The organism is Brevibacterium sp. OS20, from assembly GCF_056837565.1.
Genome location: NZ_CM166367.1, coordinates 4,018,459 through 4,076,129 on the forward strand (window position 1 = coordinate 4,018,459; position 57,671 = coordinate 4,076,129).

The 57,671-nt window shown below is 60.7% G+C and carries 44 protein-coding genes (2 of these 44 only partly in view); 14 read left to right on the top strand and 30 right to left on the bottom strand.

The features are described 5' to 3' along the window. From ACVZTU_RS17920 to ACVZTU_RS17940, 5 genes are all read right to left on the bottom strand, one after another. On the bottom strand, positions 1–236 hold the 5' portion of the coding sequence (locus ACVZTU_RS17920; protein ID WP_139467582.1) for a LysR family transcriptional regulator. Its footprint begins 670 nt before the window's first position; only the first 236 of its 906 coding nucleotides appear in the window; the start codon lies at positions 234–236; the stop codon falls past the left edge of the window. Positions 237–260: 24 nt separating this feature from the next. Then, positions 261–986, bottom strand: a complete 726-nt coding sequence (locus tag ACVZTU_RS17925) for a cation diffusion facilitator family transporter (RefSeq protein ID WP_482401018.1) — start codon at positions 984–986, stop codon at positions 261–263. Next, positions 983–1,342 (bottom strand): Cd(II)/Pb(II)-sensing metalloregulatory transcriptional regulator CmtR, encoded by a 360-nt coding sequence (cmtR, locus tag ACVZTU_RS17930; protein WP_139467584.1) that lies wholly within the window; start codon positions 1,340–1,342, stop codon positions 983–985. Before cmtR ends, ACVZTU_RS17925 begins: the two co-directional genes overlap by 4 nt. 86 nt (positions 1,343–1,428) lie before the next feature. Then, positions 1,429–2,130, bottom strand: coding sequence for a hypothetical protein (locus ACVZTU_RS17935; RefSeq protein WP_139467585.1), 702 nt, complete (start codon positions 2,128–2,130; stop codon positions 1,429–1,431). A 71-nt stretch (positions 2,131–2,201) separates the two neighbouring features. After that, a complete protein-coding gene (locus ACVZTU_RS17940; RefSeq protein WP_482401019.1) occupies positions 2,202–3,206 on the bottom strand; it encodes a helix-turn-helix transcriptional regulator in 1,005 nt (334 codons plus the stop codon). Positions 3,207–3,330: 124 nt separating this feature from the next. Between ACVZTU_RS17940 and ACVZTU_RS17945 the strand changes: the two genes are divergently transcribed. After that, positions 3,331–3,726 (top strand): RidA family protein, encoded by a 396-nt coding sequence (locus ACVZTU_RS17945; protein WP_012832594.1) that lies wholly within the window; start codon positions 3,331–3,333, stop codon positions 3,724–3,726. An 80-nt stretch (positions 3,727–3,806) separates the two neighbouring features. After that, positions 3,807–4,793, top strand: a complete 987-nt coding sequence (locus tag ACVZTU_RS17950; protein WP_482401020.1) for an IS481 family transposase — start codon at positions 3,807–3,809, stop codon at positions 4,791–4,793. A gap of 231 nt (positions 4,794–5,024) precedes the next feature. Here the strand turns inward: ACVZTU_RS17950 and ACVZTU_RS17955 are convergent, their stop codons facing one another. The 5 genes from ACVZTU_RS17955 to ACVZTU_RS17975 form a co-directional block, all read right to left on the bottom strand. Further along, positions 5,025–6,041, bottom strand: coding sequence for a hypothetical protein (locus tag ACVZTU_RS17955; protein ID WP_482401021.1), 1,017 nt, complete (start codon positions 6,039–6,041; stop codon positions 5,025–5,027). 362 nt (positions 6,042–6,403) lie between these two features. After that, positions 6,404–7,615, bottom strand: a complete 1,212-nt coding sequence (locus tag ACVZTU_RS17960) for a hypothetical protein (protein WP_482401022.1) — start codon at positions 7,613–7,615, stop codon at positions 6,404–6,406. Positions 7,616–8,055: 440 nt separating this feature from the next. Further along, positions 8,056–8,937 (bottom strand): serine hydrolase, encoded by an 882-nt coding sequence (locus tag ACVZTU_RS17965; RefSeq protein WP_482401766.1) that lies wholly within the window; start codon positions 8,935–8,937, stop codon positions 8,056–8,058. Positions 8,938–9,501: 564 nt separating this feature from the next. Next, positions 9,502–11,733, bottom strand: coding sequence for a transglycosylase domain-containing protein (locus ACVZTU_RS17970; RefSeq protein ID WP_482401023.1), 2,232 nt, complete (start codon positions 11,731–11,733; stop codon positions 9,502–9,504). Further along, positions 11,730–13,541: a penicillin-binding transpeptidase domain-containing protein gene (locus tag ACVZTU_RS17975; protein ID WP_482401024.1), complete on the bottom strand. Its 1,812-nt coding sequence runs from the start codon at positions 13,539–13,541 to the stop codon at positions 11,730–11,732. The genes ACVZTU_RS17970 and ACVZTU_RS17975 overlap by 4 nt, the downstream gene beginning before the upstream one ends. A gap of 182 nt (positions 13,542–13,723) precedes the next feature. Here ACVZTU_RS17975 and ACVZTU_RS17980 point away from each other — a divergent pair, with 182 nt between their 5' ends. The 4 genes from ACVZTU_RS17980 (at position 13,724) to ACVZTU_RS17995 (ending at position 19,309) form a co-directional block, all read left to right on the top strand. Beyond that, positions 13,724–14,803 carry a LysR family transcriptional regulator gene (locus ACVZTU_RS17980; RefSeq protein WP_482401025.1) on the top strand — a complete coding sequence of 360 codons (1,080 nt, stop codon included), beginning with the start codon at positions 13,724–13,726 and terminating at the stop codon, positions 14,801–14,803. Continuing rightward, entirely contained in the window at positions 14,800–15,684 is an 885-nt protein-coding gene (locus ACVZTU_RS17985; protein WP_482401026.1) for a serine hydrolase, read from the top strand. Before ACVZTU_RS17980 ends, ACVZTU_RS17985 begins: the two co-directional genes overlap by 4 nt. 605 nt (positions 15,685–16,289) lie before the next feature. Further along, positions 16,290–17,618: an ISL3 family transposase gene (locus ACVZTU_RS17990; protein ID WP_482401027.1), complete on the top strand. Its 1,329-nt coding sequence runs from the start codon at positions 16,290–16,292 to the stop codon at positions 17,616–17,618. 806 nt (positions 17,619–18,424) lie between these two features. Continuing rightward, positions 18,425–19,309, top strand: coding sequence for an AbiTii domain-containing protein (locus ACVZTU_RS17995; protein WP_482401028.1), 885 nt, complete (start codon positions 18,425–18,427; stop codon positions 19,307–19,309). 108 nt (positions 19,310–19,417) lie between these two features. Here ACVZTU_RS17995 and ACVZTU_RS18000 read toward each other — a convergent pair whose 3' ends face one another. From ACVZTU_RS18000 to ACVZTU_RS18055, 12 genes are all read right to left on the bottom strand, one after another. Further along, positions 19,418–21,436: a hypothetical protein gene (locus ACVZTU_RS18000; RefSeq protein ID WP_482401029.1), complete on the bottom strand. Its 2,019-nt coding sequence runs from the start codon at positions 21,434–21,436 to the stop codon at positions 19,418–19,420. A 267-nt stretch (positions 21,437–21,703) separates the two neighbouring features. Continuing rightward, positions 21,704–23,323, bottom strand: coding sequence for a TniQ family protein (locus ACVZTU_RS18005; protein ID WP_482401030.1), 1,620 nt, complete (start codon positions 23,321–23,323; stop codon positions 21,704–21,706). After that, positions 23,320–24,720 carry a TniQ family protein gene (locus ACVZTU_RS18010; protein WP_482401031.1) on the bottom strand — a complete coding sequence of 467 codons (1,401 nt, stop codon included), beginning with the start codon at positions 24,718–24,720 and terminating at the stop codon, positions 23,320–23,322. The genes ACVZTU_RS18005 and ACVZTU_RS18010 overlap by 4 nt, the downstream gene beginning before the upstream one ends. Then, complete coding sequence (locus tag ACVZTU_RS18015; RefSeq protein WP_482401032.1) at positions 24,710–25,777, bottom strand: TniB family NTP-binding protein; 1,068 nt, start codon at positions 25,775–25,777, stop codon at positions 24,710–24,712. Before ACVZTU_RS18015 ends, ACVZTU_RS18010 begins: the two co-directional genes overlap by 11 nt. Beyond that, entirely contained in the window at positions 25,777–28,044 is a 2,268-nt protein-coding gene (locus tag ACVZTU_RS18020; RefSeq protein ID WP_482401033.1) for a hypothetical protein, read from the bottom strand. Before ACVZTU_RS18020 ends, ACVZTU_RS18015 begins: the two co-directional genes overlap by 1 nt. After that, positions 28,041–28,844, bottom strand: a complete 804-nt coding sequence (locus tag ACVZTU_RS18025; protein WP_482401034.1) for a TnsA-like heteromeric transposase endonuclease subunit — start codon at positions 28,842–28,844, stop codon at positions 28,041–28,043. Before ACVZTU_RS18025 ends, ACVZTU_RS18020 begins: the two co-directional genes overlap by 4 nt. 120 nt (positions 28,845–28,964) lie before the next feature. Beyond that, positions 28,965–30,302, bottom strand: a complete 1,338-nt coding sequence (gene dnaB / locus ACVZTU_RS18030) for a replicative DNA helicase (protein WP_039211746.1) — start codon at positions 30,300–30,302, stop codon at positions 28,965–28,967. Between the two features lie 152 nt (positions 30,303–30,454). Then, entirely contained in the window at positions 30,455–31,837 is a 1,383-nt protein-coding gene (locus tag ACVZTU_RS18035; RefSeq protein ID WP_139467586.1) for an FtsX-like permease family protein, read from the bottom strand. Between the two features lie 11 nt (positions 31,838–31,848). Then, the gene (locus ACVZTU_RS18040) at positions 31,849–33,267 is read right to left on the bottom strand and encodes an FtsX-like permease family protein (protein ID WP_482401035.1); all 1,419 of its coding nucleotides are present in this window, start codon (positions 33,265–33,267) and stop codon (positions 31,849–31,851) included. Continuing rightward, positions 33,267–34,022 carry an ABC transporter ATP-binding protein gene (locus tag ACVZTU_RS18045; protein WP_172173206.1) on the bottom strand — a complete coding sequence of 252 codons (756 nt, stop codon included), beginning with the start codon at positions 34,020–34,022 and terminating at the stop codon, positions 33,267–33,269. Before ACVZTU_RS18045 ends, ACVZTU_RS18040 begins: the two co-directional genes overlap by 1 nt. A gap of 149 nt (positions 34,023–34,171) precedes the next feature. After that, complete coding sequence (locus ACVZTU_RS18050) at positions 34,172–36,133, bottom strand: ABC1 kinase family protein (protein ID WP_482401036.1); 1,962 nt, start codon at positions 36,131–36,133, stop codon at positions 34,172–34,174. Positions 36,134–36,303: 170 nt separating this feature from the next. Then, the gene (locus tag ACVZTU_RS18055; RefSeq protein ID WP_410709306.1) at positions 36,304–37,620 is read right to left on the bottom strand and encodes a DUF445 domain-containing protein; all 1,317 of its coding nucleotides are present in this window, start codon (positions 37,618–37,620) and stop codon (positions 36,304–36,306) included. A 287-nt stretch (positions 37,621–37,907) separates the two neighbouring features. Between ACVZTU_RS18055 and ACVZTU_RS18060 the strand changes: the two genes are divergently transcribed. From ACVZTU_RS18060 to ACVZTU_RS18080, 5 genes are all read left to right on the top strand, one after another. After that, positions 37,908–38,786 carry a class I SAM-dependent methyltransferase gene (locus ACVZTU_RS18060; protein ID WP_482401037.1) on the top strand — a complete coding sequence of 293 codons (879 nt, stop codon included), beginning with the start codon at positions 37,908–37,910 and terminating at the stop codon, positions 38,784–38,786. Positions 38,787–39,048: 262 nt separating this feature from the next. Beyond that, entirely contained in the window at positions 39,049–40,224 is a 1,176-nt protein-coding gene (argE, locus tag ACVZTU_RS18065; RefSeq protein WP_482401038.1) for an acetylornithine deacetylase, read from the top strand. A 417-nt stretch (positions 40,225–40,641) separates the two neighbouring features. After that, a complete protein-coding gene (gene efeU, locus ACVZTU_RS18070; protein WP_458311343.1) occupies positions 40,642–41,565 on the top strand; it encodes an iron uptake transporter permease EfeU in 924 nt (307 codons plus the stop codon). 93 nt (positions 41,566–41,658) lie between these two features. Further along, on the top strand, positions 41,659–42,972 hold the full coding sequence (gene efeO, locus ACVZTU_RS18075) for an iron uptake system protein EfeO (RefSeq protein WP_458311342.1): 1,314 nt from the start codon (positions 41,659–41,661) through the stop codon (positions 42,970–42,972). A 19-nt stretch (positions 42,973–42,991) separates the two neighbouring features. Continuing rightward, on the top strand, positions 42,992–44,332 hold the full coding sequence (locus tag ACVZTU_RS18080) for a Dyp-type peroxidase (RefSeq protein WP_259358017.1): 1,341 nt from the start codon (positions 42,992–42,994) through the stop codon (positions 44,330–44,332). 504 nt (positions 44,333–44,836) lie between these two features. On the opposite strand, the gene rplI is transcribed toward ACVZTU_RS18080, so the two are convergent. The 8 genes from rplI to ACVZTU_RS18120 form a co-directional block, all read right to left on the bottom strand. Further along, positions 44,837–45,295: a 50S ribosomal protein L9 gene (gene rplI / locus ACVZTU_RS18085; protein WP_062860402.1), complete on the bottom strand. Its 459-nt coding sequence runs from the start codon at positions 45,293–45,295 to the stop codon at positions 44,837–44,839. A 16-nt stretch (positions 45,296–45,311) separates the two neighbouring features. After that, positions 45,312–45,551, bottom strand: a complete 240-nt coding sequence (gene rpsR, locus ACVZTU_RS18090; protein WP_025779604.1) for a 30S ribosomal protein S18 — start codon at positions 45,549–45,551, stop codon at positions 45,312–45,314. Between the two features lie 47 nt (positions 45,552–45,598). Then, on the bottom strand, positions 45,599–46,207 hold the full coding sequence (locus ACVZTU_RS18095) for a single-stranded DNA-binding protein (RefSeq protein WP_482401039.1): 609 nt from the start codon (positions 46,205–46,207) through the stop codon (positions 45,599–45,601). A gap of 34 nt (positions 46,208–46,241) precedes the next feature. Beyond that, positions 46,242–46,532: a 30S ribosomal protein S6 gene (gene rpsF, locus ACVZTU_RS18100; protein ID WP_025779601.1), complete on the bottom strand. Its 291-nt coding sequence runs from the start codon at positions 46,530–46,532 to the stop codon at positions 46,242–46,244. A 109-nt stretch (positions 46,533–46,641) separates the two neighbouring features. Continuing rightward, entirely contained in the window at positions 46,642–48,015 is a 1,374-nt protein-coding gene (locus ACVZTU_RS18105) for a hypothetical protein (RefSeq protein WP_482401040.1), read from the bottom strand. A 35-nt stretch (positions 48,016–48,050) separates the two neighbouring features. Continuing rightward, the gene (locus ACVZTU_RS18110) at positions 48,051–50,414 is read right to left on the bottom strand and encodes a transglycosylase domain-containing protein (RefSeq protein ID WP_482401041.1); all 2,364 of its coding nucleotides are present in this window, start codon (positions 50,412–50,414) and stop codon (positions 48,051–48,053) included. Positions 50,415–50,860: 446 nt separating this feature from the next. Further along, entirely contained in the window at positions 50,861–52,567 is a 1,707-nt protein-coding gene (locus tag ACVZTU_RS18115) for an AMP-binding protein (RefSeq protein ID WP_420096558.1), read from the bottom strand. Positions 52,568–52,675: 108 nt separating this feature from the next. Further along, positions 52,676–54,151: a CCA tRNA nucleotidyltransferase gene (locus tag ACVZTU_RS18120; protein WP_259358021.1), complete on the bottom strand. Its 1,476-nt coding sequence runs from the start codon at positions 54,149–54,151 to the stop codon at positions 52,676–52,678. Between the two features lie 140 nt (positions 54,152–54,291). On the opposite strand from ACVZTU_RS18120, the gene ACVZTU_RS18125 reads away from it, so the two are divergent. The 3 genes in view from ACVZTU_RS18125 to murJ are tightly spaced (at most 3 nt apart) and all read left to right on the top strand, a layout consistent with a single transcriptional unit that may run on beyond the window. Next, complete coding sequence (locus ACVZTU_RS18125) at positions 54,292–54,780, top strand: NUDIX domain-containing protein (RefSeq protein WP_025779589.1); 489 nt, start codon at positions 54,292–54,294, stop codon at positions 54,778–54,780. Next, on the top strand, positions 54,777–57,089 hold the full coding sequence (locus tag ACVZTU_RS18130) for a DUF6049 family protein (protein ID WP_367647543.1): 2,313 nt from the start codon (positions 54,777–54,779) through the stop codon (positions 57,087–57,089). Before ACVZTU_RS18125 ends, ACVZTU_RS18130 begins: the two co-directional genes overlap by 4 nt. 3 nt (positions 57,090–57,092) lie before the next feature. Beyond that, positions 57,093–57,671, top strand: partial view of a murein biosynthesis integral membrane protein MurJ gene (gene murJ, locus ACVZTU_RS18135; RefSeq protein ID WP_482401042.1) — the 5' portion only. Its footprint extends 1,041 nt past the window's final position; only the first 579 of its 1,620 coding nucleotides appear in the window; it begins with the start codon at positions 57,093–57,095; its stop codon lies beyond the right edge, outside the window.

The following is a 57,671-nucleotide window of genomic DNA, read 5'->3' on the forward strand; positions in this document are numbered from 1 at the left end:
TCGGCGACCGCGGTCTCCATCTGTTCGGCCACCGCAACGGCTCGTTCCCCGAGGTCGGTCAGCTCCCATCCGTCATCCGAGCGAGCCAGAACGCGTCCGCCCAAGGACTTCTCCAACGCGGCGATGCGGCGGGAGACCGTCGAGTGGGTGAGACCGAGGTTGTGTGCCGCCGTCGTGAATTTGGCGGTGCGGGAGACGGCCAGCAGCACGAGCAGATCGTTGGGAGTGGTGTCCATGCCTGCCATAGTAGGCGGGCTTACTCAACGCTGTGTGTCGGCAGCACAGCACGCGTTTCGGCACCCGTCGTCGTCCGGATCATCTTCAGCACAGCACCCTTCTGTACGCTCACCGGTGAGAACCGCAGCCGGAACCGCGCAACAGGCGTCCCCTCGCCAGGCTTCGACCCCTTCCCGAACGGCGAAGACCGCGATGGTGAGAGCTGCGACGGAATCGGCCCAGGCCCACCCGAGCAGGCTGTTGAGCAGGACTCCGATCAGCACTGCGGCGCTGAGATAGGTGCAGATGAGGGTCTGCTTGGAATCAGCGACAGCCGTAGCAGATCCCAGTTCTCGTCCCGTCCTCCGCTCGAACCAGCTGAGGAACGGCATCACCAGCAGGCTGAGTGCGGCGATGATGATGCCGACGGTCGAATGTTCGGGTTGGCGCAGGCCCACCATGGACAGAACAGCGTCCACGCTGACGTAGACCGCGAGCGCGAAGAAAGATACTGCGATGACCCGCAGAGCGACCCGTTCCCGGCGCTGGGGTTCCGGTGCCGAGAACTGCCAGGCTACCGCTGCGGCTGAGAGGACCTCGACGATCGAATCGAGTCCGAACCCGATGAGAGCCGCCGAGGAGGCTGCTCCGCCTGCGGCAATGGCAACGAACGCTTCAATCACGTTCCATGTGATGGTGATGGCAACGATGATCCGGATCCGCTTCCGCAGAACTGCCGCTCTGTCCCTTCCCGGCGCAGTCTCGGTCATCGGCTCGGTCCAGCGTCACAGCAGCCGACCACCGTGCAATCGGAATCGACACACGGCACGTTCTCATCGACTGCCAGAGTCGTCTCGACAAGAGCAGTGAGGGCTGTTGCCAGATGAGGGTCGGCGATCTCGTAGCGCGTCCGCCGGCCTTCAGGTTCGGCCACCACGATTCCGCATCCTCGCAGGCAGGCGAGGTGGTTCGACACATTGGTGCGCGTCAGTCCCAGATCACTTGCCAAGCGCGCAGGATAGCCAGGCTCGGAGAGCAGCGACAGCAGAATCCGTGAGCGTGTGGGATCGGCCATCGCGCGGCCTAGACGCTGCATGGCATCGACACGGGAGGCAATAGTCAGCATATGCTGACTATACAGCCTGTGCTGACCTGTTGCCGCGGGCCGCTCACGACGGAATGAGGGCTTCTCCGGCGCCTGCCGCCCGGTCGTCAGCGCACGTGCTGCTGCAACGGCGAGCGCGTCCAGCGCAGCAGCACGACGATCAGACAGATGAGGAACACGATCCCCGAGGTGACCAGTCCGGTGACGAGGATGCCGATATCGGCGGGCAGATCCACGTCTTCGGCCGGTTTGGTCGGTGCCTTCCCCTCCGGATCGATGAGGACGGAGATCGTGTCGCCCTCATCGAAGTCGTCGTATCCGTCCTTACCGCGGTAGATCAGCGGTTCGGCGACGGGGGTGCCGTCGGTGCTTTCGAGGCTGTAGGTATGAACATAGACCTGCCGCGACCTGGGCGGATTGGAACTGTGCACGGTCTTCTGCTCGACTTTGTGATCGGCGACGACCACCTCGGTGAGTTCGCCCGCCTGAGACAAAGCAAGATCCTCGCCGAGCATCACAGTGCCGATGAGTGCAATGGCCACGAACGGTCCGGTGTACCAATACGCCGGCGTGTGTCCCATGAACCTGCGCATCGCCAGAGTGACGCCGAGGAACACGAAGCATCCGAGGATGATCGTGAACAGCAGTTGGTCCGGATACAGGTATCCGATCGTGAAGACCGCACCCGTGCCGACGAAGAAGACAGCACCGGTGATGATGATGGTCAGCGGATTCCGGCTGCCCTGGTTCCAGCGGCGCTCACTCTTCCCGCCGTCACCCCACTTGCCGCGCATCCAGTAGGCGTCCATTCAAGCCCCGTGTAGAGATGCCGTTTACTTTGCCCACGACACGCCAGTCGTACTTTGCACAAACATGTCGTCTAGTTGTACTGACCGGACACGTTAGTCGGTACGGATCGTCGGGATCGATAACGTGCCGTCAATGTTTCGGCACGCACGTACATCGCATCGCGGACGGATTCTGGCGCTAGTACTTCGGCGTCCGTATCAAGCCGCCACACTGCCCACACCGCGTGGCGCAGGTCTTCGAAGGTCACGTCGAGGCGGATCCAATTATCCGGCTCCGGTTCCTCGGCCCGGACAGCGCTGGCATTCTCCAGCAGTTCCTCACGACGTGAGGTCTTGATGCGGACGACGACGGGGATGTGTTTCTCGGAGAGGAACTGTGCGGTGCGCTCGGCCCAGATGCGGTCGAGATCGACCTGCGCGGGGCGTTGCGATGGTTCGGGGAGCGCTTCGGCGCTGAGCATCCGAGACAGACGGTAAGTCCGATCGTCTCCAGACCTCGTCGCCAGCAGGTAGGTGCGCCCGCGGACGGTGACCAGTCCAATCGGATCGACGGTTCGACGACTCGGTGCTTTACCAGGTGCCGCGTAGTTGAATCGCAGCCGGCGGCCGGTGAGCACCGCGGCTCGGACCTCGCTCATGACGCCGTCGGCCAGGTCTTCGGTGGGGGCACGGCGAGAGAGCAGGTCGGTCTCCGGCTCCACGAGGAACCGTTTGGCCGCATCGCCGAGACTCACCTGGTGCCCCTCGGGCAGCGCGTCGACGACCTTGCGCATCGCCGAGGCTAGCGGTGCGCTGAGGCCGAAGACCTTCTCGCCGCGGTCTGATCCGGCGGTGAGCAGCGCGAGTGCCTCGTCATGGTTCAGCCCGGTCAGTTCGGTGCGGAAGCCGGGAAGGAGTGAATAGCCGCCGTGTCGACCACGGTCGGCGTAAACGGGGACGCCCGCAGTCGAGAGGGCGTCGATGTCGCGCAGCACGGTGCGCGTGGACACTTCGAGCTCACTGGCCAGCTGGTCGGCGGTTATTCGGCCTCGCTGGCGCAGCAAGAGCACCAGCGAGACCAGTCGGTCTGCTCGCATGCATCAATCTTTACCAGAAAACACGACACAAGGTGTCGTGATTCGTTGGGAGGCTAGTAGCGCAGCGTCGAGGACGGCGGCCATAGGGCGGCCGGGCGCTGCGGAACGAATGAACGGAGCAGCAATGGAACGCACGGCAGTAAATCCGGTGACGTGGTCGCAGGAGATGGGCTTCAACCAGGGCGAAGTCATCTCAGGGGAGACACGGACGCTGTACATCTCGGGACAGACAGCGATGAGCAAGGATGGTCGGCCCGAGCATGACGGGGACGTCGAGGCCCAGCTCGCGCTGGCCGTGGCGAACCTCGAGGCCGTGCTCGCCGAGGCCGGTATGTCGATGGAGAACCTGGTCCGCCTCAACGTCTACACCACCGACGTGGACGCGATGTTCCCGCACTACGGCGTGCTCGCCGGGAAGCTCGGGGCGGCAGGAGTCGCCCCGACTACCACGATGCTCGGCGTCACCCGCCTGGCGATCCCCGGCCAGATGGTCGAGCTCGAAGGAACCGCTGTCGCATAACGTTTCCCCCTTTTTTGAACCTCATCTCGGACGGTCAGCAGGGTAACCCTGCTGACCGTCCGACAGTCCTAAGGAGTCCCATGTCCCACGCAAATGCCGCTCTGACTCCCCGCCACCGCCTCAAAGTCGCTTGCCTGGTCGTAGATGACGGCTGGCCGATCAGCGAGGTCGCCGCTCGCTTCCAGGTGTCCTGGCCGACAGTGAAGCGGTGGGTAGACCGCTACGCAAATGGCGAATCGATGCACGACCGGTCCTCGCGACCGAAGACCTCGCCGCACAAGACGCGCAAGGCGACGACGAAGCGGTGCGTGAGCCTGCGCCTGCGACTTCGCGAAGGGCCGGTCCAACTCGCGAGCAGGCTCGGAATCGCGCCGTCCACCGTGCATCGAATCCTCACGACCGCCCGGCTGAACCGGCTCGCATACGTAGACCGCGCCACAGGCGAACCTGTCCGCCGTTACGAGCATGACTACCCCGGGTCGCTCGTGCACGTGGATGTGAAGAAGCTCGGGAACATCCCCGACGGAGGCGGCTGGCGCTATGTCGGCCGCCGCCAAGGCGAGAAGAACCGCTCCGCCACCCCAGGCAAGCCCCGCAGCAAGTGGCACAACCCCAAGCTGGGGTACGCGTTCGTGCACACCGTTATCGACGACCACTCCCGCGTCGCGTACACCGAAGTTCACGACGACGAGACCGCCATCACCGCCGTCGCCGTCCTGCACCGGGCGGTCAACTGGTTCGCCGACCGCGGCGTCACCATCGAACGCGTCCTGTCGGACAACGGCGGCGCGTACCGCTCCCTCCTGTGGCGCGACACCTGCGAGGAACTTTCGATCACACCGAAGCGCACGCGGCCTTACCGCCCGCAGACCAACGGGAAAGTCGAGAGGTTCCACCGCACCATGGCCGACGGGTGGGCCTACGCCCGCTGCTACCGCAGCGAGCAGGATCGCCGCGACGCCCTGCAATCCTGGCTGCACCAGTACAACCAACATCGTCCGCACACGGCCTGCGGCAACCAGCCGCCCTTCTCACGATTGATCAACGTGTCCGGTCAGTACATCTAGTGACCAAGCGTGCAAAGAAGTCGCAGGAATCTCGCCGGACTTATCAATTTCTCGCCTCCTTGGGCAGAGCGTGTCAAATTTTTCACGATCTCGCTTGTCGAGAAGCATGAGAATACGGTTGTCCGCAATGTAGCGTCCCAACATTGCACCGCCGGCGGAGACGAAGCTGTTGGAGTAACACTATCCTCGGCTTCGTGCTGGCGAGCGATTCGAGAGTAGCTCCACCTTTGCCTACTGGACACAGCCTGGTTGGTCACATGCAGGAAGACTGGCGGCTACTTTTGCAGACGTAGGACGATGCGCCGCCCAGACCCTCTCCATATCAACCAGGCGCACCGCATCTCGCATCGCTCGTAGAGCATTGTCCGAGTATCGCAACGTCTTCTGGCTACCTAAACGAAAAAGGTGTGAAAAATGGTCGTCATCATTGTCTAGTCCCAGGTGTCTACGCAGAGCCGTGGCTCGGGTGCGGTCGATGTTGGATTTGTCGGCCAAGTCATACTTTCCCATATGGAACTTCTTCTCCAAGTCAACTTCACGAATGCCGGCCACTTCGGCTTCGGGGTCACTGGTATAGGTCACAGGTAGCCCATCCCTTTTCACGAAGCGAACTTCGACTGTCAGCCCCTCTCCTGCCGTATGTGAAGAGAGACCTTCAAGCTTCGGGAACACCTGCGACCGCGTCTTGCCCTCCCGGATTCCGCGGATAACGCGGTTGATATCGGTTTCATTCGTTTCTACTGCGTCTGCGTCAGAGAGTGCTTCGGTGGCAAGTAGCGTACGGATTCGACCCTTTGCTTCAGCACTGGCCCTTCTTCCTGGTTTAAGCAGGGCAGCAATCCGTGAATACTCTCTATCAACGAGCAGTTCGAGTCCTTGAGGGGGTTCAGCGCTGAGGGGAAGAACTCGCAGAGGGAGATGATCGGCTAGCCGCTGTTGCCAGACTCGATTGAGAAGGTCGTCAAAGAGAGTGACTGCGGCGCGGGCGTGTAAGTAAACAATGCCTTCGTCTACAATCTGGTGCCAGTGCTGTTCCCCATCACGCAGATTGTCGATGACGCGTATCGTCCCAGCTTCGTCATCAGTCAGTTTGATGTCTTCTCGTTGCTGACAGCGTCTCACCGAGGTTTCAAGTCCGATGGCTACGCTTTTCCCTTTGTCAAATACGTTCTTGTCGCCCGTTGCCAGCAGCGCTGCTTTGAGAAGCATTTCAAAACAATGCTGCAGATGAATCAAGACTGTTGTCACTCTTCCATCGTCACCCAGTGCGTTGAACGCTGTGACGCCTGTACGCAGTGAGGAGATGGCTTTAGCTCTCAATATGCGAACATCGTACGACTCTCTTGGCATGAATACAGGCTAAACGAGATCGAATGCTCTTCCATCGTCTTTCATCTTCTGTTGGCCCTGGCGTGGCAGGCAGAGCTCAAACATCGACGTCGCAGTCGGGTGTGGATCTGGTCGATACATGCTCGCTTTCACAGTAGCCGCATCTGCTCATCGCCAAACAGAAGCACGTGGGAAACATCCCATCTGCAAAATATGGCCCCCAGCGCAGGTTGCAGCGTCGTTCTGAAGGTCTCCTTTGTACAAAGCGAGCCGATCCCAAGTCAACCCGTCGTGCGATTGATCTGAGTACTAATCTTTCGATCAAAAGCTCTCGTAACAGATCGACTACCAACGAATGCCGTCGCCACTATGACGGCAAGAACGACGACTGTCGCAACAAAGTCGGTGCCCACGCGACTACTCGCTCCAACGAGCAGCTCCGTAACCAACCACCGACCGGCGGAATCCGGATCTACCACTCTCATGAGAACATTCTCGACCATGCCCCACAGAACGACACCGAGACCGACAGCGGCACCGAACAGACTGCCGACCGTATCGGACACTGCGATAATCGTGACCGAAACTGTCAAACACACAAGACAGAAAAACCCGACGACCGCGATCATACGAAGGATTGGATGAGTCCCGAAGCCTTCGGCAATGTTGCTCCCGGGCCATAAAGCACTTACGCCTGATAGTGCAGTTATCACAACAGTCCCAGCGGCGGCTAATCCGTACTTCTGTTCTAAAAGAGTCCTCCGCGGGAACGGCCGCTGCGGTTGCAGCGACCGCCAGGGCCCTATCATTACAAGGTGAAGACCGGCTGCGCGATTTACCATAATCGAGCTGGTCATTGCTAACATTACGGCGGCGAAAATTAACGCGATGAAGATGGCCGACAACTTTGTAGTGATCGATGGGCCACTATGCTGTGGTGCGGGTGGAGTAAGTGCGGATTCGGTGATCGCAGACCCGCCCGGATTTTGCTTTTCTTTGCCGGGCTCGTCATTAAAATAGTCAACCGGTGTAGGCCCGTCCAATTTTTCCACCGTAAAGTTGAAAGGTGACTCAAAAGCACGTTCGATGTCGGTCTGAGAACGTGGACATTTGGAATGGCTCTCGGCGCATCCAAGCTTGCGGGCAACCGTTCTGATCTGCTCGGAAACATGCTCTCCCGCTTGCCGGATAACCTGGTTCCGATACTGACGAAGAATGAATCTATCGTCGTCGAGAGACTGTGGACTTGCGAGTAGCTTGATAGTGTACCGAGGAGCGCCGACGCCGCCTTTTGAATAAGCCTGGATATCGCGTAGGACGTCAACAGTCAAGTCTTTCGGCATTATCACGGCCAGTACCGCGGTACCGTCCTCAACCTGCTCACGCGCCGTAGCAGGTGAGACTTCGCGCTCATGGGTAGCGAAGTCCGGGGCTACGGCTCCCTGCTTGAGTTGGGCGAAGAACTCATCGGAGAAAGAGAGATAGTCTGTCATGGCACTTTGAATCGCCGGCATTTCTTGGGGACGGTCGTTCGTACCAACAGCAACGGAGAAATTCGGAGAAGCACGGGGAGCAACAGGCTCCGAGGAGGGCACAGAGACTGATCCCACGCCATCGTCGTCCGCCCTGGCTGATTCGACGGCGCCCAGTAGTGGTGTCAAAACAGAAAGCGCTATCAGATAGACACATACCGAAGCTACGATTGACCAGAGGTACATGAACGCCGGACGTCCCCGCGAAAGAATTGAAGCAATCAGGAGGAACCGGCGCATATCTCATGCTCCTATCATTAGTATGGCTGAAGCCATCGCATATCGAGATGGCAGTCGTTGGCCAAACATTTGTGAATCTCAGAAAAGCTGTGTTCTCGGGTCCATACATGGCCTTCGTGATCGGCAAAATCTTTGGAACTTGAAGAATCTCGCTGAAGGCGTCAAGCGAACAGAGACTTAAAGGCTCGACGTGCAATTTCGACGACAACAGCCTCCTCGGGGGACTCCGAATCAGTGAAAATTGCCAGACACCCCACTACTCGCTGGTCGACCGAGAGTATTGCGACATCGTTCAAGGCACCATCGCCGCTGGTTCCGGTCTTGTGATGAAGTTCGCAGTCGGCTGGCGTCACAGCCGCGATACGCCGTTTGTCTCGGGTGGGAAGCCACGAAAATAGAGTCTGACGGTCGGATTCGCCGAGCTTCTGGGCAATTGTCAGCGCTAGCTTTCCAAAGGCCTCGGCGGTTGTCGTATCGAGTTCCCCATCCTGGACGTTCATCGCTGTTTCCCGTCTGTCGAATCGAGTGACTTTGTCGCCAAGGGATCGTGCGTATTCTTCGAGTGCACGCAGCCCTCCTAAAGCGTCGATGAGCCTGTTTGTCGCGGTGTTATCACTTGAACGAGCTGCCGCTTCACAGAGCTGGTTCAGTGTCGCGCTCTGATTAGCCTTTGCTGAAGTAAACGGAGAATACCCCACGATGTCTGACTGCTTCCATGAAACCACGGAATCTAGGTCGATTCTTCCACGGCGTGCTGTCTGGAGTGTCAATGCGACAAGCGGGAGCTTCATCGTTGAACACATCCGAAGACGCGTATTGGGTTCATGAACCACGATTCGATTTCGAAAAGAACCCCACACGCCATATTGGCCACGGGATAAATCACGAAGATCCAATGACGTCCGGGATGCATGGGTCGGCAAAGAATTGCTCGGTGAGCTTGAATCGGAAGGTGGGTGATCATCACCCGGGTCCGCACAACCGGTGAGAATAGACGCAGTTCCAGAGACAATGATGGCACGACGTGAAATAGATCTAATCATTACGAACTCTCGTCTGTTGATGTGAGTGAGCTGAAGGAGCTCTAGGCTGGAGATGCCCACAGTTCAAACTTCGTATACCACCTGCACACAGCTCGTTGCGAGCATCGAGTTGTTGTTTTTGAGAGAGGCAGGTGACGCATTCACGAGGTAGTAGCAACGTTCTCATCGGAGTGCTCCGACCGTGAATGTGAGGCCAACGATGACAGGCGGTATCGTCGCAACCGTAGTGAACAGTAGTGGAAATCGTAATAGTCCTGCCCAGATCCAGAGAGCTACATCTGCTATCAGCAAACCCGACAGGGCAAAGAGTATGACCGAATCGGTCACCCGAGGGCCAGCCGTGTCCTCGTTTGGCAAGACTCCTAATAGTGACGCCAGTCCAAGGAAAGCCGATAACGCGATCGGAATGCCGAGCACCATCAATGCAAGGCCTCCTGCAGCTACTGCGGCAGGTACATCATGGCGTCGCGATCCTGAGCGGCGTTCGTCTTCTATCCCAAAGTTCTCAGCGTTATAGTTGCCGCTGTCTTCGGTTCTGGAAACTACACTTCGCCAGAGGTCCATCTAGTTGCCGCCCAACGCCGGAGATTCACTATTTTCGTCGGGAGGTCGGCTCGTTCCCGGGGTCCGTTCGCCCTTGTCAGAACTCTGGCCTGACTCGTCCGCCGAGCCGGATGGTCTCGGGGGCTTTGATTCGGTGGGCGTGCCGCTCGGATTGGGGAAACCACCAGTTTTATAGTCCTTTGCCGCAAACTGCATGAATTCTTGCCAGCTTGGACCTGAAATGGTGTCTCCATAAACGATTCTTGGCATTCTCCCTTTAGCGTTTTCACGCCAGTCACGAGTACCTGCGGGGTCACCAGTCCACACTGCAGTTGAGATGCCACGGGTAAAACCTGCGAGCCAGCTGGCTCCGACTTCGAAGTTGGTCGTACCAGTCTTCGCCGCCGCAGGTTCAGATATCTTCAAGCTGCTCGTCGTGCCGCCATTAAACGTCTGAGACAATGCATACGCAACGGTGTCGGCAACCTGTTCGTCCAGCACTCTCTGGCAGTTCGCGTCGCCAATATCAAGCGACTTACCGCCCGAGTCCTTGACTGATGCGATACCATGCGTTTGGCAGCGTTTGCCGTGGTTTGCAAACGCGGTGTACGCACCAGCCATTGTGAGCGGCGAAACTGAAACAGTGCCGAGAATCGATGAGGGATAGAGCACTTGCTCAGTCCCGTCTTTGAGCTTTTGTGACTCGAGATCCGCTCCTGAGCCCAGATGGACACCCATCTTCGTCGCAGTGTCGCGGATGTCGCACATATTCAGCTGCGACGCCATATCCGCATATGCCTTGTTCACCGAGTGCTTCGTGGCCTCGAGCACCGACATGCCGCCGTCAGCTCCCTCGGAGTCGCCCGCGTTTCGGGGGTTGTAGCCGCTCGCGGCGTAGTTACGCCCGTCGCAACCAGATGTTGAAAAGCCGGTGTAGTTTGATCCCGAGCCGTTCACTTGATCGTTAAGGCCGCGGTGATCCTGCAACCAAGAGGCGAGAACGAAAGGCTTCCACGTCGATCCGGGTTGAAAACCTCCGCCTCCTCCCTGGGGTGTGTCCACTGAATAGTTGACTGCTGTGGTGCCCGGCGCGCTTCCTTTTTTGAATCCGTACGTTGTGTTTTGAGCCATCGCCAGGACCCCGCCGGATCCGACATCAACTGAGGCCAGAGCTTGTCTAGCGCCCGAGGGATCCCCGACCGGCAACCGCTTCCGGACCGCCTCATTTGCCTTCTTCTGCAGCCTGGAGTCCAGAGTAGTCACAATCTTGAGTCCACCACGTTTGAGCAGATTCTCTCGGTCTTCCTCGGTTTCGCCGAAAGCGGGATCCGATTTGATCTCGTGTTGGACAAACTCGCAAAAATAGGCAAACTCCTTGGCAGTCTGGCAACCGTTCGGCTTGGTGTTGGCCTTGATCTTGAGTTTGGACTTAACGGCCTTCTTGTAGTCCGCCTGATCGATATATCCGTACTCGCGCATCTTCGCCAAGACGACATTTCTACGATCGAGTACTTCGTCAGGATTTGTCTGTGGGTTATAACGGGACGGTGAGCGGACAATGCCCGCTAGCGTGGCAGCCTGCGCCACGTTGAGCTCTTTGGCGTCAACGCCCCAATATTGCTGCGCGGCCGCTTGGACACCATAGACGTTGGGCGAGCCGGAATAGCTGTTGATGTTGAGATATCTTTCGAGTATGTCGTCCTTCGAGTATTTCTCCTCCACGGTCACGGCCAGTTTCATTTCGCGAAGTTTGCGGGCGTACCCTTTCGCTCCAGAGCTCTCACGTGCAGATTGGACGGACGAGTCATCACCTTCAGCTTGGCTGTTAGCGACCAGAACGTTCTTAACGTACTGCTGAGTCAATGTTGAACCACCCTGCACAGAACCGGAAACTATGTTCTTCACTGCAGCACGTGATATACCTTCTAAATCGACAGGACCATGCTGGTAGAAGCGATGATCTTCAATAGCCAGCGTCGCGTTCTTCATCGAGTCCGAGACCTTCGCAAGTCCCACTTCCTTCCGATTCTGCCAGTAGACATCGGCGATCTTCTTGCCGTCTTGCGTGAACAAAGTCGATGGTTGTGCAAGTGGTCTTTCTTCAAGTTCTCTAGGAAGGCTGTCGAATATGCTTACACCTGTTGCCGCAGCCGTCGTTCCCATCCCCGCGATTGGGACAAGAAGGCCCGACGCTACGAGGCCCGCGATGACTGACACCGCCACGAACGCCACCAGATGTTTTAGCGTGTTCATGAGTTCATCTCCTGGAAGAATCGTTTCGCGGCGGGCACCGCGGCCTGGGCACCAAACCCACCATCTTCAACAAGCACTGCCACAGCCACATCACCCTGAAAACCGGCGAACCAGGAATGTGTTCTCGGTGGGACTTCAGCCCCGTATTCTGCCGTTCCGGTTTTGCCGAAGACAGGTTTGCCGAGGACACTTTTCAGCTCGTCAGCGGTACCCTCAGTGACAGTGGCCCGCATCATGGCGCGCACCTGTTTGAGATGGTTCGTATCTAAATCTGGGCTCGATGTGGCGGTGTGTTCTTGAGCGCCGGGGATGAGCACAGGTGAGACCGAACGACCTGCTTTTACTGAAGCTGCCATGGTGGCTACACCAAGAGGGCTGGCCAGGACCTTGCCCTGACCTATCATTGACGCCGCATGCTCAACTTCGTCATGTACCTCGGGCACGTCAGCCATATAAGCATTTATGCCTAAATCGCTGGACGTCATTCCCAAGCTCGAAGCGGTCTTGGAGATGTCTGCGCTCGTCGTTTCAGCCGCACCGTTGATGAACGCTGTATTGCATGACTCGGCGAAGCTCTTTTTCAAGGTGACTGAACCCAAAACATGGTCCTCTGCATTCTTGAACGTCTTACCCTGGACGCTGGTCGTCTTCGGGCAATCGAGGACCGATGACTGCTTCACCCCCCGATCGAGCATGGCTAGGCCGCTGGCGATCTTGAACACGGATCCTGGCGGATACTGGCCTTGCAATGCGCGATCCCACCCAGCCCCTTCCCCGTCGTGGTTCGCGACAGCGAGGACGTGGCCGTCGCTTGGGCGAATGACTACAATGGCCGTAGGTTTGGACTGAGTCTTTGCAGCGTCTTCTGCAGCTATTTGAGTGGCTACGTCGAGCGTGGTCTCGACGTCCTTACCAGCCCGAGGTTTGAACTCTCGCAGGGTTTTCACCTTGTTGCCGCTCTTGCCCTCAGCTTCATCTACCACGACAGTGGTGCCAAGCCCCGGGCGCAAAGTCTCATCAAACACTTTCTGAACCCCGGACCGACCGATCTCAGTGCCCTCAGCGATGTGGGCAGGATCATCTCCGATTTCACTCGAGTCAGCTGGGCTGACGGTGCCCAGAGTTGCCGCCGCGAATCCCTTCGTGCGGCTTAAGGACTGCTCTCGTTCTCGGAAGAGAGTACCGGGAAGCTTATGAATATCGATTTTGACGAGCTGGTAGTCCTCATCGCGCAAAGTGATAACCGGTACGAAAGCATCTCGCTTCGCACTCACGACCTTCTTCTTCAAAGCTTTTTTGTCGATGTCAAGGACCTTTGCCAAAGTGTCAAAGGTACGGGTTGGGTCCTCGCTCATCTTTGCGGGATGGAGACCCACATCGATAACCTTGCCCTCTTCGACGAGAACTTCTTTTTCAGACCCCAAAACACGACCGCGTTGGCCCGCTGTCGGTTGTGCTCTCAACACTTCACCTTGGTTGAGATCCGGGTGAACAAGAGACGGTTCAAAATTGACTTTCCACAAAGGGCCGACACGGTCAAGCTGAGCCTGAGTCTGATAAACCCACGTTTTGGAGTCGGCAGAATCAGGACCTCCAACCGACAGAGGCGATTCCCATTTCCACTCAAATGTGACGTCGGCGTTGTCCACCGAAACGACATCCACACTCTTCAGGATGAATCCAGCATCCCGAAGTCCAGCCACAATCTGCCGGTAGCTACGCGGAGCGCCTGATCCTTCCCACACACGCGAGACGAACGACCCCGCCTTGAGATCAGCTGCAGCTTGCTCGGCTGCGAAGTGAGCCATGAACGGCAGTGAACGCAACGACACTACTGCCCCACCAAGTAGCAGAGTGCAGCACACGAGAGTTCCGATGAGACGCTTGTGGTTTTTCATACTTCAAGCATGTGAACTCCGAAACATGATGTCCAATACCGCAACTGACGCGACTCATATCCATTTTGATATACGACTGCTACGATCGACGAATGAACCTTCTGAGTTCGCTCGAGTACTTTTTAGCTGTCGCCGAGCACGCAAGCTTCACACGGGCTGCGGATCACCTGGGGATCGCGCAGCCGCCAGTATCCCGGCGCGTAGCTGATCTGGAGAAACATCTTGGTGTCAAACTTTTTGATCGCAGTCGACGTCGTATCGAGCTAACAACTGCGGGCAGAAGCCTCCTTGCCGAGGCTACCGAGATACTTTGGCGAGTAGAGAATCTGCCGAAAGTCGCGCGGCCCCGAACTGAAGACTATTTCGTAGGGGTAGTCGGTAATCTCGACCCGGAAGAATTAGCTAATGTCGAAAGTCACCTCCGAGTTGCCGACACACAGGTCCGACTTGTTCCCGAGAGTCTGGCCACCCTCGACGGCCGAATTGCGGCTGGTGAACTCGAGGCCGGATTGATAGTAGGGGAGCTCGGTGGAAATATGTCGAAATTCTCATCGAAGGTCGCGACAGACATGTTTGTTGAAATTGGTGTCGCATCGCGGCAGTTTTCTCAAATGGAAAGGCTACCGTCAGTTCACAACCAGAGTACTGAATCAGCAAACACGAACTCCACAATCGAAACGCAGCACAAGGCGCCAAAAATCGATGTCAGAGACCTACGGGGGATGCCCGCGGGCATGGATCTCTCTCGGATCGCCTCGCTAACAGAACGAGAGAAGATTCTCGTCCTGCCTGAGGATTCGGGACTACTTGATGACTATAGACTTCTCACCCCACTTGTTAAACAAGGCATTCATCTTCGGCAGCTGGAACTCGCTGAGAGCGAATTCGCAGCGGTCGCCCATGCTTTTTCCCACGAATCTGTGCTCCTGTGCTCGGAATTCTTGGCAAAAAAGAACTCACTTCCTTACAGGCGATTGAATCCGCCAATATTCGCGAAGCGCGTGTACGCCATCGGCACTCGTCGTTTTGATCTGCTTAGCGAGTTAGCGGCAAATTCGGCTTTCGAACGTGCACTCGCGTCAGTGCTCGGAGCCACTACGAACCTCCAGCATCAACCGCACCAGTCTATTCGTGAAAGTTATCCCGATGAGAGGCTACACCGAGCTAAATGAGCGACGAAATCACTGACACTATCAATGGCATCTGGACCGGGCTAGGTGCCGAAGGCTATTTGTATGTTGAAGACCTCGAAAATGAGAACTGGGTAGGAATCAGAGAATCCTCACGTATACCGCTGGCTTCTGTTGCGAAAGTCCCCCTGATTGCAGCACTGATTCAGGCGGGAGAGAAAGGTGAGATCGACCTTCGACGCCAAGTCACTGTTGACCCGACCACGTCAACTCCCGGCGGCACAGGGATCACTGCACTTCAGGACGAAGTGACGATGAGTCTTCGCGATCTTGCGGTTATGTCGCTATCGGTAAGTGACAACGCCGCAACCGACAAGCTCTTTGAAGTCGTCGGCGCCGACCGCATCGCTAACCTTCTGATCAGTAACAACCTCCGATCCATGGATGTGGACTCTCCGATGTCCCATCTCTACACGGCAATCGACGAGATTGCTGCTGGCAGCGAGGTCGAAGCACTCCTCCTCGCAACCGACCATTTCGACACGTCAGGAGCACCGTATTTTCCCGATTCTGCGTTCAACACTGGAACAGCTCGCAACATAGCACGCCTCTTCGAACTCATCCACACCGGTGAACTTATCGGAGAGGAAGGCACAGCACAGCTACGTAAGGTGCTGAAAACGCAAGTCTTTCGACATCGCATTGCTTCGGGATTTCCTATGGACTCGGTCGAGTACTACGGAAAGACAGGAACGTTTCTCAATTTCCGTCATGAGGCTGGAATCGTTATCGATGCAGATTCCAAGGCGTTCAGTGTTGCAATATTCACTCGTTCGCGGATCGCGGCATTCTCTCAACCAGAGCTTGACGCATCGATTGGCTACTGCGCACGCCTCGCTGTTGAGCACTTGAGAACTCTATGAGGCCATAATCCAGTCGAAAACCAAGTACATTGCGCGGCGGTGCGGATTTTACCACCAGTACAAGAGGGATCTTGGGCCACGAGTGCTGACCAGGACCGACGTGCACGGGTAGGTGGGGGTGAGGTGTGCAGTGCCGCTGCGTATACTCGTTCTGGTCACCGAGCCACGGCAAACTACGCTTTCTTAACTCTGGCGCAGGCGCAGACGACCTTCGTCTGTCCGCCATGAGTGCTTCTCGCGGACACAGAATTTCCTGGCCTTAACACCCTGGTCGGTGGCGCCAGCGACGGCGGTGATGATCTCATCGGTCACACCATCACGACCATTGACCAAACTGTGTTCCGCGTGTTTGGAATGGGCTTTCAGTAGCACGCTTGTAGAGAAGCGGTGTAGAGAAGCGGTAGCAGCTGTGCGGGTATACGAAAGCGTGTAGTCGGCCCTCTGCCCCTGCGTCCAATAGTCAAACTCATTTGACGTATGCGGGCTCTTCCGGTTTCAGAGTGCGTGCCGTGGCCCCCGCGTCCCCTGGTGTCGGTGGTGAATGAGTGGCGGGCCTTGGGTGAAGATGGAAATTCCTCAAGATCCCTCACACCCGAGGCCCTGCCGTGCAATCTACCGTCTCGTCCCAGTCGTGTCCCGTCGCTGACGTCATCTGCCGCACCCTCGAACTCGGCATCCACATCACCGGCGCCCGGATCACCGATGAGGACGTCACCGTCATCGAAGCCGCACCACGAGAACCCCTCGGCTTCTGCCCCGATTGCGGTGCTGAAGGCCGGTTGCGGGATCACGTCATCCGCAAGCTCACGGACGTTCCCATCACCGGCCACCCGACCCGTCTGCACGTGCGTCTACCGCGCTACCAGTGCGTACATGCCGGCTGCCGGCGCACGATCTTCCAGCACCACTTCGACGCCGCTGAGCCAGGGGCGAAGACCACGAAACGCGCCACGACCTGGATCCTGAAACGCCTCATCCGCGATCAGATGAGCATCTCAGCGATCAGTCGGGCACTCGGGTTGGGGTGGGATCTCGTCAACCAGCTGGCGACCACTGCTGCGAAGTCTCTGGTGTACGCGGATCCCATGCATCTGGCAGGAGTCCGTGTCCTGGGCATCGATGAGCACTGCTGGAAGCACGTGCGCGGACAAGGAGACGATTCCTTCGCGACGATCTTCGTGGACCTGACTCCACTCATCGACGGGACTGGTCGAGCACGTCTGCTGGACGTGAAGGCGGGACGCTCAGCCAGAGTCGTGACGACGTGGCTGCAGGAGCGTTCCCCAGCATTCCGTGACGGGGTCAGGATCGTCACGATGGACGGGTTCGCCGGCTACCACGCCGCGACCACGCAGTCGCTGCCGGAATCCGTGCCGGTGATGGACCCCTTCCACGTCGTCCAGCTCGCCGGGCAGAAGCTCACCGCCTGCAGACAACGATTGCAGCAGCAGATCCACGGACATCGGGGCCGCAAGAAGGACCTCCTCTACCAGGGACGACGGACTCTGCTAACCAGGCGATCTCTGCTGAACAAGCGGGGCACAGACCGGTTGGAGCGGCTGTGGGCCGAACACGACGATCACGTCGCTTTGGAAGTGACGTACCTCGTCTACCAGGACGTCATCGATGCCTATCAGCATCCCGACCCGAAGGCGGGCAGGCGTCTCATGCAGACGCTGATCGATCAGTTGCGCAGGGGCCTGCCGCGCGGGCTGGAAGAGCTTGCGCAACTGGGGAGGACACTGTGGCGGAAACGGTCCCAGGTGCTGGCGTTCTTCGACCGTGGTGGCGTATCGAACGGGCCGGTCGAGGCGATCAACGGGCGTCTTGAGCATCTGCGCGGTATCGGTCTGGGCTTCAGGAACTTCGAGCACTACGTGCTGCGATGCCTGCTCCACTCCGGACAACTATCCAGCAGGGTCAACGCACTCTAGAACCGGAAGAGCCCGTATGCGCTCGAGTAATCTGCCGTCCAATATCAGCTGCGCACCATCTGTAGGCGCCCCAGCCTTTGGCACAGCGCATGCCCGGGCTCATCTGCATCTCGGAAGCTCTTGCCCCGGTACTCCTTGGTGGAAGTGCTGATGGGCCGGATGGACTCGACATCCTTGTTACGTCCCTGGACGTCGCCCACACCCCACGCACAATCCCCGCTGAGAGGTCACCAGCGCGGTGACGATTCGTAACCGTTCTTCCGGATGCAGGCGTTGGAGATGACAGCTCCGAACACTTCCGGCAGATGCATGATTTATCAGGTTCGGTTGCTGCTACCCTGCGTACACTGCCGCTACCGTTTCGGGACACGCGCGCTACCGGAAGCCACTTCCCTACACCGCGTGACAACACCATAGAATCACGAACCTGGTCGAAGATCAGTACTTTCCATTTGCGTCATGTCAAGCAATACAGGCCGCTCTCTCGAACGTAATTCTTCAGAGCAGTTTGGGCAAAGTAGGACGCATCTCTACGAAGACTGTAGAAATGCCCGTACTTGCACATGACACGCCGGTATACATTAGCCAAACGCGTCATTTTGCGTGGCGCTGTGCAATGGGGCCGCTTCCTAGACCGAACCTCTCATCGATAATACGCTCGGCCACAGCGAATTCTCCTGGCTCCAAAATCATTGGCATCGTCGGATGGCCTCCATGGCATAGAGCATGTCTCCACCGCCTTGTACTCCTTTACAACCGGGCACCTTCGGCATCTAAATGAGATGTCGGAACGATAGAATCTGTCCATGACATCCCTTCTCGACCAAATCATCGACGGTAGCACCGATGGAGCTGTAAAGACCAGTGATCTCCTGCGCAAGGTGCAGGTAGCAACGCGCCGCATTGGTGCTCCAGAGATCGAAACATGGGTCAAGCAAGAACTCAATGGGTACAGCACTGATGCCTGCCTGCCCGCCTACAGAATGTTGTCGACCGTTGTGAATGGCCTGTTTACCGGTCCTGGACACTCCCGTATCACACAGGCTCTTCCACCTCACCCTAGTTTCACCGACGACTTCACTGTCAGCTTGAAGCAGCCTCTCGTCGAACTAGAGTCGTTTGCAGACGCGGAAAAGGACGCTCAATCAGAGTGGCCAGCGTGGCGGGTGAAAGCCTACGAAGAGTCCGGTGCGTTTGCCATTCAGTTTTATGGGCTCTTCAGCATTTGGAACGTGATCTCCCGACCTTCACTGCGCGGAGTGATCGACACCGTACGCAACAAGGCGATGGAGTTCGCGTTGGACTTGCAGGAAGAATATCCGAACGCAGGGCGAGTGGATGGGCCAACGGTGGAGACAGATACCAAACTGGCCACCGTCGTTTATAATGTCAACAACAACATCTTCGGCAACGGTACGAATATCGCGACCGGCAGTAAAAGCAACCAGAAGATTCGCATCGAAGGCAACAGCGACGAGTTCATTCAAGAACTAGTGAAGCTCGGCTTGAACAATGAGGCCGTAGATGAGTTTGTTGCCGCTATCGATGACGGCGGGGTTGATGGCGCCGCAACTCGAAGCTTCATCGAACGAATAAAGAGCGGAGCAGTCTCCTTTTCCGGAAATGCTTCAGCTAGCGTGGTGGGCGGGGTCCTCATCGAGTTAGCAAAAATATACATCGGTGGCCAATAGGGAATGATGTAAAGAACAGTACCCGCGTGAATACCTGCAGCGAAGCGGAGTTCGAGCATCTGATTCTCAACAGGTTCCTAATTGGGTGCCCGCCACCGGTAGCGTTCTTCACCTACGCTGAGGAACATGGAGTGTGATCGACTCAGCAGTGAAGTTGATTGAAGGCTCGCCATGTGTCACGACTGCAAGAGACAAATCCCCGTACGTGAATGTGCCACCGCGTCGATGCCGGTTACGGAATCGCTTCCACTTCTTCCACGCAGTCGGTTGCGCCAACATCACCGTATCGACGCAATGGGCCCATCCTGGCGCACGTGCGGTCTTCGCCAACGCGTCCGCGACATCTGCAGGAACACCAGTTCCTGGTTTCTCGGTAGCCAGACTGAGCTCGCGCGAAGTATAGAATTCGTTTAGCTCATCAGCAGAATAGCCGATGATTACGCAATCGAATTCGTTCGAACTCGGTCGGTCGATGATGCGCAGGCGATCGGCTAGATAGGCGCCGAGGAGATCTGCTTCTGAGGCGGCCATGGCCTTGGAACCGACCATACCCCCTCGCCTCTTCGCGTAGTGGCTGAACTCGCCTGGTGTTGTCAAAACGTCCGCCACCATTAGCATATCGGTCAGCGAAACTACCCAAGTTGGTCGACGAACGGAGTCGAGCACGTCCGGTCCACTGAACGCCAAGGGGTCCATGCGCTCGAACGTAACAACGACCGCTGTGCCGCCTGAGACTGCGTCTGGTAGCAGCTTCTCTGCTCGACTAGAAGGTTTGGGCGAGAACTCCCGCCCCTCTTCCTCAAGGATGTAGCTCAATGCTCGATTTGTCTGGTCTAGGGCCTTTCCAAGGATCTCCGCGAGTTTCGTTTCGACTCGACGCGCTTTTCCCTGGCGACCTGCCTCCGTCAGGCTAATTGCTTTGCCTTCGACAACGAGCGGCCACTCTGATAGGACCAATGTGTCAATTTCTCCGACTTCGCCTGAAGGAGATAAATAATGCCGAGACCCACATGCGTTTTCGCCGTACACACTCTGCAACGAGTTCAGGATCAAGCGCTCGTGCGCGTCTTGGCGGTGTTTGTGATACTTTGCCCGATCGTATCCCGGACGCTGTTGCACCGCGAGTCGGTTATGGAGGGCAGCAGACATCGCCCACGGGTCTGGAACCAGGTACCTTCCGTCGTCGAGCTCGACGACTGGATGCGTTCGTGCAAGATTTTTGTCACCAGGTAGACGAAAATCAGGCTGGCAGTGGAGTTTTGTTGCGAAAAAGTCCAGTATGGCTCTGACCTGTTCAACCGCGACGCCCGAATGCGCTGCAACGACGTCCGGCTCCCACAGCGTTGGCGCGTCGAAAGCCTGCCGGAGGGATAGGACCGCAACCTCAGGATCAATGTCTGCGTCGTTGTGTAGGTCCGCCATATTAGAAAGCGCCGAATTCAACGACTCGTTCGCCCAGCGTGAGTGCTTGCGAGTAATCCTAATCACGTCAGCAGGACAGAACCCCAGAGCCTTCAAGTAGTAGTCCCGATGTCGGGCGAAGACCTCGTCATCTACCCGCTGAAGGTGTACGGCATAACCCGGCATCCGATCCGATTGATACTCCATCTTCAACTGTTGCAACAGCAACTCCCGCTCAGGCTCATCACCGTTCGCGTTAGACAGCTCCTTTGTAATCATTCGTGCAGAGTCCGCTTCGAAAATCGCGCTAACTAGCTCGAGCACCTTCTCTGTGATCTCCCGAGGGGTGTCCGCCTCACCAGAGGGATCAATCGACAATACGACCCCCACCAGGTACTCGATCTTTGCAGCCCACGACGAGGTGCGATCCCCGTCAGCCAAACCCTCTCCCACGTCGAGGCTGACCATCGAGGCAGGGACCACCACCGAATTGAGCAGCTGTACCAAGTCTCTTCCAGAAATTATGTTGCGGAGTTCATCAACCAAACTCGGCAATCTTGCAGCATTCGACGTCATTGCGTTCCGAATCTCGACCAGATGCTTCTGGCGATCCGGACCAGGAGGCAAGAACTTATGGACCGTCTCAAAGCCCACAACTGTCGTGCTCTCGACCAACAACTGCTCGTCAGGAGAGCTAGGATCAGGAAAACCTCCGAGCCGAACCATGACCCAACTATAGTGCCGTCCAGCGCGGGTTCGCAGCGTGTCTTCGGGGTAGCCGATAACCCATCAAATGCAGATACTGCCTGCCAAGTCAGATTCCAGCGGTCGTGGGAACTACCTCCGGTCGACGCTGTTGCAATTGCATGGCATCGCTCTAAACGGGCAGTACAGTCGCGCAATAGGCGCCGGGGCTGTGCCAACGTTTAGGAAATGACATGCTGGCATTACTGTTCCTATTGACCAGATACTCGCGGCTTTACACTCAAACTGTCACTGATCCTTGCACCAGTCCCGCAGTCTTTTCTCAAAAGCTCGATAGTTCGCTCTTTGATCAGGGCTGGGAGGGGCCGACCACGCCGGGGTGGTCATCAGCAGACCGTGTGCCTCGTGTATCCAGCGATAAGTCACCGCATGTGGGGCGCTACTCGTACGACTTCCGGGGACTCGTTCATGCAACCAGGTCCGCACCCAGTTGTCGCGAGAGCCATTAAGTTCGCGGACTCGGTCCTCTTCCACCCGCCAGTCCCGTGAGTAATCAAGCTCGCCGGCGATCGAAACAATAGCTGAGTGGAGTTGCCGTGAATCAGTAGACATCCGTTGGTGGACTGTTCGCGCTGTCCTCGGCCCTACATCAGGCGGGACACCGAGTACTTTCGCGGCTATTGCCCAGGTCGCGTTTTTCACCGCGATCCGCACGATCGACAGCGACCCGAAGAGCCTCCCGGTTGTCGACCTCGTCGTGAGTAAAGGAGCAAGATGACGGTCATAAAGGTGCTTAGGCAGTTGCTGTGGCACCGCTCGGACCGACAACTTCTGTCCCGGTGCCGTTGATGACAGCAGACGCGATACCCGCCATCGATCCTGGTCGGCCATACGCAACAGGCTCGCAATGAGTGGATCTGCCGGTGACCGATCAGATAGCCACTTCAACCGTGCTTCTCCGACCTGCGGTACCAACGACACCCATTCGCGCAGATCCTCGGCCGCAGCGTGTACTGTCGCCTTCGACAAATGAGTATCGGCGCAAGCAAGGACGCGAGAACGCAGTGCAGTATCCCGCGGAGGAGCTGCCGCCCAGTGGCGGTCGACAGGAGGCAGACCGGGCCCTGAAGAAATGAGAATCTGTGACAATGACGCCGTCGGCTGTGCAGATGCAAGCTGGAGAAGGACGATAGCCAGCGTCTTCAAGCTCGACAGATACTCTCGGGGTGTCTTTTCTAGTCCGCACACGCTGAGCCGACCACCGGCAAGAGCAGTCCGGATACGACTAGCGAAGCGTAACTGAGCTACCGGTACCGGGCAGCTTTGAGCCGAACTGAGATCACCGCTGCATGGGGTTTTCGTCCCATTCGGGTTCCCACAGACTGCAGGGTTGTCCATGTGGCCTTTGAATATTGTCGAGCGTACCGATCGCGGCATTTTCCGACAGTCGCCACACTGCCAGTTGAGATACAGCTGGTGCTCAAGGCACATAGTCACGAGCGGAAGCCTCCACCACAGTCGCCAGATACCGTCTACGGCCAAACATCGTGGACAATAGGCACTGCCCTTCGGCGGGAACCAGCCCTGTCGTCGGAGACTCTGCAGCGAATTCGCGTCGCCCTCCGTCTTGGTCATTCGATACGGCAGCCGATCGCGGCAGCCTTCCAGCGTCATCGCAGTGATCGTTGTTCTGTTCAAGTTCGTCAGCGTGCTGATGTGATCGGCCAGTGGACCCGGAAGGAATAGAGGAATAATGCCCAGCGAGTCTCGAGGACTCGTTTGGCACAGTCGACTCAACGCAGGACGATCGATGCCATTGGCGCAACCGAGGCGTTCAAGATACCCGTCCAGGCCTTCACCGTCTGCCGGCACCGGCACGATTGGCGCCAACTGTGTCCACATACTCATGCATGCTGCGCTCCACTATCATTAGCTTCGGCATCGGAGACCGCTGTCACAGAGGGGAAGTTTCTCCTGTCCCAGTCGATCAATTCTTCGATTCCCTTCATGTCCACCAGCATGGCGGCAACATAACCGTCGCCGATGTCGCTCATGGCCAGTTTTCTGGCCAAGGGCTGGGCGGCGGTGATCTCATCATCGGTGATCCAGTCATCGAGTGCACGAAGAGCCTCGACCCCACTGACATACGGCGAGCTGTCTAGCGGGATACGTCGTTGCAAACTCTCGTGCCAGCGGCTGTCGACGGTGTTAATGCGGAAGGGCGAATAGTTGAACAGTGAATCGGCAATCTCAAGTGCCGCACCGGCAAGGAGCGGTTCGCCGACGTTGCGGGCCATCACGGACACCATCCTTTTCTGAACATTGGCAACAGTGCACTGATCCAGGATGGTTTTCTTGGTCGTTCCGGTGCGTTGACAGCGTGATATCTGTTCCATCAGGCCCAAGCTGACGCTCTGTCGTGCCGTTTCTTTCCTCACATCACTTTCCCTTTCAGAAGCCAACAGGCTCTCTTGGACGTCTTCCTCCACGAGTCCAAGTTCATCGAGCAAGTCGGGCAATTGATACACCTCGAGAGCATTCCTCCCTTGTGCCCGTAGCCGTGTCCAATCGAGTGATTCAAGGCGCCATTTCGCGGCAATGTCTGATGGTTCATGCTGTCGGGACAGGACGTCCCAGACTAATGGAAGGGCCGCCGCCAGCTTCGCATGAGTCATCGACGGGCCGGCTAGGTGAGCGATTGCGGGGTCTTCTTGGCGCTTGCTGAATGCGTACAGTTCTCGGGCTTCTGGCCCAGATGCGACGCGCCAGACGGAGTGCGTGAGTTCAGCCAACAAGTTCCGGCACTCTGAGATGGTATTGTGCCGAGGATCGTTGGCTTCATCAGCGGCCTCGTAACGAAGTTTGTCGATCACACTTGTCTGGACTTCGAGCGCATGCGCAGAGACTGTGAATATGTCTTCCGTGGGAGATGACAGCAGGCTGCCACACGTCGGGCAGGCAAAAACGAGATTGATGTCGAATTCGGGTCGGTGAATCCGGCACAGCGGACAGGTCAACCTATCCCATGTCGGCCACAATTCCTTACTATTCCGCGGCCGTCCGCCCGACTCAGTGACAAAGAAGGTACCCGCGGTCCTCGCCTGAAGTTCGGATGACGACAGGCCCAGAAGTGATGACAGTCTCTTCAGCGTCTGTGCCGATGGCGTAACCCATTGCGTCGGGGATGCCGTCGGCAGCAATGTGCGGATTGTGCACTGGTTAAGCTCAGCTGTTGCCGCGACGATCCCGTAGAGAGACTCGCCATCACGTGGGACCGAGACGATCGGCAGTCGCTCATCCCACATTGCGTTTGGTCTTTCGAGGTCTCCGTTTGCCTGTCGTTCCACTCCCGAGTTCGTGATCGTGTGCTCGGGCACTGAGACGAACCATTTTCAAATCATCGTTGACGATCGTGTCACGGCCCTCTCGTATCGCCCGACTCGTGGCTTGGGACAGACACTTCGCGAGATCACCGACATACCCTTGAGTCCGCTCATACAAGTAGCGGGCTGACGATTGGGACAGATCACCGGTCCCCATACCAGGCAGAAACCTCTCAATCTTGTCCTCCCAGACTTTGAGGAGTCGTTGCCACAAGGCCCGCTCCTGGTCAGACCCGATGCTGTAGACGTCGAGTTGATGGAGGCTGAGTCGCCCCCGAACTTGCGGATCATCCAAGAGGTCAGAATCCCCCGTCCACGCGCCGACGAGGATCATCATTCCGCCGACCTCGCCCAATTCCGTAGCAATCGCTTTGATCGCATCCAAAGTGGCCTGACCCTGCTTCAAATGTGTCCGCAACATATGAGCATCATCGAGGATCACCAGCTTCACCCCGTGGATGGAGAATGCCTTCGACGTATTAATCGCCAACTGGCTGCGTGTCCACGAGGCACCATGTCCCATGAACGTCAAGATCTGGGCATAGAGGTCTTTGCTCGAGGTATCACTTTGAAGATTGACATAGATGATCGGGATCCGGTCAGCTTCGACATCAGCATGTCCAGGTGGGTTCCACCGGGGCCGCTCGTCCGCAAAGTCTGCCATCCAGTCCCTGTAGAGCTCACGAGCGACGGCCTTGACTGTCGTGCTCTTGCCCGCAGTGAAGGGTGCCGTCACCGCAGTGATAGTACGAGCACCGAATGGTTCGAGTTCAACCGTTGCCACCTCGTCACGAAGTCCCTCTTTGAGCCTCTCGTGCAGAGGCGACTCAGCAGGACAACGCACGAGGAATTGCTCGACTTCCCGGGCATGACGTTGACGCTGTTCGCCTCGAACCTGCACAACGTTCGTCTGCCTGCCCAATGCTGGGGGATCAGGGCTGGGTGCGCGGCAAAACGCGTGCCAGTCACTGGCATCCATCACGTCTCCGATTCGTCGTAATCTGGCCACACATCATCGAAGTAGCTACTGAGATCATCACCCGCACTCGTATCCTCCGAAGTAGTTCTATCCTGGAAGAGCTTCACCGGTTCAGTGCTATCCATCAGTCCCTGCGCCTCGGCATGGTCGAACTTCGACCGCGCCGTTCGCATCCGTGCCGCAATCAAAGAACTCTCCGACCAGTCCGACATCTCAGGGTTACGCCGGAGACGCTCAAGGTCGCCGACATCGTTGAGTTGATCGAGGATTTCCTTCTGCGCCGACCCCGAATTAAGTGCACGGTTGCCGCCACGCTGACGGACCCGCTTCGATGCTTCCGCCAGCATTGCATCGGTCATTGGCGCCTCGAGCTGATAGGCCTTGCGCCAGGGCACCTCAATAATGCGGTCACTGTCGGGGTGCCGAAACCACACCCGGGACACATCATGCGGATCCCTAAAGAACGGTGTCGCTCGATCACCGTCACGGAAGAACCCTTTAGGGACATTGCGGAACTCGTCGAGTCCACGGCAATCGTAGGTCAGATTATTGAACTCAACCCCGGCATGACCGATCGTTCCCCACACAACGGGCAAGAGGTCGTAGATCAGATCGGGCCGTTGCAAAACGTGCAATCGACCAGTCGCGGCCAACATCGCGTCAAAACTCTCCAATGGCGTCATCCGTAGCTGAGCGTCCTGGGCAGATACTTCTCGATCAACGAGTGTGAGTCCTTGATGCCACGATCGGTGATAGTCAACCGCGATGAACTCTTTCAGGTGCAGTTCGAGCTCACGAGCTGTCAAAAGCGGCCCATCGCCAAGGAAGACAGGTTCATCATCAACGACTCGCAACTTGCCAACATCGCTACCTCGTTGCGCGACGTTCCGTCCCTTATGCCCGTGCACCTGTTGCAAACAGCGTTGAAGAGTCTCATGCCACCGTTCAACGAAAGCATTATCAGTCGGCTTCTTACCTCTCGAAAGTAAAAGATTGATTTGGAAGCGCTCGCACAGGTTCCTGAAGTGGGCACTGGTGAAGATGCTGCCGTGATCGGCGCGGATGGACTCTGGCAATACGGCCGGTATCTCGTGATCGCCGATTAACGGTGCCCCGGCCCGTGAGATTGACTCGGCTTCCGAGACAGCATCCGGCAGTAGCCCTACCGCCTCCGGTACTCCGGCCCATCGCCAATCGTGGACTTCGTCCGGTTCAATGGCGATCGCGAATGGGCGAAGTACGTCATACAAGATGAGTCCGGCTGTATGGGAGTCTGCGCTCCGTGGTACCACTCGAATTCCAAGAACCACTCTGCTGGCGACATCAAGTGCTGTGATGATCTCAACTGATATGACTTTTTGGCTCCATTGATCCCACACAAGGTTATCGGCCCGTGTGACATCAATAGCCACTACTTGTCCCGGTCTTAACGCCGGAAACGATGTCAGAGATGAAGATCCTCTGAGATGATTCGTCCGTTGTGATCGCGTTGTGCGCCCTGCCTTCTTCTTCGAGTGGCTCAAGTAGGAGCGCAGGGTCTTTTCTGGGACTGCAATGTCCGTCAGCCCCTCGCTGCGAAGCGCAAGAATCGTCCGGCGGTACAGTTCGTCGATGTTCAAGTCGGACGTGCTTCCATCTAACCGTGAAACCTGCTGGTCAGCGTGCCGTCGGACTTCTGGCTCGAGAGACTCGTAGAGTGAATACTGTCGATTGCGGCGTCCATCGATCAGTGCAAATACGCCACCGTTAACGCTCCTGGTGTACGCGTCACACCAATTGCGCAATGTGTTGGGAGAGTACGGGCCGAGGCGTTTTGAGCGGGTCCGAAAATTCTCCGCTTCTCGGTGGCGTGCTCGGTCTAGGGAGTATACCTGTTCGAGGCGTTTCGACATCTGTGCCAATCGGAATCTCAACGAGTGCTGATCTTTCGGGTCGAAGGGCCAGAATGGTTCACCATCACGGGCTAAAGCAGCATGTCCGCGGGCATAGCCGGTGAGAATTTCAAGTACCACTTCTTGCCGATCAAGTGCTTGCTCCTTAGCGTCAGTACCAAGGCCCTCCCAAGCTGCGGTGACTGAATAGCTGACGGCTTCGACTCGACCTTCAAAAATTTCGCGGGCCGATTCCACCTCTCGCCAATCGATCTCTTCAATGCCACCGTCGATTCCACGTGTCACAAATGACGTCGGGGTCAGTCCAACGACAATGCGAGGACCCTTATCGGTGAGTATCAGCGCACCCTCATACAATTCCGTACGGGTACTCACTTCGGGGCTCCGTTCCAGCGGATCTGCGTATTCTTCGACCAAGGACAATTGAAATCGATGGATACGTCTCCTGCCCAGATCAGGTGCCACATCGCAGCAGTCATGTGTCCGTCCTGGTCGTCAGAATCCAACACATCACCGATAGCCGCACCGCCGATCAGAAGCTGTGCCAGCGCAGTCCGCGCTCCTTCAATCCATTCGGGCGCTCGGCGATAACCAGAAACCCAACGCAGATTCTGCGACTCAGAATGCGTTAACCCGTCGAATACTCTGTAGCTCCAGCCGACTACATTGCAGGCTCGCTCCGACAGAGCGGCTCGAGACAAAAACTCTGCGTCCTGACGACTCACTGGACGAGCGTCCCAAACTGTGACTTTGCCGTCGAGGTCTCGCTCCAGAAGATCAGGTACGTGCCGCGTCCCTTCGCTCGAAGTGATTCGACACGGTTGCGGGACTAAGCACTCCACGTCTGATCGGCGGTCCAGCCACAAAACCAACTCAAACTCCAGCCCAGACTCAAGGGGTAAGACCCGCTTCATTGTTGCTGAGTAAGCATGGACCGGTACATGGCGCGAGTATTCCGTAGACGTGGGGCTCCGTACTGATTCGAGGCGAGAAATGTCGGGACCACCATTAGCCCACAGCCAATTGCAAAGGGCGCCACCGACTTTGAACGTCCACTGTGGGTCTGTGGTCATGAGAATGATCGATCTCGTAAACGCACTGAACACCCCACTTGCCATCAATGATCTAGCACACGCTCCGGGGGAAGAGTGACCTTTCTCACTAGTCGAACACATTGGCCCGAGCTAGGTCAATACTTGACACACCGTCTTCCGTCAAGCAAAAAACGCAGTTTTGGCGTAACCAATGTATCGAAGCATTTGTACAAAGTAGAAGGCATCTCTACACCCCGTTCGTCACTGCGGCATGTTGACGAATCGGGACTTCGCGCCCTGGAACGCCACGGGGATGTCCATCGTCGGACCGGCACGGTGCTTGGCGACGATGATGTCGGCCTCACCGGCGCGTTCGTGTTCCTTGTCGTACATGTCCTCACGGTGGATGAGGAGGACCATATCCGCGTCCTGCTCGATCGAACCGGACTCACGCAGATCCGAGATCATCGGCCGCTTGTCCGTGCGCTGCTCGCTGCCTCGGTTGAGCTGAGACAGTGCGATGACCGGCACCTCGAGCTCCTTGGCCAGCAGCTTGAGCGAACGGGAGAACTCCGAGACCTCCTGCTGACGGGACTCGACGCGCTTGCCCGAGGACATCAGCTGCAGGTAGTCGACGCAGACCATCTGCAGATTGTGCTGCTGCTTGAGCCGGCGGCACTTCGCGCGGATCTCGGTCAGCGCCATGTTCGGCGAATCGTCGACGAACAGCGGCGCATTGTTGATCCGGGCCTCGGTCGCGGCCAGCGTCGTCCAGTCGTGCGGACTGAGCTCGCCGCGGCGCAGGTTCTGCAGCGGAATCTCCGACTCGGCCGAGAGCAGACGCATGACGAGTTCGTTCTTGCCCATCTCGAGCGAGAAGAACACAGCGGCCGCATCATTGTGGATCGCAGCCGAACGGATGAAGTCGAGCGCCAGAGTCGACTTGCCGACACCGGGACGCGCGGCGATGACGATCATCGTGCCCGGATGCAGACCGTTGGTGAGGTTGTCGAACTCGGTGAAACCGGTGGGCACACCCGCGGTCTGCCCATCGGTGTTGCCGTTGCGTTCGATCTCCTGGGCCACCTCGCCGAGGATGTCGGAGAGGATGACGTAATCCTCTGTCGTATGGCGTTCGGTGACCTTGTAGATCTCCGCCTGAGCGGAGTTCACGACGTCATCGGTATCGCCTTCGGCGTCGTAGCCCATCTGCACGATGCGGGTGCCGGCCTCGACGAGGCGGCGCAGCACGGCCTGTTCGCTGACGATCGCGGCATAGTAGCCGGCGTTGGCGGCGGTCGGGACCGACGAGATGAGGGTGTGCAGGTAGGCGGCACCGCCGACGCGGGCGAGGTCGCCGGTCTTCGTCAGATAGTTCGCCACCGTCACCGAGTCCGCGGGCTCGCCCCGGGAGTAGAGGTCGAGGACCGCCTCGTAGATGGTTTCGTGAGCGGGCTTGTAGAAGTCGTCGCCCTTCATCGTCTCGACGCAGTCGGCGATGGCGTCCTTCGACAGAAGCATCGCACCGAGCACGCTCTGCTCGGCTTCGACGTCCTGCGGAGGGGTCCTCAGACCGTCATAGCCCTGGTCGTTGCTCACTTCAGTTCCTCTTCCTACACAGCCGCGTCGACACGCACCCGCAGATGGTGCGCTCCAACTGTACCCGGAGACCCGAGGAGGGTCCCACCGGCCCGACCACTTCTGCCGAACCGGTGCCGACCATCCTAGGACGAGGCACTGACGCAGAAACTTCAGTCCCGCGCCCTCCCGGCTGTGGCCACGGAGTGCAGAATCGGCTTCGTCAGCTGCAGCCCACCACGGATGATGCCGATGCCGACGACCACTGTGAGCAGGATCGTGAGGAAGGTGACCGGCTTGAACACGAGCGCGGCTCCGGCCAGGGGCAGGACGAGCAGCAGCCCGAGCCCTCCGGCCAGCAGGGACACCCAGATCGCTGGGGCCATGACGGCCCGCACCAGCGCTCGGTGCAGCAGCTGAGGATCGGCGCCCGCGGCATAGAGGTCGGAGAAGGTGTCGGCACGGTCATAGATGTCGGCGACCTGGTTGATCACCGCGGACACGGCGATGAGCACGATCGCGATGCCCATGACGAGCAGCACCCCGGTGAACAGGTCGTGGAAGAGGTTGATATCGGAGGTGCCCATCGTTGCCGGGTCGTCCTCGGCGGCGTCGAGGCCGAGCTGCATCAGCGCCACTCCCGCCCCGCAGACGGCCGCGGTGAATGAGGCCATCGCGAGTCCGGACACGCGTCGCCAGAACCGTTTGGGTTCGTCGGAGACCAGGCGAGCCGCGATGAGGCGCTCCGGGGTGTCGGCCCGCCGACCGGACAGGTGAGCGAACCAGCGGACGAGGAGCCCGCCGAGGAGGTCGACGACGACCAGCCCGAGAGCGAAGAATCCGACCACCGCGCCGAGCACGATCCCCACGCCGAGACCGCCACTCTGGGTGAGCGCGTACACGACCGGCAGCAGGCAGATCACGAGCACCGTGACGATGATCTTGGCCACGGGGAGCTTCCGCTCCAGACTCTTCGTCCGCACGCCCAACGGAGAGACCGCGACCTTGCGCAGACCCAGCAGAGCCGATCCCGCGCAGACCAGGGCCAGGAAGACGACAACGACGAGGATGAGCCACGCGGGCATGAGCATGTTCGCGTACCCGATGGGCTCGCCCATGAAGTGGATGAAGCTGACCGGCAGCGCCAGTCCGAGATACCCGAGCACCCCGAGGATGATGCCGGCCAGGGCCGGGATCAGCGGTTCGGCCACGGCGAGCGCCGTGATCTGGGAGCGTCGGGCCCCGAGCAGCGACATCGTCGACAGCCTTTCGTCCTGCCGGCGTGCCGACAGGGTCGCCGAGGCCGATGCCAGGGTGGAGGCGGGGATGATCAGCAGAGCCGTAGCCAGGGCTGCGAGGGTCTTATACATGATGTCGAGGCCCTCGTCCGCGGGATCGGGGCTCGGTGGGATCTGGAAGAACATCCAGGTCCCGGCCGCCACGGTGAGGAACAGCGTGGCACACGCGAAGAACGCGGCGGCCACGAGCACAGAGCTCGCCGAGGTCAGCGATCTCCGCCCGAGGACGAGGGGAACTGCTGCGAAGGACGTGGACATCGGGTCTCCTCTCAGGCCACGGTCGCCTCGGCGGTGGCCCGGTTCTCGGGTGCCGCCTCGGCGAGGGTGCGGTTGTGGGGATCGATCTCGGTGACCCGGCGGACGAGCGGGCGGGTGACCTGCAGCCCCAGCCACACCATCGCAACCCCGGCCACGAGGACGGCGGCGACGGTTCCGATGGTGAACGGATCGCCGAGGTCGCTCACCGAAGCCATGAGCCAGGCGAGGATTCCGCCGAGGAACAGGGAGACGACGGTGACCAGCAGGATCGGCGACATCACGGCGTTGACGGTCACCCGGTGCATCATCTGCTGGGTCATTCCGGCGGCGTGGAGCTCGCGATAGGTCGTGGCCCGGTCCAGGATGTCTGCGGCCTGGTTGATCGTGGCCGAGACGATGACGAGGACGAAGGCGATGACCAGGGTGAGGATGAGGCCGGTGAAGATATCGTCGCCGAGGTGGACGTACGGACCCATGACCGCGCGGTCCTCGGCGGAGAAGTCCTCCTGACCGCTGCGCATCATCGCTGTTCCCGCCCCGCCGACGACGGCGATGAAGGTGATCATCGCCAGCCCGGCGACCCGGCGCCAGTACTGTCCGGGAGCGTCGGCGATCATTCCCGCCGCCATCACCGAGGCGGGACCGCGGGCGATTCTGCCGGCGATGCCGGCGTGGACGCGGATGCACAGGACGCCGAGGACGCTGATGAGCAGGAGGGTGATGCCGATCGTGGCGATGCTGTACATGATCGTCACCGCCATCGGCAGCTCCATCTGGGTGGAGACATAGGTCGCGATGGCCACGATGAGGATGAGCACGATGGCCGTGATGATGCGGGCCAGGGGGAATCTCCGGGGCAGCGACCGGGTGCGCACGCCCAGCGGGGAGACCTGGATCTTGCGCAGGCCGATGAGCGAGGCGATCAGGCAGACCGCCAGGAGGCCCACGATGACCGCGGCGAGCAGCCAGACCGGCATGAGCAGTGCCTGGTAGCCCAAAGGTTCGCCGACGAACGTGATGAAACTCAGCGGCCAGGCGACCAGCAGATAGCCGCCGATTCCGGCAAGGATGCCCAGCGAGGCGGGGATGAAGGGTTCGGCGACGGCGATGAGGCGGATCGTGCCGCGTTGCGCCCCGAGCAGGGACAGGGTCGAGAGTCGTTCGTCCTGACGGCGGGCGCTCAATTTCGCCGAGGCGACCCCGAGGCTCGTCGCGGGCACGATGAGGAAGACCGTGGCGAGGACGGCGAGGAGCTGGTACAGCTCGGCCACCTCGGCGTATCCGGAGACCTCGGGGCGATCGATGAATGCCCAGGCGCCGGCGGCCACGGTGAGGAAGATCGTCGCGCAGGAGAAGAAGGCGATCCCGACGAGGCGCGACGTGGTCGAAGTCAGGGACTGTTTGGACAGGAGGAGGGGAAGGATGTTCATCACTGGGCGGCTTCCTGCATTGCCGAATCGGCGACGATGCGACCGTCGGCGAGTCGGACGACACGGGAGCAGCGGGCGGCGACGTTCTCATCGTGGGTGACGACGACGAGAGTGGATCCGCGGCCGACGGTGGAGCCCAACAGCTCGGTGAGAACCTCGTTCGAGGTTCGGGAATCGAGGGCTCCGGTCGGTTCGTCGGCGAAGGTGACGACGGGCTGGGTGACCTGGGCGCGGGCGATCGCCACTCTCTGCGCCTGACCTCCGGAGAGCTGTCCGATCCGCTTGTGTCCGTGCTCGCTCAGACCGAGACGGTCGAGCCAGGCCCGGGCGTGCTGGGTGGCGTCCGAGCGGTTCATGCCTGCGAGCATGGCGGCGAGCGCAACATTGTCGACGGCGGTGAGTTCGGGCAGGAGCAGTCCCTGCTGGAAGACGAAGCCGAAGACCTCGCGGCGCAGAGCGGTGCGGCCGGATTCCTTGAGGGAGGTGATCTCGGCGGCGGCGCTGCGGTCGGTCGGCGAGAGTCGGATGCGGCCGCTGTCGGGACTGATGATGCCGGCCAGGCAGTGCAGGAGGGTGGTCTTACCGGAGCCGGAGGGTCCCATGATGGCCAGGGATTCGCCGAGGCCGATCGTGAGGTCGACTCCGGCGAGAGCATACGTCTGGTTGAAGTGCTTGGTGACGTTTCCGGCGGTGATGATGGCGGGGTGCTGGTGGACGGGCTGCTGCGCTGCGGCAGGATGCTGTGAAGAAGTCATGTCTCCATGTTTTCGCCCAACGGGCCTTGGCACTATGCAGTCAGCCTGTCAGCCGGTGCGGGATTTCCCAACCTCCGTTGACGGAAACCCCTGCGCGGTGGTCCGTGCCGGCTCCGGCGATGGATTCGGTCACCGCAGGGGTGACCGCCTCATTTCTTGAGGAACAGACGGATGACGGCACGCAGGGCGATCATCGTTCCGGCAAAGACGAAGAGAGCACCCAGCCCCTGGTACATCGTCAGGTCCGTCGAGATCTTGAGTCCGCCGTCCATTCCGAACAGGAGGATCGCGGCGATCACTGCCGTGCAGGCGAGGAGCACCGCCGTGAACTCGCTGAGCACTCCGCGCAGCCAGGAGCGTTCGGCGTCGGAGGTGAACAGCTGCGGTCGCACACTGAATCGGCCTGCAGCCATCTCCCTGCTCACCTGCTCGACACGTCCGGGCAGGCGTCGGGCGGTGAGCGCGGCAACGCCGGCGGCGCCGACGGATTTCGCGCTCATCCTCTCAGGTGAGATCACCGCCGCGGTGATCGCGGGCAGCTCCCGGCGGACAATGCTCAGCAGGGTCTGCTGCGGGTCGAGGCCGGTGACGGACTCCTCGATCGATGCCAGGGTGCGCAGCGCCGCTGCCAGGTCCCCGGGGACTCCGATTCCGTGGTCGCCGAGGACGGCGAGAAGCTGCCGGAACATCGCGCTGTCGATGCGTCCGTGTACACGCAGCACGGTGATGATGCGGCCGATGTCGCGCCGGAGCAGGTCGACGTCGACGTTCTCCTGTGCGTCGAAGGCCAGCAGGATCGCATCGGCGGCGGTCGCCGCATCGTCGACGACGACGGCGTGGAGGATGAGGGCCAAAGCGTTGCGGGATTCGTCGTCGAGGATGCCGATCGACCCGAAGTCGAGGAAGACGAGGTCGCCATCCTCGGTGATCATGATGTTTCCCGGGTGCAGGTCGGCGTGGAAGATCCCCGTCACGAGGATGGACCGGATGGTCGACAGGCACAGACTCCGAGCCGCAGCGCTCCGCTCCCTGTCGCCGAGGCGGGGGTATCCCTCGAGTGCCGCCTGTCCGAGGGTGCGCCCGGGAATGAAGTCGGTGACGAGGATCGACGCGCCGGAGAGCTCGTGTTGGACTGCGGGGACTCTCACCCCTTCTCGAGAGCCGAGGGAAGCGGCGGCCATGTCGAGGTTGCGGGCTTCGACCCGGTAGTCGAGCTCCTCGTCGAGGGATTCGACGAATCCGTGCGCCAACTCGCCGAGTCCTATCGCGCGGGCCCATTCGTAGCGTTTGAGCAGATGAGTCGACAGCCTGAGGAGGATGTCGCTGTCAACGCTCACCGCGGCCACGGCACGCGGCCTCCTGACCTTGATGGCCACCTCGGTGCCGGTTTCGAGCACCGCGCGGTGGACCTGTGCCAACGACGCGGCGGCCAGCGGAGTGGGGTCGACGGAGGCGAACGCTTCTTCCCAGTCGGCTCCGAGCTCAGCGGCGATGACGCCTTTGACTTGCGCGAAGGGCAGCCGTTCGGCATCGGCCTGCAGGGTTCCCAGTGCGGAGGTCAGTGTCGGCGGGAGGATGTCGGTGCGGGTGGAGAGGAACTGGCCGAGTTTGACGAAGGTCGTACCTGCCGAATTGAGGAAGACGACGAGCGAGGCGGCGAACCTGGTGTCATCGGGTTTGAGTCCCGAGGTCAACGACCGATGCAGGCCCGAGCTCATCGCTGCTCGGATGACGGTGAATATCCGGCCGGTCCGTCGGGTCCAGCCGCGAATCCCGATCACTGCGCCGCGGGCGCCGGGCAGCGTTCCGGTGGGCATGATGACTTCGAGGACGAACAGGACGATCGTGCTCAGTGCGAGGATCGCCAGACACATGAAACCGGCGAAGATCAGCAGCTGGACCTGGTCGAGGCTCGCATAGGAGACCTCGGGAGAGAAGATGCCGTTGAGTCGGGCCACGTGCGTGATGAAGGCGCCGCCGGATGAGAAGACGAGCATTCCGACGAGGATCGATCTGAGCAGTCCGACGTCGGGGCCGAGGAGTCGGCGCGAGAGCAGACCCAAGACGGAGCCCAGGATGACGATGGAGAGCAGCGCTGCAACTGTGAGCATCGGATCCTTTCCGGTTCTGCTCGGTCATTTCAGAGTACAGCCCGCGCGTAATCCTTGACAGAGTTTCGACACAACTTCCGCTGCGATTGTCCCCTTCACCCAGGGGCTTGGGACCGAAAGCGCTGAACCCTCAGTGGCTGAGGGCGCTTCAGCGCCTCACCCTGGCGGTCTCACCCCGGCAGGAGCACGATGACGGTGTGGATCACGAGGCCGACCAGCGCGCCGATGACGGTGCCGTTGATGCGGATGTACTGGAGGTCGCGGCCGACGTAGAGCTCGATGCGCTCGGCGGCTTCCTTCGCATCCCAGCGTTCGATGGTGTCGGAGATGACGCTGGCGATCTCAGGGCCGAAGCTTTCGGCCAGATCACCGGCGGTGGTGGCGATCCGGTCATCGATGCGGCGGGAGAATTCCGAGTCCGCCTGCAGCCGTTCGGCGAACTCGCCGATGAGCTGCCAGATGCGGGCTCGGACTTCGCCGCCTTCGTCGATGATGGCCTCGCGCAGCAGCTGTTTGAGCGAACCCCAGATCTCGAGGACGGAGTCGACGACGCCCTCCTGGCTGAGCAGGTCGTTGAAGATCTCTTCGGCCCGCTGGGACAGGGATGAGTCGGATTCGAGGTCGTCGGAGAGGTCGACGAGCCACGCATCCAGCGCCTGTCGGGCCTTGTGGTATTCGTTGTCGCGGACGTCGGCGACCCAGCCGAGCACTTCGCGCTGCAGGCGGTTGGCCAGCTGTTCGTTGACGAAATCGGGGACCCAGGACGGTGCCCGATTGTGGACGATCTCATCGATGACCTGCGGATTGTCACCCAGCCAGCTGTAGGCCTCCGCGACGATGAGGTCGACGAGTCTGTGGTGAGCCCCGTCGAGCACGATTTGACGCAGCAGCTGAGCGAGCACCGGTGTCTTCCTGGTGGCCACGAGCCGAGGAATGATGACGTTCCTGGTCAGCGCCTTGATGGAGTCGTCATCGATGCGCGCGAGCACATATTCGAGGCCCCCTGCGGCACGGTCGACGACGATATCTCGGTTGGCGGGTTTCGCCAGCCATTTTCCGGCACGATGGGAGATCTCGGCGGATCGGATCTTCGTCGACACCGCCTCGGCGTGGAGGAAGTTCGCGGCGACGAAGGCCGACAGACTCGCTCCGAGTGTGTCCTTCTTGCGCGGGATGATCGCGGTGTGCGGAATCGGCAGCCCGAGAGGGTGGCGGAACAGCGCGGTGACGGCGAACCAGTCGGCGATGGCGCCGATCATCGCGGCCTCCGAGGCGCGGGAGACGAACCCCCAGACGCCGGTGTTGTCGGTGAAGAGGTGGGTGGAGAGGAAGATGAGCGTGGCGAGGATGAGCAGCGAGAGCGCGAGCGTGCGCATCTTCTTCAGTCCGCGAGCGCGCTCTTGATCCTCCGGCGTGAGCTCGGCCGGCCCGCCGTTTCCGCTGCCGGCACCGAAGCGCGGTACGGATGGTGTCTTCTCGATCGACATCGTTACCCCCCTGCTCCACGACTTTAGCGAAACCCTGCCCCTCCACACGCATCCGCAGGCGGGTTCGCACCTGGGAATTCCGCGGAGAGCCCCGCCGCTCGGGCCGCCCCATCGCTCGCAAGCATCCCTCACCGTTACTCTTACTTCGCCGCGTTGCTCGCTATCCACCCCTTCCCTCTCATAACTCCCCGGTGCGCCGGGTGGAGATGCCACGATTCATGAGGGATGAGCCTTCGTGACAGTCGCCGAGGCGGCCCTGCCCGACCGTGGAACGTTAGGCTACGTGGATGGAGTACTTCGAGAATCGTGAACGTGCAGAATCCTTCGGCGAGGTCGCCCGGGACTACGATGAATTCCGACCGAAGTACCCGTCCGCCCTCGTCACAGCGATCATGCAAGCAGCCGCAGTCGGCACCGGCTCTCGCACGGATGCCTCACTGCCGTCCACCGGCGATCGAACCTCGGGTGCTCCGCGCATCCTCGACGTCGGTTCCGGTACCGGCATTCTCGCGTCCCAGCTCAGGTCAGCAGGCGCTGAGATACTGGCTGTCGAACCGGATGACGAGATGGCCGCAATCGCTCAAGCCAAAGGCCTCGATGTGGAAGTCTCGGCGTTCGAGAACTGGGACCCACAGGGCCGGACCTTCGACCTCGTCAGCTTCGGTCAGTCCTTCCACTGGGTCGACCCGGCGGTGGCTCTGCCGACGATTCGCACGGTGCTCCGCCCCGGTGGAATCCTGGCTCTGGCCTGGAACGATATCGAACCCATCAGTGAGCTGAAGACCCGGCTCGATGCGGTCATCGCTCGCTTTCATGCCGACGGCAGGACCGCGAGTCTCGGTTCGAGAGCGAGCCGGGGCACCGAAGCGAGCCAAGAGGCGAGGGCGGGCAGCAGTACAGCTGAGTCCACGCGGGAGCTCGAACCCGTCGAACATCCGGCGCTCACAAAACTGCAGGATGCCGGTTTCACCCCGAATGAGACCACGTTCGTCGAAGACCTCCATTATTCGAGGCACGACTGGCTGTCGATGGTCTTCACCTACTCGGCTCAGCTGACGATGGACCCGGTGAAGAGAGCGGTCATGCGCGAAGAGATGTCCGCCGAAATCCCCGACGACGGGCTCGATGCGCGGAACGAGGCACTTCTCGTCCTCGCTGGGGCCTGAATATGGGACGCTCATAGTTCAAAAGCTGCGCGCTCAATGCTGAGCAGTGCCCACCCACTGGGCCGGTCCCACACGGCACGCGTCCGCCCCGTAGAGTGAAGTCGTCTGGTCACCGCTGTCCTGCCCGGGGCCGCGCCCTCGCTGACACCGCCACCACCCGGTGGAGACGTGCACTCATCCCTTTGGGACCACCGCGGCCCTCCCGCAGATGCAGCGATCTGACCGAACCGAGACAACCCGCATCCGAGAGTCAGGAGCAGTCGTGTCAGCGACACCCGCCGAGGCCACCATCACCGAGATCACGAATCTCATCACCTTCGATACGACGAGCCGGGACACGAACCTCCCGCTCATCGACCACGTCGAAGCCCGCCTCCAGGCCGCCGGCATCGAATCACGCCGGATCCCGAACCCGGAGGGCACGAAGGCGAACCTGCTCGCAACCATCCCCGCAGCCGACGGAACGACTACAGGAGGCATCGTCCTGTCCGGGCACACCGACGTCGTCCCCGTCGACGGCCAGGACTGGTCCTCAGACCCGTTCAGCCCCGAGATCCGCGACGGAAAGTTCTATGCCCGCGGCAGCGCCGACATGAAGTCATTCATCGGCGTCATCCTCTCCCGCCTCGAAGCGCTCAAGTCCGCGAAACTCAGCGAACCCATCCACCTCGCTTTCTCCTATGACGAAGAGATCGGCTGCGTGGGCGCCATCTCCCTCGTCGAGGCCATCACCGAGGAGGGCCTGACGCCCCGCGGCTGCATCGTCGGCGAACCCTCGAGCATGCGGGCCATCCGCGGCCACAAATCGATGAACGTCTTCCGCGTCGACTTCCATGGCGTCGCCGCTCACTCCTCGCTCACCCCCGAAGGCGTCAATGCCATCGCCTATGCCTCCGAATTCGTCGCCTTCGTCCACGCCGTCGCAGCCGAGTTCCGCACCGAAGGGCCCTTCGACGAGGCCTATGTCGTGCCCTTCACCTCGGTCACAGCGAACACGTTCACCGGCGGCATCGCCGTCAACACCATCCCCGCCGAGGCGACCGTCCAGTTCGAGTTCCGATCGCTCGGTTTCGTGGACCGCGAGGCCCTCGTCGAACGCTTCCGCGCCGAAGCCGAACGCCTCGGTCGAGCCATGGCGGCCGAGAACGAGACCGCCGGTGTCGACTTCACGATCGAAGCCGAAGCTCCCGGCTGCGAGACTCCGGCCGATGCAGACATCGTCTCGCTCGCCGCGAGCTGGGGCGCCATCGCCACCGATGACAAGGTCACCTACGGCACCGAGGCGGGTCTGTTCTCCGAAGCCGGCATCCCGACCGTCGTCTGCGGTCCCGGAGACATCGCCCAGGCTCACGCACCCGACGAGTTCATCGAACTCGACCAGATCGCCGCCTGCGAGTCGTTCATCGACGCCCTCATCTCCGACCTCTCCGAGAGCTGAGCCGATCGGGTTGCGCACTACCTGAAACATCCACGCCGCCGCCTGCGCTCCCTACTTGTTCGGGCACGAGCATCCCCACTGCAAGCGGCACAACCTGCTATTGCAGGAGCGTCCCTCACCAGGAGCCGCATAACGCACCGGTCGAACGGGAGGTTATGCGGTTGCCGCGGTGAGGCACAAGCAGCACGTCACAATGCCGGGACCGCGTACGCTCGCGTCGAACACGACCACTGCTGCGTCCGCTCCGACTGCGACAACTGACCCTGCCGACCCGCCGATTCTAGACCTTCCTGCGTCCTCTGCACCCCAAAAGTAGATGTACACTGAATCAGCCGACCTTAGGTTAGGCTAAATTCGTTCATCCCCTTTCGAGACGGCCCGAACACCCGCCTCGACGAACTGACGAGAGTGAGTCAGATGTTCGTCGCGAACCTCCTCATCGCCCTGCGCGAAGGTCTCGAGGCCACCTTGGTCATCGGCATCCTCGTGGGCTACCTGGTCAAGACCGGTCGCCGAGACGTCTTGCCCAAACTCTGGCTCGGCGTCGGTCTCGCCGCGCTCATTCCCTTCGGCATCGGCGCCCTGCTGACCTGGGGGCCGAAGACCCTGACCTATCAGGCGCAGGAGATCATCGGCGGCGTGCTCTCCATCATCACCGTGGCCCTGGTGACCGGAATGATCTTCTGGATGGGCAAGCACGCACGCGCACTCAAAGGTGAACTCGAATCGTCGATGGCCGCCTCGTTGGACAAGCGCTCGTCCGGCTGGGGTCTGGTCTGGCTCGCCGTGCTCGCCGTCGGCAGGGAAGGCGCCGAATCCGCGCTGTTCATCTGGGCCACGGTCCGCTCCTCGGTGGAGAACAACGTCATCGCCACCACCGCCGGCGTCGTCACCGGTCTGCTGCTCTCACTCGTCCTCGGCTGGCTCATCTACCGCGGTTCGCGCAAGATCAATATGAAGCTCTTCTTCTCCGTCACCGGCTACTTCCTCATCCTCGTCGCCGCCGGAATCTTCGCGTACGGCATCAGCGATCTGCAGGAAGCCGGAGTCCTGCCCGGAATCATGAAACATGCGTGGGACGTCAGCCATCTGCTGCCCGAACCGACGTCGCCGATCTACTGGCTCTACGTCGTCGGCCAAGCGATCTTCCAGGTCAACGTCCAACCCACGGTGCTCCAGACCATCGGCTGGATCGTCTATATCGTCCCCGTGGCGATCATCTTCTACCGCCAGGTCCACGGGAAGAGGCCCACAGCGAAGCCGGACGGTAAGTCCGAAAGAGCACAAGGGCACGCCCCCGCCGAGGCGACCCCCACCTCGGCGACGGCCGACCCGACATAATCGGCCCCGACACTCCACCCCCTGAATCGTGCGCATCCGCGCCGCTCATCGCACCACCACGTTCAATGACCGACCCATCTCACGAGGACAACTATGAAACGCCATTCCGCTCTCATCACCCTGCCCACGGTCACTCTGCTCGCTCTGTCGCTGGCAGCATGCACCGACAATCCGCAGAACAAGAAGGACGATGCCGCTGCCTCCGGCGACACCGTCACGGTGACGATCACCGATGACACCTGCGATGTCAGCCCCGCCACTCTGCCATCGGGCAAGGTGAGCTTCTCCGTGACGAACAACGGCACGAAGCCGAACGAGTTCGAGATCCTCGCCGAGAACAAACTTCAGATCGAATCCGAGAAGGAGAACATCGGCCCGGGCACGACGACTACGGTGACCACAGCACTCGAAGAAGGCACCTACTACACGGCGTGCAAGCCGAATATGGTCGGCGATTTCGTGGGACTGGCGAAATTCGCCGTCACGAAGGGCGAAGACGTCTCCGTCGACAGCGACACCCAAGCCGCCGAGGACAAGGCGATCACGAACTACACCGGCTACGTCAAGGACCAGGTCGGTCAGCTCGTCGATGCAACGAAGGACTTCACCGATGCTTACACCTCGGGTGATACCGAGAAAGCGAAGGCCCTCTATCCGTTGGCGCGTCAGCACTATGAACGCATCGAACCGACCGCCGAGTCCTTCGGCATCAAAGAGGCCGGAGACCTCGACGGTGCGCTCGACGCCCGAGTCCAAGACCTCTCGGCCGATGCCGGAAAGAAGCCCAACGACCCCGAGGTGTTGGCCGACTGGACCGGTTGGCACCGGATCGAAGCCGATCTGTTCACGGACAAGTCCGAAGGCTATGAGTTCGAGTCCGAGGCCGAACGGAAGAAGGTCGCGGACAAACTCAACGAGGACACGAAGACCCTCTACGACCTCGTCTACGGCAAGGTCGACGGTGCCAGCGGCACGTTCGAACTCAAACTCTCCGATGTCGCCACGGGCGCATCCGCGCTGCTCGAAGAGGTCGCACTGTCGAAGATCGGCGGCGAAGAGGAGACCTTCTCGCACACCGACCTCTTTGACTTCCACGCGAATGTCGAAGGCGCAGAGGTGGCCTACGGCAATGTCGAAAAGCTCGTCGAAGCCCAGGATCCCGAGCTCGCGAAGAAGATCACAACGAACCTCGACGGTGTGAAGACGGTGCTGAAGAAGTACCAGACCGGCAAGGACGATGAGGGCAATATCCTCTACGAGGACTATTCGAAGGTTGCGGCAGTGCAGAACGACGCCGGCGAAGCTCCGCAGGACACCGACTACACCAAAGCCCAGCAGGAACTCTCAGACGCAGTCAATGCCCTGAGCGAACCCCTGTCGCAGGTCAGCGGCACCATCCTGCGCTGAAGTCTGTCGGAGTACGCGAATGAGCCATGACGAACCCACCGAGGCGGGATCCACCGAGGGCAAGGTCCGCGGGATTCCGAGGCGTCGGCTCTTTGCCCTCGGTGGGGCCGCAGGTGCTCTCGGCATCGCTGGTGTCGGGGGCGGTGCGGTCGGTTATGCCGTGCGCGGAACGCAGGAGAAGAAGCAGTCCGCCGTCCATCTCAGCTATCCCTTCCGGGCTGAGAAGCAGCAGGGCATCCTCACTCCCGCTCAGGACAATATGTACACGGTGGCCTTCGATGTCACGACCTCGGACCGCCAGGCACTCATCGGCCTCCTCGAGGATTGGACGGTGGCGGCGGAACAGATGAGCGCTGGTGACCTGGTCGGTGGCGCTCCGGACGCGAATACCGAACTGCCGCCGAAGGATTCCGGTGAGGTGTGGGGGTATCCGGCCAGCGGGCTGACGATCACCTTCGGCTTCGGTGCCACCTTGTTCGTCGATGAGTCGGGCAAGGATCGTTTCGGCCTGAAGGGCAAGATGCCGCAGGTGCTCAAGGACGGTGTGCCGAAGTTCGCGAATGAAGCCATCCATGCCTCCGAGAGCAATGGTGATCTGCTCGTCCAAGCCTGCGCGAACGATCCGCAGGTCGCCGTCCATGCGATCCGCAACCTCACTCGCATCGCTTTCGGCACTGCGAAGCTCAAGTGGGGGCAGATCGGCTACGGCCGCACCTCGTCGACGTCGACAGAGCAGGAGACGCCGCGCAACCTGTTCGGGTTCAAGGACGGGACGAACAACATCAAGAGCGAGGACGCCGACGGCGAACTCGACAAGCACCTGTGGGTACAGTCTGGTGATGATCCGGCTTCCGATGGCTGGCTGGCCGGTGGCACCTACTTCATGGCTCGCAAGATCCACATGTACTTGGAGATCTGGGACCGAGTGTCCTTGGCTGAACAGGAAGACATCATCGGCCGCGACAAACGCTATGGCGCCCCGCAGTCCGTGGCAGAACCCACCGCGGATGAAGAGTTCACCCCCATCGACTTCTCTGCGAAGAACGCGGAGGGCGCACCGGCGATCGATGCGCGGTCGCACATCGCCATCGTCGCTCCCGAACACCACAAGGGGGCGAAGATGCTGCGTCGAGGATACAACTTCACCGATGGCAATGATTCGCTCGGCCGCCTCGATGCGGGGCTGTTCTTCATCGCCTATGTGCGGGACCCGCGGACGAATTTCTACCCGATCCTCAAGACCATGGCACAGAAGGACCTGCTCACCGAGTACCTGCAGCATCAGGCCTCGGCGCTGTTCGCCATCCCGCCCGGCATCGGCACCGGCGACACGATGATCGGCCAGAAGCTCTTCACCTGACCCATCCCTTCCCATCGTCCCGCAGCGTCCGGGCGGCATCACAGCATCCCACACCGCCAGCGACATTGCGCACCGCAAGCGTCGTGTCCTCCATCTGCGACCCACGAGCATCCGTCACCGCAAGCGGCACAACCTACGACTGCAAATGCATCTGTCACCGGCAGCCGCACAACGCACAGGTGCAACGGGATGTTATGCAGCTGTCGCGAGGTTCTAGGTGCGACACGTCGTTTTGCCGCGAACCCGGACGGATACTCGACTGCCCTCCAGGGCAGACCGCAGCCCCCAACGTCGTCTGCAGCTCAGTGCCTACCGTGAGCAGGTATCAGCAGCGAGCCACCGCCGGCCGCATCCTCACAGCTCCGACAGCCGAATCCCAACCCCATGAATAACGCCGAGGCGGCACCTGAACTCAGGTGCCGCCTCGGCGGTGGTGCGGTGGGGCCGTTCAGGCCCTCACCACGTCCGAATCATCCGGACTGGGACGCCCGGACAAGGCCTTGATCAGGCCTTGCCGATGACCTCGAACTTGATCTTCGCGGTGATCTCGTCGCCGACGCGCACAACAGCGTTGTAGCTGCCGGGGGTCTTGACGTGACCGGTCAGGGCGACCTGACGGCGATCGAACTCGCGTCCGGTCGCGGTCTGCAGAGCCTCGGCCACGAGGGCGGGGGTGACGGCGCCGAAGAGGCGACCGTTCTTACCGGCCTTCATGTCGATGCGAGCCGTGGTCGACTCGAGTTCGCCCTTGACCTTGATGGCTTCGTCGTGATCAGCGATCTGCTTGGCCTGACGGGCCTTGCGCAGAGCCTCGATGTGCTTCTCAGCGCCGGCGGACCAGGCGGAAGCCCAGCCACGAGGCAGAAGCAGGTTGCGTGCGTATCCGGCACGAACCTCGACGACGTCGCCGGCGGCACCGAGGCCGTCGACTTCCTGGTTCAGAATCACTTTGCGGTTAGGCATTATTCTTTCCCTCCGATCAGCGAGCTGAGCTCGAGTAGGGCAGAAGTGCCATCTCGCGGGCGTTCTTGACGGCCTTTGCGATGACGCGCTGTTCCTGCACGGTCACACCGGTGACGCGACGTGCACGGATCTTGCCGCGGTCGGAAATGAACTTACGGAGCGTAGCGGTGTCCTTGTAGTGGATGTTCGCCGCTTCGCCCTTCTTGAGCGGATTAGCCTTCTTCTTGATAGGCTTCCGGATCTCTGGCTTTGCCATGAGTATCTCCTGTTAACGAATGTCTCGAAATGTCGTGAAGACGTGGATCAGAACGGGGGTTCATCGGCGCCGGGGTTGCCCCAGCCGCCGTTGCCGCTCTGCGGGTTCGATGATGCCCACGGGTCATTGGCGGGTGCGTTGTTGCCGCCCTGGCTGTAGCCCTGGCGCTGACCACCCTGCTGGCCGCCCTGCTGAGGATTGTTGCCCCAGCCGGAGGACTGCTGGTTGCCGAAGCCGCCCTGCTGGCCGCCTCCGCCCTGGTTGCCTCCACCGAAGTTTCCTCCGCCGCTGGGGTTGTTCTTCGAGACCTGGGCGGTGGCGCGTCGCAGGCTGGGGCCGACTTCGTCGACGTCCAGCTCCATGACCGTGCGCTTCTCGCCTTCCTTGGTCTCGAAGGACCGGGACTTCAGTCGGCCCTGAACGATGACCCGCGTACCGCGCTGCAGAGATTCGGCGACGTTCTCTCCCATTTCACGCCACACCGAGCAGCGGAGGAAGAGAGTCTCTCCGTCCTTGAACTCGTTGGCCTGACGGTCGAAGATACGCGGCGTCGAGGCCACGGTGAAGTTTGCGACTGCCGCACCGTTCGGTGTGAAGCGCAGTTCGGGATCGCTGGTGAGGTTCCCGACGACCGTGATGACTGTTTCGCCTGCCATTGAATCTCCTAGAAGCGAGGTAGCTTAAGATGCCTTACTTGGCGTCCGGGCGGAGGATCTTCGTACGCAGAACGGACTCGTTGAGTCCGAGCTGACGATCGAGTTCCTTGGTCGTTGCAGGCTCGGCATGGAAATCAACCACGACGTAGTAGCCTTCGGACTTCTTCTGGATCTCGTACGCGAAGCGACGACGTCCCCAGATATCCACGTTGTCGACGGTGCCGTTCTCAGCCGGGACAACCTTGATCAGGTTGTTCACGGTGTCAGCCAGCGTCCGCTCTTCGAGGTCGTTATCAAGAATGAGCATGAGCTCGTACTTACGCATATGTCACCCACCTCCTCTGGTCTTTGCGGCCATGGTCGGTCCATGGCAGGAGGGTATATGCACGCCCGCTCCCCGTCTCGTGATCGTCACGAAATGGGAACAGACCTCACTAGTCTAATCGACCGGTGCGCTGACTGTCATGTCCGGATTCGTGCTCTTCCTTACGTCCAGCAGCCCGATGTTCCAGTGCGTCGCCAGGATCGTCGATCTCTTCTCGCCGAGGCGGCGCCGACGCAGCCATGCGACCGCGGATACCTCGCCGGTAGAGGTTCTCACCGGCCATGATCACGACGAGGACGAGAGCCAACAGTCGCAGCAGGGTGAACAGGGCGACGAAGGTGGAGTCGAGTCCCTCATCGACTTCGAATCCCGACACATCACCGAGTTGGACGGCGACGGCGAAGACCGCCTCGGCGAGGGTCCAGACGATGAGCACCCACCAGCGGCGGACGGACAGGGCGATGAAGGGCAGCAGCCACAGGCTGTCCCAGGGCATGAGTCCCGGCGCAAGCAGCAGGCAGCCGCCGATGAGCAGGCATGCGGCTACGGCCGGGTCGACACCCGTGCGGCGGACCATGTAGAGGGAGACGGTGACGGCGAGGACCACTCCGGCGCTGACGATGATCCACAGCGGGGCCCAGACGGACACGTCGCCGAGTTCGGCCATGAGCAGAATCGACGCGAAGGATCCGCCGTCGACGGCATCGGAGTACCAGTGGATGATCCGGTCGATCGCGCTGAGATCGACGACGAGCAGCACCGCCGAGGTGACCGTGGCCGCGGCGAGCATCATCCGCGGATTGCGCGGCTTAAGTCCCCGTGCCGGGTTCGGCCCGGTCACGGTCAGGGCGACGATCACGAGGAGGGCGAGTGGGTTGATGAACGTCGCGATGCCCAGCAGCACACCGGCCAACCACCCGCGCGGGCGCAGCGGTGGGGTTCCGAAGAAGATGACCATCGCCCACACCGCCAGCGCGAGGGCGATGGGGTCGAGAGTGGAGCCGAGGGTGAAGAGGATGAGCGGGGAGGCGAAGACCGCGACCAGCCACCCCCGGAAGCGGGCGAAGACGAGGAGTCCGGCGCCGAGTGCCGCGATGCCTGCCGTGTTGAGCAGGAGCACGACGACCATGAAGAGGGAGACGTCGTTGGTGAACAGCTGAAACAGGTCGACCAGGCGAGCTTCCAGCGGGGCCAGGGCCGCCGCTCCGCCGTGTGCGCGCCCGAGCACGCCGGGGTTGGCGTCACCGAGGAACGCCGTGGACAGGGGCCCTGCGCACATCCTCGCCGAGGCGGACGGCTGTTCGTATCCCGAGCTCAGGCACGGGCCCTGCAGAGCCAGGGCGAGGAAGGTGGTGACGCCGAGGACCGCGGCCAGCGCAGTGGCCTGCGCGCTGCGGAACCGGCGACCGGCAGCACCGAGGTGAATGCCGACCGGACCGCCGAGCAGAGGCTCGGCGATCCGGGTGCTGGACTTCGAGGGCATGACTCGAGGTTACCGGTCAGCCGCCATTGTTGCTGTCAATCGTCCGAGTTGGATCCACCGCCGTCGGGAGGATTGACCGGATTGTCCGGTGACTTCGGTGGATCGACGGGAAGTCCACCTGCGGGTCCATCATCCTTCGGCGGGTCTTCCTTTGGTGGATCCTCCTTCGGCGGGTCTTCACCATCGCCGTCGGAGTCCTTCGAATCGTCGGAGCCGTCCTTCGAGCCTTCTTCCTTGCCCTTCTCGTCGCCGTCGGAGTCCTTGTTCTTGTCCTCGTCGTCCTTCGGAGTCTCGATCGGAGCCTTCGGCTCTTCCTTCTCCTTGTCCCCGTCGCTGCCGTCGTTGCTGCCCGACGGTGCTTTCGGCTCGGGCTTCGGAGCCGGGGCCGGGTTGGAGTTCTTCGGCTTCGGCTTATCGGGAAGCTCGCCGCGGGCCGGGAACTGTTCGACCTTCTCACCCTGGAGGGCCTTCTGCATGTAGTCGGTCCACACCTGAACGGGGAACGAACCACCGGTGACCTCACCGCGACCGCCGAAGGAGCCGATAGACACGGACTTTCCGTCGACCTCGCGATAGAGCACGACCGAGGTGGCGAGGTTCGGTGTGTAACCGGAGAACCATGCGGCCTTGTTCTCGTTCGTCGTACCGGTCTTGCCGGCGGCAGGACGACCGAGGTTCCGGGCGTAGCTGCCCGAACCACCCTGAACGACCTGGCTCAGGGCGTACGAGGTCTCGGCACCAACTGCCTTGTCGAAGACGCGCTTGCCCTTGGTCTCGGCCTTGTACACTTCCTCGTCCTCGGCACCCTTCGTGACCTTCTTGATCGAGTGCGTCTCGTGGTGCACGCCGTTTGCCGCAAAGGTCGCGTACGCCGAAGCCATGTCGATGGGCTTGACGCTGGGCGTACCCAGCACATTGGAGGGGTTCGGGGTCAGACCAATCGAGCAGCCGCCGGTATCCCCGGTCTTCATCTCCTTGTCGGTGCAGTTCTCGCTCAGACCCGCACGTTCGGCGACGTCGACAGTCTTGTCGGGCCCGACCTGCACGTTGAGTGCCGCATAGGCTGTATTGATCGAGGACTGCGTCGCCTTGAGCAGGCTCACCGGGCCATAGCTCGAGCCGCCGAAGTTGCGCACCGGCCACGGCGTGCCGTCGTTGTTGAGCACCGTCGGGCTGGCACCGGGATAGGAATCGGTCAGCCTGACACCATTCTCCAGACCTGCGACGAGCGCGAATGGCTTGAACGTCGATCCGGCCTGCACATGGCTCTGGGTCGAGGCATTGAACGCCTGATCGAGGTAGTTCTTACCACCGTAGAAAGCTTCGATTCCGCCGTTGTCGGGGTCGATCGAGACGAGTCCGGCCTGCATTCCTTCGGGCTGGTCCTGGGGAAGCGTCTTGATGGCCTGCTCGGCTGCCTTCATCCGATCCTTGTCGAAGGTGGTGACGATGTTGTAGCCACCGCGGTCGAGCTGAGCCTCATCGATATCGAGCTTGCGCAGGGCTTCACGACGGACGAAATCCCACATGTAGCCCTTCTGCCCGGACAGCGAGGATTCCTTGTTCTGCTTCTTCACTTCGGGCATCTCGACCTTGGCGGCCTGCTCCTCGGTGATGAAGCCTTCGTCGACCATGTTCTTGACCACGTAGTCGAAGCGGTCCTGATAGGCCTCGGGGTTGTCCGAAGGATCGGCGGCACCCGGGCGCTGGATCATCGCGGCAAGCAGAGCGGACTCGCTGACATTGAGCTCCGAGGCCGGCTTGTCGAAATAGTTCTGAGATGCCACTTCGATGCCGTAGGAACGACGGCCGAGGTAGATGGTGTTGAGGTAGTTCGCGAGGATCTCGTCCTTCGACTGCTGCTGGTCGATCTTGAGCGAGATGAACATCTCCTTGACCTTGCGATCAAGCGAATGCTCGTTCGTGAGGTAGAAGTTCTTCACGTACTGCTGGGTGATCGTCGAACCGCCACCCGCGTACTTATTCGTGGCCACGCCGACGACAGCGCGGGAGAGACCCTTGATCGAGATGCCGCGGTTCTCGTAGAACGAGGTGTCCTCGGCGGCGATCGCGGCCTTCTGCATGGGTTCGGAGATCTCGTCGATCTCCACTGACTTGCGGTCCTCGACCTTGTACTGACCGATCGGCGTCTTGCCGTCGCTGTAGTAGATCGTCGAGGTCTGACCGGTGGCCTCGAGGTTCGGCTCGGGGATGTCCGTTGCGGCATAGCCGATGGCGAACGCCACGCACAGGGCGATGACGAGGCTGAGCCCGCCGACGACGAGTACGCGGATGCTCGGCAGGAAACGGGTCCATCCGCTCACACCCGCTCGCGGGTAGTTGAGCAGGTTCTTCGTATTCCTGCCGATGTTCTTGGCTGTGTGTTGTCCCTTAGCCACCCAAGGTCCTCCAGGTCAGTCAGCCTGCCGCAATGCGTGGCGACGAGGTCCGAAAAAGGTCAAAGACGCCAATCAGTCTCGCACGCATTCATTAGTAGAGGATGAAAAAGTGCTGAGCCTGACGCCCTGCAGACACGCCAGGTTACCGAACCGTTCTCAGAGTAACCCCGCATTCGGCATCTCACCAGGCATTTTACTTGACTGCGGGAGAATCAACCATGACGAGTGCGTGTTTGCTCACATTCAAAATGTCTGCCCGCAGATCAGTGCTCGGCGTCGCCAGCCGGAGCACCTCGACCAGGCGCGCGTACCTTCTCGTTCAAGCGTGCCCGCACTTTTCCGCAGGTGCCGCCAGCCGCGACGCCTCGTTCAAGCCGCCAAGCGCTTTGCCACAGGTATACGGGCTGAAAAGTACTGGGCCGCTTGAACGAGAGTCGCGGCACCGCTCAGCTCTTGAGGTCGAAGTCCGTGTCGGCGTACTCGTTGCCCTCGACGACGGGTTCGCCGCTGAACGGATGCAGCTGGTCTTCGCGGGCGCGCAGCTCGACGCGACGGATCTTTCCGGAGATCGTCTTCGGCAGCTCGGCGAACTCGAGTCGGCGGATGCGCTTGTACGGAGCCAGATTCTCACGGCAGTAGGCGAGGATCGACCGCGCCGTCTCGGCATCGGCCTCGAACTTGCTCGACACTACGACATACGCCTTGGGCACAGCCAGTCGCACAGGATCCGGCGAGGGCACGACGGCCGCCTCGGCGACGGCCTCGTGTTCGATGAGCACGCTTTCGAGCTCGAAGGGGGAGAGCCGGTAGTCGCTGGCCTTGAACACGTCATCGGCGCGACCGACGTAGGTGATGTATCCGTCCTCGTCACGGGAGGCCACATCGCCGGTGTGATAGACACCGCCTTCGAAGGCCTCTGCGGTCTTCTCCGGGTTGCTCCAGTATCCGGTGGTCAATCCGACGGGGCGAGGATCGAGGCGCAGGCAGATCTCGCCCTCGTCGCCTTCCTCACCGGTCGCCGGGTCGATGAGCACGACGTCGAATCCGGGCAGGGCCTTGCCCATCGAACCGTATTTGAGCTCCTGATCGGGCGAGTTGCCGATCTGCAGGGTCGACTCGGTCTGACCGAAGCCGTCGCGGATGAGCACACCCCATTCGCTGTGAACGCGGTCGATGATCTCGGGGTTGAGGGGTTCACCGGCACCGAGAGCTTTCGTCGGGGGATTCTTCAGGTGGCTGAGGTCGGCCTGGATGAGCATGCGCCACACTGTCGGCGGGGCGCAGAAGCTCGTCACTCCCACGCGGTCCATAGTCTCCATGAGGGCGTTGGCGTCGAAGCGCGAGTAGTTGTAGAGGAAGACGCAGGCTTCGGCGATCCACGGGGTGAAGATGTTCGACCAGGCGTGCTTGGCCCAGCCGGGCGATGCGACATTGAGGTGGACGTCGCCGGGTGTCAGTCCCATCCAGTACATCGTCGAGAGATGACCGACCGGGTAGGAGACATGGGTGTGGGCGACCATCTTCGCCTTCGAGGTGGTGCCCGAGGTGAAGTAGAGGAGCATCAGGTCATCGGCGCGCGAGCTGCCCTGAGGGTCGAACTCGGTGCTCTCATCATCGGCATCGGAGTAGCTGTAGTCCTGCTGGCGGGTGGGCTCGCCGCCGACGACGATGCGGACGACTTCGACATCGACGTCATCGAACTTCGCGGCATCCTCGGCGCCGGCGACGACGAACTCGGCCTGACCGCGCTCGGCACGGTCGGTGAGATCGATGGGGCCCAGCTGCGTGGTGGCCGGCATGAGCACGGCACCGAGCTTGATGCCGGCGAGCATCGTCTCCCACAGCTCGACCTGGTTGTTGAGCATGACCATGACATGGTCGCCGCGCTTGATCCCGGCGCGGCGGAAGTGATTCGCCACCTGGTTCGACCGCGCGGAGAGCTCCGCGAAGCTCCACTTGCCCTCAGTTCCGTCCTGTTCGACGATCCACAGAGCCGGCTTGTCGTTGTTCTCGGCGATCTTGTCGAACCAGTCGAGTGCGAAGTTGAAGTGCGTGAGACGCGGCCATTCGAACTGTTCGCGCGCGGCCTCGTAATCGCTGCGGAGCTCGATCAGCTTGTCTCGGGCAGCGCGGAACTCCTCGGTCACTGTCATTGTGGTCTCCTCACCTTTCGCCACCGTCACATCATGTGACGTCACACACAAATCTAAACGATTACGAAGCTATCAGCACTGATCAGCCGGTGAGCAGGCGGGGGTCGGTCACTGACCGTGGGATTCCCACCAGGAGCGCAACTCCGCCTCGGCGCGTTCGCGTCCGAGCGGCCCGTGCTCCATCCGCAGCTCGAGCAGATGCTTGTACGCCTTGCCCACCAGCGGTGATGGTTCGATATCGAGGATCGCCATGATCTGCTTGCCGTCGAGGTCCGGGCGGATCGAATCGAGTTTTTCCTGTTTCGCCAGGGCCTCGATGCGCTCTTCCAGGTCGTCATAGGCGAACGCGAGCCGATCGGCCTTCCGCTTGTTCCGGGTGGTCACGTCCGCACGGGTGAGAATGTGCAGCCGCGAGAGCAGCCGTCCCGCGTCGGTGACATAGCGGCGCACCGCCGAATCCGTCCACCCGGCATCGCCGTAGCCGTAGAAGCGCAGATGCAGTTCGACGAGGCGGCCGACCGCCTTCGTCGTGTCCTTGTCGAAGCGCAGCGCCTTCATCCGCTTGGCCGTGAGCTTCGCACCGACCGCGTCGTGATGGTAGAACGTCACGGCACCGCCGGGCTGGAAGCGCCGAGTGGCGGGTTTGCCGACATCGTGCATGAGCGCGGCGAAACGCACGACGAAGTCCGGCACGCGCAGGCGCTGCGGATCATCGTCGGCCATTCCGGCCTCCTCTTGAGCCGCGGCATATCGGCTCTCGAGTTCGACTGCCTGACGCAGCACGGTCAGCGAATGCTGGTAGACGTCCTTGTGCCGATGATGCTCATCGGTCTCGAGCTGCAGTCCGGACACCTCGGGGAGGACATGGTCGGCGATTCCGGTGCGCACGAGCAGGTCGATTCCGGCGACCGGATCGATGCCGGTGATGAGCTTGACGAGTTCGACCTGGATGCGTTCGGCGGAGATGATCTCGATCCGATCGGCCATCGCCGTCATCGCCTCTTCCACCTCAGGCACTGGGTCGAGCCCGAGCTGAGAGGTGAACCGGGCCGCGCGCATCATCCGCAGCGGATCATCGGAGAACGAGTCCGCGGCGGCCCCGGGGGTGCGGATGCGACCGGCGATGAGGTCGTCGAATCCATGATGCGGGTCGACGAACGTCTTCGAGGGCAGCCGGATCGCCATCGCCCCGATCGTGAAGTCGCGGCGGACGAGGTCGGCGTCGAGGTCCGTGCCGAAGGCGACCACAGGTTTGCGCGAGTCCTCTTCATAGGCTTCTGCGCGGTAGGTCGTGATCTCGATCTGCACACCGGACTTCACGGCCCCGATGGTGCCGAATTCGCGTCCGATGTCCCAATGTGTGTCGACCCAATCGGAGATCAGTCCGAGGATGTCGTCGGGGTGGGCATCGGTGGTGAAGTCAAGGTCGGGCATGGGGCGACCGAGCAGCGCGTCACGGACGGAACCGCCGACGAGGGCGAGTTCGAAACCGGCTGAGGAGAACCTCTGACCCAGCGGGCCGAGGATGTGCTCGAGTTCGTCGAGCTTGTCGTGCAGTCGGTTGTGCGCGGTCTGCGGATCCACCGAGCTCCTTCAATTCTTCAGATCTCTGCTCTTGCCCATGGGAACTCGTCTCCCGCGTCCAGGCGTGAGTTCCGATCTCCATAAGCCTACCGGGAGCAGATGACACGAAACTTCCAAGCTTCGCCTACTAAGGTAGGAGAATGACCACACCGATGCCCAAGCCGGGACCCCGCACGTCCCGCCGCACCACAGTGGAGGAGATCTCCGCCGGTGGCATCGTTGTCGACTTCTCTCACCCGTTGCTGACCGTGGCCGTCATCGCGCGCATCAATCGCGCCGGCCGGATCGAATGGTGCCTCCCCAAGGGGCATCTCGAAGGAACGGAGACCCCCGCCGAGGCGGCCCGCCGTGAGGTCGAAGAGGAGACCGGGATCGCGGGGCAGATCATCTGCCCGCTCGGAACCGTCGACTACTGGTTCACCGTGACCGGAATCCGGATCCACAAACTCGTCCACCATTTCCTGCTGCGTGCACAGTCGGGGACTCTGACAGTGGATAATGATCCTGACCAAGAAGCGATCGATGCGGCGTGGGTGCCCTTCAATGACCTGCGTTCGCGACTGTCGTTCGCCAATGAGCGCCGAATCGTCGCCGCCGCCCGACCGATGGTGTCCCGACTGGAGCAGTGAAACCCATTCCCATCCGCCGACTGCGATTCCTCACCGCCCTGCTGAGCACGCTCCTGCTGCTCGCAGGGCCGGTTTTCGCATATCCGCTGCTCGATGCCGCCCCGGCCGCAGCCAGCACCGATGCGAATACCGACGCGGACACCGATGCGAAGAAGGATGAGGTCTCGATCACCCTCGACGAGGTGACTCCGTGGATCGATGACAAGGGCACGCTGACCGTGCGGGGAACGATCTCGAACACGACGAAGAAGGCGGTCGAGAAGCCGAGCCTGAGCCTGCAGATGTCGACTCGCAAGCTCGATTCCGAATCCCGCCTGACCTCCTGGAAGCAGGGACAGGCACAGCACCGCACCGTCGCCGATCTCGAACATGATGGAACCGAAGCAAGGAAGAAGGCGAAGAAGGACAAGGACGCCGATTCCGATGACAGCTCGGGAATCACCCTCGACACCTCGTTCGACGACACCATCGATCCCGGCACCTCCGCGGAATTCACCTTCCGCGTGCCCGCCGATGACCTCGACCTGAGCAAGTCCTCACCCGTGAGTTCCTGGGGCCCGCGGGGGCTGGCGGTTCAGCTCGGCGACGACACCGGTCTGCGAGCCTCTGCGCTCGGCTTCACCACGTGGTACCCGGATCCGGAGTTCGATCAGACGAAGATCAGCCTGCTCGCTCCCGTCACTCTGCCCGGCCATTCCGAGGGCGGGCTCATCCCTTCCGACCGGCTCGATGCCGCCATCGCCGAAGGCGGTTCGCTCGACACGATCGCAAAGCTGCTGGAACACAAAGAGCTCGCTCTGGCGATCGACCCCCGAATCATCGCTTCCTTCGAAGCCGCGATCGCCGAACCGACTCCCGCCGACGCACCGGAGGAGACCGAAGAGCCCGACGGGGGAAGCGGTGAGGAGACTCAGTCGCCACCGGTCGGAGCGCCGGAGAACGATGACGCCGATTCCAGCGGTGCCGAACTCGAAGCCGCAGAGAAGCAGCGCAAACGCCTCGATTCCTGGTATCAGGACTTCGTGGAGGCGGCACAGAAGCACACGGTCGTCGCTCTGCCCTATGGCGATCCCGATCTCAGTGCTCTGCGCGGGACGAAGATAGACCGACTGAGCTCCTTCGCTCAGAAGCAGCGCGAGATCGTCAAGGACGTCTTCCCCGATGCCCGCACGGACATCGCTTGGCCGGTTGCCGGAAGTGCGACGAAGAACGGGCTGCGGGCACTGAAGAAGTCCGGAAATTCCACCGCGATCCTCAGCGATGGTCAGCAGCCCTCGATCACCGGCATCCACGATGATGCGCATTCTCAGACGACGATCACCGATGACGGGGAGTCGACGATCGACACTCTCATCTCGGATACGAAGCTCACGGACATGAGCGCCGAGGCGATCGCCGAGGACAACCCGGCCGGGGCACTGTCGGAGCTCGTCGCGGAGTCCGCGGTGATCCAATCCGAGGCGCCCTACCGCACTCGCAGCCTGTTCGTTCCGCTCCCACGCGCGGCCGCCTCGGCGAATTGGGAGCAGACCGTCGAGGAACTGAGCTCGGCACCGTGGATCGCTCCCACCGGAGTCGACAAGATCCTCGATTCCGGTTCCGAGGCGCGCGGGCTGCTTCGGACGGAGGCCGACGCTCCGCACATCCGCAAGAGGGCCGTGGAATCGCTGGCCATGACCCGGGCGAACCAAGCGGACTTCAACAGCGTCTTCAGTGACCGTGACAGCGCCGATATCCGGCTCGACCGCGAACTCCTCACCTGCACCTCGGCGGCGTGGACCCTGGGCCGGAACGCGAACATCTGCGCCGGTCAGGCCCGCGAGCAGAGCGAGAACCTCATGGACAGCCTGCACCTGCGCAAGGGCTCGTCCGTCCTCCTCGTCACCGGCGAGAAGACGACGATTCCGGTCACGATCGTCAATGATTCCCCCGCCGAGGCGACGTTGAGGATCCGGATGAAGCCGAACACTCCGCAGCTGCGGGCGCAGGAGACGGAGACCGTGAAGGTGCCTGCCGCGGAGACGATGCGTGTGGACGTGCCCGTCGAGGGCCTCGCCAACGCCGATGTGCCGACGACGATCGAGATGGTCACCGCCGACGAGGTGGTCCTGCCCAAGCAGGAATCACTCATGGTTCGGGTCCGCGCCGATTGGGAGAACATCGGCACCGCTGTGATCGGATTGGCACTGGCCGTGGTGTTCGTGATCGGCTTGATCAAGACCATTTCTCGGGGGCGACCGAAGATCCCCGAACAGCAGCTGGCCGATGCGATGGCCCGCGCCAAGACCGACGACCCCGAAAAGAGGTAGAGCGTGTCCAGCTTCTCATCCCTGGCCCGGTCCTCGGCGATCATGACCGCCGGCACCATGACCTCGCGTGTGCTCGGTTTCGTCAAAGCCTCGATGCTGGCCATGGCGATCGGAGTCACGGCGGTCCAGGCCGATGCCTTCGATATAGCCAACAAGGTGCCGAACACCCTTTACATGCTGCTGGCCGGCGGTGTGGTCAATGCTGTCCTCGTCCCGCAGATCGTGCGTGCCTCCAAACGGGAAGACGGCGGTGCCGACTTCACGAACCGACTGTTGACGCTGTCGTTCCTGCTCCTTGCCGGTGTGAGCATCATCGCCACCGCTGCTGCCCCGCTGCTCGTCTGGCTCTATTCTTCGGGGTGGAGCGAGGAGCAGATGGCGCTGGCTACGGCTTTCGCCTTCTGGTGTCTGCCGCAGCTGTTCTTCTACGGCCTCTACACGCTGCTGGGCCAGGTGCTCAATGCGAAGTCGTCGTTCGGTCCCTATATGTGGGCACCGGTGCTCAACAACGTCGTCGCTATCGCAGGACTTGCCGTCTTCATCCTCATCTTCGGCACGAACAATGCGTCTCCGCACGGGCTC

What these genes read in the sequence shown, in the direction of transcription:
- ACVZTU_RS17925 (WP_482401018.1), bottom strand. Translation starts at nt 986, where the DNA reads ATGACCGAGACTGCGCCGGGAAGGGACAGAGCGGCAGTTCTGCGGAAG.
- cmtR (WP_139467584.1), bottom strand. Translation starts at nt 1,342, where the DNA reads ATGCTGACTATTGCCTCCCGTGTCGATGCCATGCAGCGTCTAGGCCGC.
- ACVZTU_RS17935 (WP_139467585.1), bottom strand. Translation starts at nt 2,130, where the DNA reads ATGGACGCCTACTGGATGCGCGGCAAGTGGGGTGACGGCGGGAAGAGT.
- ACVZTU_RS17940 (WP_482401019.1), bottom strand. Translation starts at nt 3,206, where the DNA reads ATGCGAGCAGACCGACTGGTCTCGCTGGTGCTCTTGCTGCGCCAGCGA.
- ACVZTU_RS17945 (WP_012832594.1), top strand. Translation starts at nt 3,331, where the DNA reads ATGGAACGCACGGCAGTAAATCCGGTGACGTGGTCGCAGGAGATGGGC.
- ACVZTU_RS17950 (WP_482401020.1), top strand. Translation starts at nt 3,807, where the DNA reads ATGTCCCACGCAAATGCCGCTCTGACTCCCCGCCACCGCCTCAAAGTC.
- ACVZTU_RS17960 (WP_482401022.1), bottom strand. Translation starts at nt 7,615, where the DNA reads ATGACAGACTATCTCTCTTTCTCCGATGAGTTCTTCGCCCAACTCAAG.
- ACVZTU_RS17965 (WP_482401766.1), bottom strand. Translation starts at nt 8,937, where the DNA reads ATGATTAGATCTATTTCACGTCGTGCCATCATTGTCTCTGGAACTGCG.
- ACVZTU_RS17970 (WP_482401023.1), bottom strand. Translation starts at nt 11,733, where the DNA reads ATGAACACGCTAAAACATCTGGTGGCGTTCGTGGCGGTGTCAGTCATC.
- ACVZTU_RS17975 (WP_482401024.1), bottom strand. Translation starts at nt 13,541, where the DNA reads ATGGCTCACTTCGCAGCCGAGCAAGCTGCAGCTGATCTCAAGGCGGGG.
- ACVZTU_RS17980 (WP_482401025.1), top strand. Translation starts at nt 13,724, where the DNA reads ATGAACCTTCTGAGTTCGCTCGAGTACTTTTTAGCTGTCGCCGAGCAC.
- ACVZTU_RS17985 (WP_482401026.1), top strand. Translation starts at nt 14,800, where the DNA reads ATGAGCGACGAAATCACTGACACTATCAATGGCATCTGGACCGGGCTA.
- ACVZTU_RS17995 (WP_482401028.1), top strand. Translation starts at nt 18,425, where the DNA reads ATGACATCCCTTCTCGACCAAATCATCGACGGTAGCACCGATGGAGCT.
- ACVZTU_RS18000 (WP_482401029.1), bottom strand. Translation starts at nt 21,436, where the DNA reads ATGGTTCGGCTCGGAGGTTTTCCTGATCCTAGCTCTCCTGACGAGCAG.
- ACVZTU_RS18005 (WP_482401030.1), bottom strand. Translation starts at nt 23,323, where the DNA reads ATGAGTATGTGGACACAGTTGGCGCCAATCGTGCCGGTGCCGGCAGAC.
- ACVZTU_RS18010 (WP_482401031.1), bottom strand. Translation starts at nt 24,720, where the DNA reads ATGTGGGATGAGCGACTGCCGATCGTCTCGGTCCCACGTGATGGCGAG.
- ACVZTU_RS18015 (WP_482401032.1), bottom strand. Translation starts at nt 25,777, where the DNA reads ATGGATGCCAGTGACTGGCACGCGTTTTGCCGCGCACCCAGCCCTGAT.
- ACVZTU_RS18025 (WP_482401034.1), bottom strand. Translation starts at nt 28,844, where the DNA reads ATGTGTTCGACTAGTGAGAAAGGTCACTCTTCCCCCGGAGCGTGTGCT.
- ACVZTU_RS18035 (WP_139467586.1), bottom strand. Translation starts at nt 31,837, where the DNA reads ATGTCCACGTCCTTCGCAGCAGTTCCCCTCGTCCTCGGGCGGAGATCG.
- ACVZTU_RS18040 (WP_482401035.1), bottom strand. Translation starts at nt 33,267, where the DNA reads ATGAACATCCTTCCCCTCCTCCTGTCCAAACAGTCCCTGACTTCGACC.
- ACVZTU_RS18045 (WP_172173206.1), bottom strand. Translation starts at nt 34,022, where the DNA reads ATGACTTCTTCACAGCATCCTGCCGCAGCGCAGCAGCCCGTCCACCAG.
- ACVZTU_RS18050 (WP_482401036.1), bottom strand. Translation starts at nt 36,133, where the DNA reads ATGCTCACAGTTGCAGCGCTGCTCTCCATCGTCATCCTGGGCTCCGTC.
- ACVZTU_RS18055 (WP_410709306.1), bottom strand. Translation starts at nt 37,620, where the DNA reads ATGTCGATCGAGAAGACACCATCCGTACCGCGCTTCGGTGCCGGCAGC.
- ACVZTU_RS18060 (WP_482401037.1), top strand. Translation starts at nt 37,908, where the DNA reads ATGGAGTACTTCGAGAATCGTGAACGTGCAGAATCCTTCGGCGAGGTC.
- efeU (WP_458311343.1), top strand. Translation starts at nt 40,642, where the DNA reads ATGTTCGTCGCGAACCTCCTCATCGCCCTGCGCGAAGGTCTCGAGGCC.
- efeO (WP_458311342.1), top strand. Translation starts at nt 41,659, where the DNA reads ATGAAACGCCATTCCGCTCTCATCACCCTGCCCACGGTCACTCTGCTC.
- ACVZTU_RS18080 (WP_259358017.1), top strand. Translation starts at nt 42,992, where the DNA reads ATGAGCCATGACGAACCCACCGAGGCGGGATCCACCGAGGGCAAGGTC.
- rplI (WP_062860402.1), bottom strand. Translation starts at nt 45,295, where the DNA reads ATGCCTAACCGCAAAGTGATTCTGAACCAGGAAGTCGACGGCCTCGGT.
- rpsR (WP_025779604.1), bottom strand. Translation starts at nt 45,551, where the DNA reads ATGGCAAAGCCAGAGATCCGGAAGCCTATCAAGAAGAAGGCTAATCCG.
- ACVZTU_RS18095 (WP_482401039.1), bottom strand. Translation starts at nt 46,207, where the DNA reads ATGGCAGGCGAAACAGTCATCACGGTCGTCGGGAACCTCACCAGCGAT.
- rpsF (WP_025779601.1), bottom strand. Translation starts at nt 46,532, where the DNA reads ATGCGTAAGTACGAGCTCATGCTCATTCTTGATAACGACCTCGAAGAG.
- ACVZTU_RS18105 (WP_482401040.1), bottom strand. Translation starts at nt 48,015, where the DNA reads ATGCCCTCGAAGTCCAGCACCCGGATCGCCGAGCCTCTGCTCGGCGGT.
- ACVZTU_RS18115 (WP_420096558.1), bottom strand. Translation starts at nt 52,567, where the DNA reads ATGACAGTGACCGAGGAGTTCCGCGCTGCCCGAGACAAGCTGATCGAG.
- ACVZTU_RS18125 (WP_025779589.1), top strand. Translation starts at nt 54,292, where the DNA reads ATGACCACACCGATGCCCAAGCCGGGACCCCGCACGTCCCGCCGCACC.